Source organism: Mycobacterium sp. (assembly GCF_044223235.1).
Classification (GTDB): domain Bacteria; phylum Actinomycetota; class Actinomycetes; order Mycobacteriales; family Mycobacteriaceae; genus Mycobacterium.
Map to the genome: position 1 here is coordinate 222820 of NZ_JBGAME010000003.1, position 57671 is coordinate 280490.

The 57671-nt window shown below is 67.9% G+C and carries 49 protein-coding genes and 1 pseudogene (2 of these 50 only partly in view); 31 read left to right on the plus strand and 19 right to left on the minus strand.

Annotated elements, in window-relative coordinates:
- Positions 1-530 (minus strand): annotated as a pseudogene (locus ADBZ6K_RS06845) (LacI family DNA-binding transcriptional regulator) (it extends 664 nt beyond the left edge of the window).
- Between ADBZ6K_RS06845 and ADBZ6K_RS06850 the strand changes: the two are divergent.
- The 5 genes from ADBZ6K_RS06850 to ADBZ6K_RS06870 are packed head-to-tail and all read left to right on the plus strand — an operon-like array spanning position 516 to position 6437.
- On the plus strand, positions 516-1862 hold the full coding sequence (locus tag ADBZ6K_RS06850; protein WP_526345122.1) for an ABC transporter substrate-binding protein: 1347 nt from the start codon (positions 516-518) through the stop codon (positions 1860-1862). The pseudogene ADBZ6K_RS06845 and the gene ADBZ6K_RS06850 sit on opposite strands and share 15 nt — an antisense overlap.
- A 5-nt stretch (positions 1863-1867) precedes the next feature.
- Positions 1868-2806, plus strand: coding sequence for a carbohydrate ABC transporter permease (locus tag ADBZ6K_RS06855; protein ID WP_526345123.1), 939 nt, complete (start codon positions 1868-1870; stop codon positions 2804-2806).
- Between the two features lie 2 nt (positions 2807-2808).
- A complete protein-coding gene (locus ADBZ6K_RS06860) occupies positions 2809-3633 on the plus strand; it encodes a carbohydrate ABC transporter permease (RefSeq protein WP_526345124.1) in 825 nt (274 codons plus the stop codon).
- A 2-nt stretch (positions 3634-3635) separates the two neighbouring features.
- On the plus strand, positions 3636-5354 hold the full coding sequence (locus tag ADBZ6K_RS06865) for a glycoside hydrolase family 13 protein (RefSeq protein ID WP_526345125.1): 1719 nt from the start codon (positions 3636-3638) through the stop codon (positions 5352-5354).
- 6 nt (positions 5355-5360) lie between these two features.
- Positions 5361-6437, plus strand: coding sequence for an ABC transporter ATP-binding protein (locus ADBZ6K_RS06870; RefSeq protein WP_526345126.1), 1077 nt, complete (start codon positions 5361-5363; stop codon positions 6435-6437).
- Positions 6438-6720: 283 nt separating this feature from the next.
- On the opposite strand, the gene ADBZ6K_RS06875 is transcribed toward ADBZ6K_RS06870, so the two are convergent.
- The 4 genes from ADBZ6K_RS06875 to ADBZ6K_RS06890 all read right to left on the minus strand — a co-directional run bounded on the left by ADBZ6K_RS06875 (position 6721) and on the right by ADBZ6K_RS06890 (position 9722).
- Positions 6721-6924, minus strand: coding sequence for a hypothetical protein (locus tag ADBZ6K_RS06875; RefSeq protein ID WP_526345127.1), 204 nt, complete (start codon positions 6922-6924; stop codon positions 6721-6723).
- A 257-nt stretch (positions 6925-7181) separates the two neighbouring features.
- Positions 7182-7613 (minus strand): IS110 family transposase, encoded by a 432-nt coding sequence (locus tag ADBZ6K_RS06880; protein ID WP_526345128.1) that lies wholly within the window; start codon positions 7611-7613, stop codon positions 7182-7184.
- A gap of 17 nt (positions 7614-7630) precedes the next feature.
- Positions 7631-8974 (minus strand): PQQ-dependent sugar dehydrogenase, encoded by a 1344-nt coding sequence (locus ADBZ6K_RS06885; protein ID WP_526345129.1) that lies wholly within the window; start codon positions 8972-8974, stop codon positions 7631-7633.
- Positions 8952-9722 carry a pirin family protein gene (locus ADBZ6K_RS06890; protein ID WP_526345130.1) on the minus strand — a complete coding sequence of 257 codons (771 nt, stop codon included), beginning with the start codon at positions 9720-9722 and terminating at the stop codon, positions 8952-8954. The genes ADBZ6K_RS06885 and ADBZ6K_RS06890 overlap by 23 nt, the downstream gene beginning before the upstream one ends.
- A gap of 69 nt (positions 9723-9791) precedes the next feature.
- Between ADBZ6K_RS06890 and ADBZ6K_RS06895 the strand changes: the two genes are divergently transcribed.
- From ADBZ6K_RS06895 to ADBZ6K_RS06910, 4 genes are all read left to right on the plus strand, one after another.
- Positions 9792-10259, plus strand: a complete 468-nt coding sequence (locus tag ADBZ6K_RS06895; protein ID WP_526345131.1) for a MarR family winged helix-turn-helix transcriptional regulator — start codon at positions 9792-9794, stop codon at positions 10257-10259.
- Positions 10260-10320: 61 nt separating this feature from the next.
- The gene (locus ADBZ6K_RS06900; RefSeq protein WP_526345132.1) at positions 10321-11277 is read left to right on the plus strand and encodes an L-lactate dehydrogenase; all 957 of its coding nucleotides are present in this window, start codon (positions 10321-10323) and stop codon (positions 11275-11277) included.
- Between the two features lie 100 nt (positions 11278-11377).
- Positions 11378-11506, plus strand: a complete 129-nt coding sequence (locus ADBZ6K_RS06905; RefSeq protein WP_526345133.1) for a hypothetical protein — start codon at positions 11378-11380, stop codon at positions 11504-11506.
- Between the two features lie 31 nt (positions 11507-11537).
- Positions 11538-14651, plus strand: coding sequence for a type 2 lanthipeptide synthetase LanM family protein (locus ADBZ6K_RS06910; RefSeq protein ID WP_526345134.1), 3114 nt, complete (start codon positions 11538-11540; stop codon positions 14649-14651).
- Between the two features lie 5 nt (positions 14652-14656).
- On the opposite strand, the gene ADBZ6K_RS06915 is transcribed toward ADBZ6K_RS06910, so the two are convergent.
- Positions 14657-15649, minus strand: a complete 993-nt coding sequence (locus ADBZ6K_RS06915) for an RNA polymerase subunit sigma-70 (protein ID WP_526345135.1) — start codon at positions 15647-15649, stop codon at positions 14657-14659.
- Positions 15650-15720: 71 nt separating this feature from the next.
- Here ADBZ6K_RS06915 and ADBZ6K_RS06920 point away from each other — a divergent pair, with 71 nt between their 5' ends.
- The 6 genes from ADBZ6K_RS06920 to ADBZ6K_RS06945 all read left to right on the plus strand — a co-directional run bounded on the left by ADBZ6K_RS06920 (position 15721) and on the right by ADBZ6K_RS06945 (position 20752).
- Complete coding sequence (locus ADBZ6K_RS06920; protein WP_526345136.1) at positions 15721-16677, plus strand: alpha/beta hydrolase; 957 nt, start codon at positions 15721-15723, stop codon at positions 16675-16677.
- A gap of 44 nt (positions 16678-16721) precedes the next feature.
- Positions 16722-17720: an alpha/beta hydrolase family protein gene (locus ADBZ6K_RS06925; RefSeq protein WP_526345277.1), complete on the plus strand. Its 999-nt coding sequence runs from the start codon at positions 16722-16724 to the stop codon at positions 17718-17720.
- A 17-nt stretch (positions 17721-17737) separates the two neighbouring features.
- Positions 17738-18670, plus strand: a complete 933-nt coding sequence (locus ADBZ6K_RS06930; RefSeq protein ID WP_526345137.1) for an NADP-dependent oxidoreductase — start codon at positions 17738-17740, stop codon at positions 18668-18670.
- 112 nt (positions 18671-18782) lie between these two features.
- Positions 18783-19532 carry a DUF2786 domain-containing protein gene (locus ADBZ6K_RS06935; RefSeq protein ID WP_526345138.1) on the plus strand — a complete coding sequence of 250 codons (750 nt, stop codon included), beginning with the start codon at positions 18783-18785 and terminating at the stop codon, positions 19530-19532.
- Positions 19533-19576: 44 nt separating this feature from the next.
- Positions 19577-20071, plus strand: a complete 495-nt coding sequence (locus ADBZ6K_RS06940; RefSeq protein WP_526345139.1) for a TIGR04338 family metallohydrolase — start codon at positions 19577-19579, stop codon at positions 20069-20071.
- Between the two features lie 24 nt (positions 20072-20095).
- The gene (locus tag ADBZ6K_RS06945) at positions 20096-20752 is read left to right on the plus strand and encodes an O-methyltransferase (protein ID WP_526345140.1); all 657 of its coding nucleotides are present in this window, start codon (positions 20096-20098) and stop codon (positions 20750-20752) included.
- A gap of 246 nt (positions 20753-20998) precedes the next feature.
- Here ADBZ6K_RS06945 and ADBZ6K_RS06950 read toward each other — a convergent pair whose 3' ends face one another.
- Positions 20999-21841: a matrixin family metalloprotease gene (locus ADBZ6K_RS06950; RefSeq protein ID WP_526345141.1), complete on the minus strand. Its 843-nt coding sequence runs from the start codon at positions 21839-21841 to the stop codon at positions 20999-21001.
- A 552-nt stretch (positions 21842-22393) separates the two neighbouring features.
- Here ADBZ6K_RS06950 and ADBZ6K_RS06955 point away from each other — a divergent pair.
- The gene (locus ADBZ6K_RS06955; protein ID WP_526345142.1) at positions 22394-24223 is read left to right on the plus strand and encodes a trypsin-like serine peptidase; all 1830 of its coding nucleotides are present in this window, start codon (positions 22394-22396) and stop codon (positions 24221-24223) included.
- A 95-nt stretch (positions 24224-24318) separates the two neighbouring features.
- Here ADBZ6K_RS06955 and ilvD read toward each other — a convergent pair whose 3' ends face one another.
- A complete protein-coding gene (ilvD, locus tag ADBZ6K_RS06960; protein ID WP_526345143.1) occupies positions 24319-26034 on the minus strand; it encodes a dihydroxy-acid dehydratase in 1716 nt (571 codons plus the stop codon).
- Between the two features lie 80 nt (positions 26035-26114).
- Here ilvD and ADBZ6K_RS06965 point away from each other — a divergent pair, with 80 nt between their 5' ends.
- From ADBZ6K_RS06965 to ADBZ6K_RS06990, 6 genes are all read left to right on the plus strand, one after another.
- A complete protein-coding gene (locus tag ADBZ6K_RS06965; protein WP_526345144.1) occupies positions 26115-26729 on the plus strand; it encodes a DUF305 domain-containing protein in 615 nt (204 codons plus the stop codon).
- Positions 26730-26740: 11 nt separating this feature from the next.
- Positions 26741-27031: a copper-sensing transcriptional repressor RicR gene (gene ricR, locus ADBZ6K_RS06970; protein ID WP_526345145.1), complete on the plus strand. Its 291-nt coding sequence runs from the start codon at positions 26741-26743 to the stop codon at positions 27029-27031.
- 154 nt (positions 27032-27185) lie between these two features.
- Positions 27186-29771 (plus strand): helix-turn-helix transcriptional regulator, encoded by a 2586-nt coding sequence (locus ADBZ6K_RS06975; protein ID WP_526345278.1) that lies wholly within the window; start codon positions 27186-27188, stop codon positions 29769-29771.
- 269 nt (positions 29772-30040) lie between these two features.
- A complete protein-coding gene (locus ADBZ6K_RS06980) occupies positions 30041-31087 on the plus strand; it encodes an acyltransferase domain-containing protein (RefSeq protein ID WP_526345146.1) in 1047 nt (348 codons plus the stop codon).
- A gap of 296 nt (positions 31088-31383) precedes the next feature.
- A complete protein-coding gene (locus ADBZ6K_RS06985) occupies positions 31384-32049 on the plus strand; it encodes an ABC transporter ATP-binding protein (protein WP_526345147.1) in 666 nt (221 codons plus the stop codon).
- The gene (locus ADBZ6K_RS06990; protein ID WP_526345148.1) at positions 32049-34601 is read left to right on the plus strand and encodes an ABC transporter permease; all 2553 of its coding nucleotides are present in this window, start codon (positions 32049-32051) and stop codon (positions 34599-34601) included. Before ADBZ6K_RS06985 ends, ADBZ6K_RS06990 begins: the two co-directional genes overlap by 1 nt.
- A gap of 14 nt (positions 34602-34615) precedes the next feature.
- Here ADBZ6K_RS06990 and ADBZ6K_RS06995 read toward each other — a convergent pair whose 3' ends face one another.
- On the minus strand, positions 34616-37795 hold the full coding sequence (locus ADBZ6K_RS06995) for an ATP-binding protein (RefSeq protein ID WP_526345279.1): 3180 nt from the start codon (positions 37793-37795) through the stop codon (positions 34616-34618).
- A gap of 676 nt (positions 37796-38471) precedes the next feature.
- Positions 38472-38771, minus strand: coding sequence for a thiamine-binding protein (locus tag ADBZ6K_RS07000; RefSeq protein WP_526345149.1), 300 nt, complete (start codon positions 38769-38771; stop codon positions 38472-38474).
- Positions 38772-38840: 69 nt separating this feature from the next.
- On the opposite strand from ADBZ6K_RS07000, the gene ADBZ6K_RS07005 reads away from it, so the two are divergent.
- Positions 38841-39347 (plus strand): GNAT family N-acetyltransferase, encoded by a 507-nt coding sequence (locus ADBZ6K_RS07005; protein ID WP_526345150.1) that lies wholly within the window; start codon positions 38841-38843, stop codon positions 39345-39347.
- 3 nt (positions 39348-39350) lie between these two features.
- Here the strand turns inward: ADBZ6K_RS07005 and ADBZ6K_RS07010 are convergent, their stop codons facing one another.
- Positions 39351-39740, minus strand: coding sequence for a PPOX class F420-dependent oxidoreductase (locus ADBZ6K_RS07010; protein WP_526345151.1), 390 nt, complete (start codon positions 39738-39740; stop codon positions 39351-39353).
- 437 nt (positions 39741-40177) lie between these two features.
- Here ADBZ6K_RS07010 and ADBZ6K_RS07015 point away from each other — a divergent pair, with 437 nt between their 5' ends.
- On the plus strand, positions 40178-41176 hold the full coding sequence (locus ADBZ6K_RS07015) for a L,D-transpeptidase (RefSeq protein ID WP_526345152.1): 999 nt from the start codon (positions 40178-40180) through the stop codon (positions 41174-41176).
- 154 nt (positions 41177-41330) lie between these two features.
- Here ADBZ6K_RS07015 and ADBZ6K_RS07020 read toward each other — a convergent pair whose 3' ends face one another.
- A complete protein-coding gene (locus ADBZ6K_RS07020) occupies positions 41331-42659 on the minus strand; it encodes a hypothetical protein (protein WP_526345153.1) in 1329 nt (442 codons plus the stop codon).
- A 338-nt stretch (positions 42660-42997) separates the two neighbouring features.
- The gene (locus ADBZ6K_RS07025; protein WP_526345154.1) at positions 42998-44974 is read right to left on the minus strand and encodes a M13 family metallopeptidase; all 1977 of its coding nucleotides are present in this window, start codon (positions 44972-44974) and stop codon (positions 42998-43000) included.
- A 99-nt stretch (positions 44975-45073) separates the two neighbouring features.
- On the opposite strand from ADBZ6K_RS07025, the gene ADBZ6K_RS07030 reads away from it, so the two are divergent.
- The 3 genes from ADBZ6K_RS07030 to ADBZ6K_RS07040 all read left to right on the plus strand — a co-directional run bounded on the left by ADBZ6K_RS07030 (position 45074) and on the right by ADBZ6K_RS07040 (position 47173).
- On the plus strand, positions 45074-45691 hold the full coding sequence (locus tag ADBZ6K_RS07030; protein ID WP_526345155.1) for a hypothetical protein: 618 nt from the start codon (positions 45074-45076) through the stop codon (positions 45689-45691).
- The gene (locus tag ADBZ6K_RS07035) at positions 45688-46377 is read left to right on the plus strand and encodes a hypothetical protein (protein ID WP_526345156.1); all 690 of its coding nucleotides are present in this window, start codon (positions 45688-45690) and stop codon (positions 46375-46377) included. Before ADBZ6K_RS07030 ends, ADBZ6K_RS07035 begins: the two co-directional genes overlap by 4 nt.
- A gap of 205 nt (positions 46378-46582) precedes the next feature.
- Positions 46583-47173, plus strand: a complete 591-nt coding sequence (locus ADBZ6K_RS07040; RefSeq protein WP_526345157.1) for a sigma-70 family RNA polymerase sigma factor — start codon at positions 46583-46585, stop codon at positions 47171-47173.
- A 26-nt stretch (positions 47174-47199) separates the two neighbouring features.
- On the opposite strand, the gene ADBZ6K_RS07045 is transcribed toward ADBZ6K_RS07040, so the two are convergent.
- The 4 genes from ADBZ6K_RS07045 to ADBZ6K_RS07060 form a co-directional block, all read right to left on the minus strand.
- Positions 47200-47682 carry a CoA-binding protein gene (locus ADBZ6K_RS07045; protein ID WP_526345158.1) on the minus strand — a complete coding sequence of 161 codons (483 nt, stop codon included), beginning with the start codon at positions 47680-47682 and terminating at the stop codon, positions 47200-47202.
- On the minus strand, positions 47675-48967 hold the full coding sequence (locus ADBZ6K_RS07050) for an O-acetylhomoserine aminocarboxypropyltransferase/cysteine synthase family protein (protein WP_526345159.1): 1293 nt from the start codon (positions 48965-48967) through the stop codon (positions 47675-47677). The genes ADBZ6K_RS07045 and ADBZ6K_RS07050 overlap by 8 nt, the downstream gene beginning before the upstream one ends.
- 98 nt (positions 48968-49065) lie before the next feature.
- Positions 49066-49596: an XRE family transcriptional regulator gene (locus tag ADBZ6K_RS07055; RefSeq protein ID WP_526345160.1), complete on the minus strand. Its 531-nt coding sequence runs from the start codon at positions 49594-49596 to the stop codon at positions 49066-49068.
- Entirely contained in the window at positions 49593-52517 is a 2925-nt protein-coding gene (locus tag ADBZ6K_RS07060) for an MMPL family transporter (RefSeq protein ID WP_526345161.1), read from the minus strand. Before ADBZ6K_RS07060 ends, ADBZ6K_RS07055 begins: the two co-directional genes overlap by 4 nt.
- 370 nt (positions 52518-52887) lie before the next feature.
- Between ADBZ6K_RS07060 and ADBZ6K_RS07065 the strand changes: the two genes are divergently transcribed.
- From ADBZ6K_RS07065 to ADBZ6K_RS07080, 4 genes are all read left to right on the plus strand, one after another.
- Complete coding sequence (locus tag ADBZ6K_RS07065) at positions 52888-53484, plus strand: hemophore (protein WP_526345162.1); 597 nt, start codon at positions 52888-52890, stop codon at positions 53482-53484.
- A gap of 170 nt (positions 53485-53654) precedes the next feature.
- Complete coding sequence (locus ADBZ6K_RS07070) at positions 53655-54038, plus strand: hemophore-related protein (RefSeq protein WP_526345163.1); 384 nt, start codon at positions 53655-53657, stop codon at positions 54036-54038.
- A gap of 59 nt (positions 54039-54097) precedes the next feature.
- A complete protein-coding gene (locus tag ADBZ6K_RS07075; RefSeq protein WP_526345280.1) occupies positions 54098-54766 on the plus strand; it encodes a response regulator transcription factor in 669 nt (222 codons plus the stop codon).
- 53 nt (positions 54767-54819) lie between these two features.
- Positions 54820-56163: a HAMP domain-containing sensor histidine kinase gene (locus ADBZ6K_RS07080; RefSeq protein ID WP_526345164.1), complete on the plus strand. Its 1344-nt coding sequence runs from the start codon at positions 54820-54822 to the stop codon at positions 56161-56163.
- Here ADBZ6K_RS07080 and ADBZ6K_RS07085 read toward each other — a convergent pair.
- Together ADBZ6K_RS07085 and ADBZ6K_RS07090 are read right to left on the minus strand one after the other, a co-directional pair.
- Positions 56151-56525: a DUF3054 family protein gene (locus ADBZ6K_RS07085; protein WP_526345165.1), complete on the minus strand. Its 375-nt coding sequence runs from the start codon at positions 56523-56525 to the stop codon at positions 56151-56153. The two genes, ADBZ6K_RS07080 and ADBZ6K_RS07085, sit on opposite strands and share 13 nt — an antisense overlap.
- 58 nt (positions 56526-56583) lie before the next feature.
- Positions 56584-57671 carry the 3' portion of a M23 family metallopeptidase gene (locus tag ADBZ6K_RS07090; RefSeq protein WP_526345166.1) on the minus strand. Its footprint extends 217 nt past the window's final position, so only the last 1088 of its 1305 coding nucleotides appear in the window; the start codon falls outside the window, past its right edge; its stop codon occupies positions 56584-56586.

Here is a 57671-nt window from a genome sequence, read left to right on the forward strand (position 1 = left end):
CGATCACGTTCGGCCTCGCCCACCGGAAAGGCAACGACGACCGCGGCGTCGACCTTGCGCCGAGCGGGCAGATGGGTGAAGAAACTCCTGCGGTCGTCGGTTCCGCCGACGTGGTAGAGCAGCAGGTCGACGTCGGCCTTCGCGAGTACGTCCTCGATGCCGGCGACCATCGCGCCGAAGAACCACCGGTCGATGTGCGGGACGACCAGAGCCACGCGTCGGGTCACGCCGCGCGCCAGGCGCACCGCATCCGGCGACACGACGTAGTTCAGGCGGCGCGCCGTCGCGAGGACCTTCTCTCTCGCCGGTGCGACGCCGTAGGCGTTGTTCAGGGCGCGGGACGCGGTTGTCAGGGACACGCCCGCCGCGCGGGCCACGTCGCTGAGACTCAAAAGGTGCAGGTCGCTGGGCCACGGCAAGGATATCCTCGTCACGAGGGTTGCTTTCGGAAGCGCTTCCGATCTACGCTTCGGAAGCGCTTCCGAAATGTGGCGTAGATCTCGAACGGAGGAATCATGAGCACCGAACACACGTCGAGAGTTCGCGGCGCAGCGTTCGCTGTCGCCGTGTGCGCCGTCGTCGTCCCGGTTGTAGCCGCTTGTGCGCCACCGGGCAGCGGCAATACGAGTTCCGCCGAGAACGCCCCGGTGCAGGTCAGCGCGGATCTGGGTACCGGGCCGGTCGAGCTGACTCTGTACGACGGTGCGGGGTTGAAGAAGGTCGACGACGCGCTGATCGCCGCGTTCACCGAACTTCACCCGAACGTGACGATCACGGCCCGCTACGACCCCGACGACGTGCAGGCGGTGAATGCCCCGCGGGTGATCGCGTCGAGCGATCCGCCCGACATTGCGCGGATCATCGCCTTGCCGGGTGCGGTGCGGAACCAGCAGTTGACCGATCTCGGTCCTTGGGCCGACGTTTACGGTTGGGACCGGTTGCCGGCCGGGCAGCTGGCGATGTATCGGGTGGATGCGAACGGGGTCCGTGGCACCGGTCCGCAGTACACGATGGCGAGCGGGTTCACCGTGACGGGGCTGTACTACAACAAGGACTTGGCCGCCGACTTGGGGATGACTGGTCCGCCCGCATCGCTCGACGAGTTCGAACACGCCTTGGTGGCCGCGAAGCGCAGCGGGATGGTGCCGCTGATGGCCGGCAACAAGAGTGGGCAGGTGACGTTCTCGGTCCAGATGATGCTCAATGCGGTGCTGGGCCGCGACGCCGTCAACGATTGGGTGTTCAACGTCCCCGACGCCACCCTGGATACCCGCGAGGGGGTCGATGCGGTGCGGGTGGTGGCGCAGTGGGCGGCCGACGGGTACTTTCCCGAGGACACCAATGGCACCGACTCCACCTCCGCGGCAGGCAGATTCGCCGCGGGTGAGGCGCTGTTCTACCTCTCCGGTAACTGGGACGCCGCGACGCTGCAGGCGAAGATGGGCGAGACTGTCGGATTCTTCCTCCCGCCGGTGCCCGACGGTGACGGACCGGTCGCCATGTCGGACCCGGTGTCCAACTTCGCCATTCCCGTCGGTTCCGACGAAAAGAACGCGGCGGCAGCGTTTCTGGACTTTCTGCGCAGCGATCGGGGTCGTCAGGTCGCGGTCGACGCCGGCTTCGCGCCGAGCGGGTCCGGCACGCCTCCGGTGATCGAAGCGGGCACGCTGGGCGCCGAGATCCAGGCCGCGTTCGCGACCCTGGTCGCCGGCGACGGCCAGGTGCAGTTCGTCCAGAACGCCACCAACGGGATGTCGGGCACCTGGCTGCCGCAGGTCCAGATGCTCGTCGCCGATAAGACGTCCCCGGCTGACCTGCTGACCGCGGTGCAGTCCGCCTACGCGCAGGACTTGGCACGATGACGACCGTGGCAACCCCGAGCGGGTCGGCGCACGCCCCTACCTCGCCGGTGCCGAACAGCCACAGCGCCCGCCGCCGTGCCCGCTTCCGCCAGGCGGTGGCCGGTTGGCTGTTCGTTGCACCCGCGGCGCTGATGTATGCCGTCTTCGTGCTGCGGCCGCTGCTGACCACGATCTGGTACTCGTTCTACAACTGGGACGGGATTTCGGTGGGAACCTGGGTCGGGTTGGACAACTACCGGTTCGTCGTCACCGACCCGCGGCTGTTGTCGTCGATCGGACACGCGTTTTTCCTGATCATCTTCTTCACCGTGCTCCCGGTGGTCGGTGGCCTGCTCGTCGCGGCGTTGCTGCAGGAGATCAAGATCCGCGGCCTGGGCACCGCGACCCGGACCCTGCTGTTCCTGCCGCAGATCATTCCCGGCGCGGCGGCCGCGGTCGCCTGGGTGTGGATGTACTCGACCAACGGCACGGTCAACCAGGTCCTGTCGGCCATCGGGCTGGAGAGCCTCACCCGGGCGTGGCTCGGCGACTTCGACTGGGCGCTGGTCGCGGTCGGAATCATCGGCAGCTGGCTCGGACTGGGTTTCTGCACGATCCTGTTGATCGCCGGCATCGGCAAGATCGACCCCGAGGTCTACGAGGCCGCCCGCCTCGACGGCGCCACCTTCTTCACCACCTTTCGGTACGTCACCGTGCCCGGGCTGCGCGCCGAGATCGGGGTCTGCGTCACCGTGACGATCATCGCCGCGCTCGCCAGCTTCGACATCGTGTTCATGTCCACCCAGGGCGGTCCCGGGTACGCCACGACCGTGCCGGGAGTGCAGATCTACCAACTCGGTTTCACCGAATCCCGGGTCGGTTTGGCCAGTGCGCTGGCCGTCGTCCTCACCGCGCTCATCCTCGTGGTCGTACTGCCCATCCAGCGCTTCTTCAGGGAGAAGTGATCATGAAAACCTCTGCCCGGGAACGGATCCCCGGCCTGCTCCTGCTGATCGGCACGATGCTCTTCTCCATCCTGCCGCTGCTGTCCATGCTCTCGGCCGCACTGCAGCCCCAGGGCAGCGTCCCACTGGGCCTGTCCTGGCCCTCGGATCCGCAGTGGCACAACTTCGTCGACGCCTGGAAGGTCGCCGACGTCACCCCGTTGCTGGTGTCGAGCATCATCCTGGTCGCCGGTGTCGTCCCGGTCGCCGCACTGATCGCCGCGATGGCCGGCTACGGACTCGGGCAACTGCGGGTGCCCGGCGGCACGGTCGTGTTCCTGCTCTTGCTGCTCGGCCTGACCCTGCCCCGCGAGGCCACCATCGTCCCGCTCTACTACCAGCTCCGTGATTACGGGCTGCTCAACACCCGCCTCGGGCTGATCCTGGTCCTCATCGGCAGCTTCCTGCCGTTCGCGGTGTTCTGGATGCGCGCGCACTTCCTGTCCATACCGCGCGAACTCAACGAGGCATCCGCCCTCGACGGCGCCGGCCCCTGGCAGGCGTTCCGCCACATCCAGATCCCGCTCGCGATCCCCGCGCTCGCCTCCCTGTGCCTGCTGCTGTTCCTGTGGACCTGGAACACCTTCCTGCAGGCCATCGTGCTCATCGACGATCCCACCAAGCGCACCATGGCCGGAGCGCTGCAGAACTTCGTCGGCCAGTACTCCACCGACGTCGTGCTGCTCAACGCCGGCTCCCTGCTGATCATGGCCCCGACCATCGTCGTGTTCCTCATCTTCCAGCGCCACTTCGTCAAGGCGATGATCTCCGGCGCGGTGAAAGGCTGACCATGACCCACCTCCCCCAACCCACCCCGGACACCGCGCAGTGGTGGCGCAGCGCCGTCATCTACCAGGTCTATCTACGCAGCTTCGCCGACGCGAACGGTGACGGCGAGGGCGACCTGCCCGGCCTGCGGTCACGGCTACCGTATCTGGCTGATCTCGGCGTCGACGCGATCTGGATCACGCCCTGGTACCCCTCCCCGATGGCCGACGGCGGCTACGACGTCGCCGACTACCGCGACATCGACCCGCGGTTCGGCGACCTCAGCGACGCCGATGCGCTGCTGGCCGACGCCCATGCGCTCGGCCTGCGGGTGATCATCGACATGGTGGCCAACCACACGTCGGCAGTGCACCCCTGGTTTCGCGCCGCCCTACACAGTGCCGCCGGATCACCGCAGCGGCAGCGCTACTACTTCCGCGACGGCCGCGGCGAAGCCGGTGAGCTGCCGCCCAACGACTGGATCAGTGCATTCGGTGGGCCGGCGTGGACTCGCATCACCGAGCCGGATGGGCAACCCGGCCAATGGTTCCTGCACCTGTTCGCACCGCAACAGCCAGACCTCAACTGGCGCAACCCCGAGGTCCGTGCCGAGTTCGACGACATCCTGCGGTTCTGGCTCGACCGCGGCATCGACGGCATCCGCGTCGACGCCGTCTCGGCGATGGCCAAGGCCGACGGACTGCCCGACGCCGGCCACGCGCCCGGCGCCCGGTTCGAGTCGAGCACGTGGGTCGACAACCCGCACTGGGACGTCGAGGACGTCCACGAAATCCTGCGCGAATGGCGAACGATCGCCGACTGCTACGGACCCGACCGCATGTTCGTCGCCGAGGCCATCGTCAACGGACCCCAGCGCCTGGCCAGATACGTGCGTCCGGACGAACTGCACACCGCGTTCAACTTCGACTACCCCCGCGCCGGTTGGGACGCCGGGCGACTGCGGGCGGCGATCGACGCGACCAGATCCGCGTTCGGTGCGGTCGGGGCGCCGTCGAGCTGGGTGCTCTCCAGCCACGACGAAACCCGCCATGTCACCCGGTTCGGCCGCGCCATCACCAGCACACTGACGATGGGCTTCGACGCCGCGACACCCGCCGACCTGGAGCTGGGCACCCGCAGGGCACGCGCCGCCGCACTGCTCATGCTGGCCCTGCCCGGCAACGCCTACATCTACCAGGGCGACGAACTCGGCCTGCCCGAAGTCACCGACCTGCCCGAAGACGCCCTACAGGACCCCACCTGGGAACGCTCCGGCCGCACCGTGCGCGGCCGCGACGGCTGCCGGGTCCCGTTGCCGTGGAACGACACCCGACCACCATTCGGGTTCACCACCGAGCACGCGCGACCGTGGCTGCCGCAACCCGACGCCTGGGCCTCCTTCACCGTCGCCGCCGAATCCGCCGACCCCGATTCGATGCTCTCGCTCTACCGCGCCGCGCTGCGGCTGCGCCGCCGGCTACCCGATCTGCGCACCGAGCAGTTCCGGTGGCGTCCCGCGCTGCGCAACGTGCTGGCGTTTCAGCGCGGGCCGGCCTTCCGGTGCATCGCCAACCTGTCCGACAAGCCGGTTCCCGTCGGGGCTGGATCCACCGTCCTGATCGCCAGTGACTTGCTCACCGACACCAACGAGATCCCACCCGACGCCACCGCGTGGCTTCTCGCCAACAACCCGCCCACCACGACAATCCGGCGAAACATTTTGCCGGTGAAGGGATTCTGAACGCTCATGGCCACCATCACCTATGACCATGCCACCCGGCTCTTCCCCGGCTCCACCGTCCCGGCCGTCGACAAACTCGACTTACAGATCGGCGACGGCGAATTCCTGGTCCTCGTGGGGCCGTCCGGATGCGGCAAATCCACTTCGCTGCGCATGCTCGCCGGCCTCGACGACGTCGACAGCGGGAACATCATGATCGCAGACCGCAACGTCACCCACACCGCGCCCAAAGACCGCGATATCGCGATGGTCTTTCAAAACTATGCGCTCTACCCACACATGAGCGTCGCCGACAACATGGGCTTCGCCCTCAAGATCAGCGGCCTCAGCAAAGCCGAGATCCGCCGCCGCGTTGCCGAGGCCGCTGAGATCCTCGATCTCACAACCTATCTCGAGCGCAAACCCAAGGCCCTGTCCGGCGGCCAACGCCAACGCGTCGCCATGGGCCGCGCTATTGTCCGCAAACCCCAGGTCTTCCTGATGGACGAGCCGCTGTCCAACCTGGACGCCAAACTTCGGGTCCAGACCCGCACCCAGATCGCGCAGTTGCAGCGCCGTCTGGGCACCACGACGGTCTACGTCACCCACGACCAGGTCGAGGCGATGACCATGGGCGACCGTGTCGCGGTTCTCAAAGGCGGTGTCCTGCAACAATGCGCGCCACCGCGCGAGCTCTACCGCAACCCGGCCAACACCTTTGTCGCCGGGTTCATCGGCTCACCCGCGATGAACTTGTTCACCCTGCCGGTGACCGACGGCGGCGTCCGCCTCGGCGACCAAGCCGTGGCCATCCCACGCAGGCTGCTCGCCGGCGCCGGCCACGAGGTCGTGTTCGGGGTGCGGCCGGAGCATTTCCAGATCGTCGACACCGGCGGCCTGCCCGTGGACGTGGACGTGGTCGAAGAGCTCGGTGCCGAAGCATTCCTGTTCGGACACAGCATAATCAGCGGTCGCCACCACAACATCGTGGTACGCGTCGACTGTGCCAGCCAACCCGAAAAGGGCCAGACCATCGAGGTCCGGGTCGAGCCCTGCAACGCCTACGTCTTCTCCGCCGTGACCGGCGAACGGCTGCCGGCTTAGCTTTGTATCACTTGCCCCAACGCGATCTGCTCAACTGCCCTGAGCATTCCGGGCCTGCCTTTCTCGCTACTGACCGCGACCACCGATCAGTCCGTCACACGCTCTGGTAGCCGGTGCTTTCAGGCACTTCGCCGTCGAACACATCAGGCTTCCACCCCACACGAGTCGCTGGTCAAGCGACCAGTCGGCCAACCGACCCGGCGCCACCACCCACCCAGGGTCGGGGAAAGCCCCCGGCCTGCCACCACCATGTAAGGAGAAAAATCATGCAGGTAACCGATACTCACCGCCTTTGGGGGAGTGCGAAGATGCTCTCGGCAGTGATCGGTGCCGGCGGCATCGTCGCGATGAGCGCACTGACCATGGCCCACTCGGGCAACGACATCGATGCAAGCACAGCAAGCACCAATGGTTGGCCCGCGGCAACGATCACGCGGACGTCGCCGCCGCCGGCACCCGAGACATCCTTCGCAGCCCCGCCGGTCATCGCCGGGCAACCGGGCGCCGCTCCGTGTCCGAAGCGGGGGGTCTACCCGTGCTGACGCAAGTTGCCTGCGGAGATCTTGACCATCGATTCGGCGCGCTAGCCGGCGACCGCGGAACGGGTGGTCACCGCGTAGGCGGTGGTAATCACCGCGGCCCTGCCCAGCTGCTCGCCGCGCAGCACGGACTGGATCCGGGTGGCCGTGGCGTCGATGTCGCGGCGGCGGGCGCGTTTGAGCGCGGCCCGGATCTGGTTGAGCGTCAGCTTCGCCGCCGACGTCGGGTCGGGGCCTTGCCGAGCAGCTCCAGCGTGTCGGCCGCGTCGAGATCGTCGAACGCCTCCAACGCGGCGGGGAAGTATTCGCGCAGCGCGTTCCGCAGCCGCTGGGTGTGGCGGGTTCGTTCCCAGATCAATGTCTTATGCGCTCGCGCAACAACTCTCACCGCCTCCGCCTTGGGGCTGTCGCCGGCCACCAGGCGCAGCTGATGGGCGTCGGTGCGCACCATGTCGGCCAGGATGTGCGCGTCAGCGGCGTCGCTCATGGCGCCGGAGACACTGCTCCGTTCCCGGTAGCGGGCCGCCTGAAACGGGTTCACCGCGTACACCGTGTAGCCGGCCGCGATCAGCGCAGCCACCAGCCTTGACACCGGCTGCGGGCACCACTCCACCGCAGCTGCCCGGGACAGCAGCAAACAAGCTGCTCGTGCACCTAACGTCGCGGTGGCGCCAGCCGGTAGACGGCGTCGGCGTAGTCGTCGGTGATGTAGACCGCCCCGTCGGGTCCGGTGACCGCGGCGACAGGCCGACCCCACCGGGAGCCGTCGTCGGCCTGGAATCCGCCGACGAGCGTCTGCTGATTCCCCAGTGTGCCGTCCTGCCATGCGAAGAACGACACCTCCGGGGCGCGGGGCGGCTGCCGGTTCCACGACCCGTGCACACCGACCAGCGCGCCGCGGCTGTAGGGCTCGGGCAGCCCGCCGTCGACGAAGCTCAGGCCCAGCGGTGCCGAATGCGCGCCGAAGCTCTGCTCGACCGGCGGCAGCGCAGCGCAGTCCATCTTGCCGCCGTCTGGGTTGGTCTGGACGTCAGGGATGAATTGCAGATTCGCTGGTCCACCGTCGGAATTGCAATACGGCCAACCCAATTCGCGACCCGCGGTCACGCGGGCCAGCTGCTCGGGTGGGTGGTCGTCGACGTAGTCCGGGATCACCCGCCCGTAGTCGGGACCCTCGACGGGGTAGGCGACGTTGTCGCGACCGTTTACGGCCGTCCACAGCGAACCGTCCGGCGCGATCGCCAGGCCGGTGCCGTTACGCACGCCGGTGGCGAACGGTTCGGCGGGCCCGCCCCCGGGCGGCACCCGCATGATCGTGGCGCGCGGCGGGTCCGCGTCTCGGTCCCGCTCCGAGATGTTTCCCGTGGAACCGATCGAGAAGAACACCGAACCGTCCGAGCCGAGCGCCACGCTCTTCAACGCGTGCGAGTACGCACCCCGAAGGTCGGGGCTGCGCGCATCGGGAAGGTCCGCCGCGATCGTGCGTCGGTTGGTGGCCCGGCCGTCGGCGTAGCCGTAGGCGTCGACCTGGTCGCTCTCGGCCACGTAGAGTGTGTCCCCGGCAAACGCCATACCGTGCGGCTGATCCAGACCGCCGACGAGCACCGTTTGCCGGGGCCCGTCGGCGTGCGGCTCCAGCCGCACGATCTGACCCGCCCTGGGCCGCGACACGAGCAGCGCTCCGTCGGGCGTCCACTGTGCCAGCCTGGCGCTGGGCACTCGCGCCCATACGGACAGTGTCCAGCCGGGCGGGACAAGGGCTTGGCGCGGGACATCGAATGGTGCCGCAGAAAGACCGTCGGGAACCGACACGGTGACCGGCTCGAGCGCCGCGGCCGGCGCGGCCGGCGCGGCAGGCGGAGCGGTCGAACCGGGCCGCGGTACCGGCGCCGAGGTGGTCGTCGCGGTGGGTGGCGCCGGACCGGAGGAGCAGGCGCCGAGGGTCAGCGCGACCACGGCCCCCGCGCCAATGTGCTTAAGCCGCAGCCAAACCCGCATGCATCTCCCAGATCAGAATCTCCGCGGGCGCGGTCGCGGTGACTCGCTGGCCGCCAGAGGCGGTGAAGCGGACGGCGTCACCCTCGTGCAGCGTTCCGGCCTCTTCCAGCGTCACCTCCCCGCGTGGAACGAACAGGTGCAGGTACGGCGCCTGCGGCAATTCGACGCTGTCGCCGGCCTGCAGCCGAGCACCGTGCAGGGCGGCGTACTTGTTGCGGATGCTGATGGCGGTGTCGTCGCGGTGTTCGGGCATCCCCGAGGCGATCGTCACCAGTCGGCCGCGCAACAGCTCGTCGTCGATCTCGAGTTGCTGGTAACCCGGTGTGATGCCCGACTCGTCGGGCACCACCCACATTTGCACGAAATGCACCGGCTCGCTGTGGGATTGCCCGCCGGTGAGCCGCCACGAGTCGTTCTTCTCCGAGTGAAGGATGCCCCGGCCCGCCGACATCCGCTGGGCCAGGCCGGGATAGATGACGCCGGAGTGCCCGGTGGAATCCTGATGGACGAGAGATCCCCGCAGCACCCAGGTCACGATCTCCATGTCGCGGTGGGGGTGGGTGTCGAATCCCGTGCCGGGTTTCACGATGTCGTCGTTATTGACGAGCAGAAGCCCGTGGTGGGTGTTGGTCGCGTCGTAATGCTGGCCGAACGAGAACGAGTGCTTGGAGTCCAGCCAGGAGATCCTCGTCTTGGCGCGGTCGTCGGCGCGCCGGATGTCGACCGTCTCGGCAGACTGTGTGGTCACTGTGATCACCCCTTGTTGTGGGCCAGCCTAGGTGGCTTGCGCTGGACACCACAACATGGATGATGTGTCATGTATTCCGTGTGGTTGTCCGGCGAGGAACAGCGGGTCTGGCGTGACTATCTGAAAATGGTGTCGGGCCTGCAGGTCGCGATGCACCGCCAACTGCAGAGGGACTGCGGGTTGTCGCTGAGCGACTATGACGTCCTGGTGGTGCTGTCCGAACGCGGGTCGTTGCGCATGTATCAATTGGGCCAGGAGCTGGCCTGGGAACAGAGCAGGCTGTCCCATCAGCTGCGCCGGATGCGCGAACGCGGCCTGGTGGCGCGGCATGGAAGCGGTGACGACCGCCGCGGCGCCACGGTGGAGCTGACATCCGAGGGCCGTTCGGCGCTGGCGCTGGCGGCCCCTGGGCACGCCGCGCTGGTACACGACGTGGTATTCGACGGGATGGAGCCAGGCAACCTGCGCGCGTTCGGGTCGCTCATCGACACCGTGCTGGACCGCCTCGCCGGGCACCCCGAACTGAAAGGTCCGTGAATTCGGGACGCGTATCGGCGTCTCATGCGCAACATCGACGCGAGACGGTCATGATGATCCAGTGACTGGAACACGCACCGGAAAGGTCTCCATCGTCGGCGTCGGCAGCGTTGGCACCGCCATCGCCTACGCCTGCCTGATCCGCGGATCAGCCGGCTCATTGGCGCTCTTCGACACCAACACACCAAAGGTCCGCGCCGAGGTGCTCGACCTCAACCACGGCAGTCAGTTCGTACCCCATTGCCCGGTCAGCGGCTCGGACGACATCGCCGTGACGGCGGGATCGTCCATCGTGGTCGTGACCGCGGGGGCTAAGCAGGACCCGGGCCAGAGTCGCCTGGAACTCGCGGCGACCAACGTCGCGATGGCTCAGGCGCTCACACCGCAGCTGGTCGAGCACTCACCCGACGCGATCATCGTGTTCGTCACCAACCCTGTTGACCTCATCACCTACGCCGCCGCGCAATCCGTCGACAGCACGGGCGGCCGGATCTTCGGCTCGGGAACGGTGCTGGACTCCAGCCGATTCCGGTATTTGATCGCCGAGCGGGCCGACCTGGCCATCGGCAACGCACACGGGTTCATCGTGGGTGAGCACGGCGATTCGGAGATTCCGCTATGGTCCAGCGTCTCGATCGGTGGGGTGCCCGCCGACGAGTTCCGCCTGGACGGCAAGCTGGTGTTCGACGAGGCCGCCCGTGGGGAGATCGGTGCCAACGTGGTCAACGCGGCCTACGAGATCATCGCGGGTAAGGGCGCGACCAACCTCGCCATCGGGTTGTCCACCGCCCGCATCATCGAGGCCATCCTCGGCGATCAACACCGGGTTCTTCCGGTGTCGACGGTTCAGAAGGGCGCCTTCGACATCAGCGACATCTGCCTGTCGCTGCCGACCGTGGTGTCGGCGGCAGGCGCCGGAGTTGTGCTGGAGATCCCGTTGTCGGTGCAGGAGCTGCTCGGGCTGCAGAACTCGGCCACGACGCTGAAGGAGAACTGGAAGTCGTTGAGCGAGAAGTGAGTCGCCGGCGTCGTCGTCGTGGATTTCTCGCCGGCCGCGGGTGATAATTCGGCCAGGGGCCGAAGATGAAACGCCGTAAACCACGAACCACGAGGACATCATGACCACCGCAATCCGCGCCGACGTCCTGCAGATCGACGTCTCCGACGAAGAACTCGAAGCGGCCGCCGACGAAGTGGCGCTCTCGTACACCTATCAGACCTCGTCGTACAACACCTGCTGCAACTGACCTCGGCACAGCCCCGGGGGCGGTGAGGCTGGTGACGTCGGTGACGTTGACGACGGCGGCGAGCATCGACGAGGTGCTGTCGGCGGATTTCGAGTCGCTTCCCCGCCGGTCATCGGATACCGACCTCGGAGCCAAACGCCTTGCCGCGTGGTGTAAGTCGGCGGCCGGTGGTGACTGGTCGCTGTTCGGGCTGCGACTGGCCCGCGACGCGATCACCATCGACTGGGCGTGGGCGCGGTTGTCCGCCGCCCGCCGTAGGGCCGACGCCGCGGAGCCCCAGTGGGCCCACGACAGCGCCTGGATCGCGGCGGCGCTGGACGGGCGGTGCGACGTGGTGCCCGACGAGCCGCGCCATCCGTTCGACGACCTGATGTTGCCGGTGGTCCGCGAGGCCGAGACGCGCCTGTGGTCGGGCCTCGGGTCGGGGGGCGGTGGGGCATCCGACCTCCGGCTGACGCCCGCCGCCCGCGGCAGCCTGCGACAGATGTTGACCCGGCATCTCAGCGAGTTGCTCGCACCCGCACTGTATCCGGGTCTCGCCGCTGCCCCGGACTACGGGCAGTTCATCGATGCGATGAGATCTACTGGGCTGCGACACTTTTTCAAGGAGTACCCGGTGGCCCTGCGGCTGGTCGCCGTGGTCACCCGGCAGTGGCTCGACACGTCGCGGGAGTTCGTCACACGGCTGGACGCCGATCTCCCGGCGCTGCGCGCACAACTGCTCGGCGGCCACGCCGACAGTCGGGTGACCCGCATCCGTGACGGCCTGTCCGACCCACACCATGGTGGCAGGTCGGTGCTCGACGTGGAGTTCGACTGCGGGCAGCGGCTCTTGTACAAACCCAAGGATCTGCGCGTCGACGCGGCCTGGGAGGTGATGGTCGACCGGCTCAACGCCGACGCCCCGGTCCGGCTCCTCGCGGCGCGGACCGTCGCGCGGGATGGCTACGGATGGACGGAGTTCATCGAACACACCGGATGTGGCGATCAATCCGGCATCTCGAGATACTTCCAGCGCGCGGGTGCCCTGTTGGCACTTTTGCACGGCTTCGCCGCCGCCGACATCCATCAGGAGAACCTGATCGCGCACGGGGAGCACCCGGTGCCGGTGGATCTGGAAACTGTTCTCCAGCCGGAAATCGGCGACGACGGCGTGCCGCCCGAGTCGCTGGCCCATCATGCGGCGCGGGCAATGATCACCGACTCCGTGCTGGCCGTAGGTCTGTTACCTGGGCACGGCCGCGGTGTCGGGAATCGGGTGCACGCCGTCGGGGGTATCGCACCGGACTGGACCGGCGGGCCGGCGTTGACGTGGGAAGGCGTCAACACCGATGCGATGAGGCCGGTGATCGCCGAGGCAGCAAGGACACCCACCACCAACCTGCCGCACATCGGGGGCGGGTATGCCGGCCTGGCAGATAACCTGGAGGACTTCCTGCACGGCTATCGGCGCTACGCCGAGTATCTGTCGACGCAAAACGCCGACCGGTTGTTGGCCGACTTCGCCGGGCTACCTGTCCGAAAAGTGTTGCGGCCCACGCAGTTCTATGCCCTACTGCTGCGTCGACTGAAGAGCCCGCGTACCTTCGGCGACGCCGTGCTGTGGTCGGTGCAGGCGGATTTCCTTACCCGCCTGTCGAATTGGGATGACACCGATCCGCTGTGGGAACTGCAGCGGGCCGAGCGCGCGGCGCTGCTCGACCTCACGGTGCCGCGCTTCGTGATGCGCAGCGACGGCACCGAGATCAGTGACGGGTCCGGGTGCCGGGTCGCGACGACAATGACGACGGGGGTGGGTCGTGCGCGGGCGCGGCTGCGCGGGCTGGGACCGGACGAGATCGCCTGGCAATGCGAACTCATCGGGCAGTCGACCATTTTCGCCGATGTGTCGTACCGCGGCACGGATGATCGCCCGCTGGCCGCGGGTACGCAGTCCGACGCATCGACCGCTGAGCTCGCCGCCGTCCGGGCCGACGCCATCGCGAGCGAGATTGCCGGGCATGCCATCCGCGGTGGCGCGGGAGCCGCCTGGATCGGGTCGGCGTGGTTCGCCGACGCCGATGTTGCTCAGCTGGCCGTGATGGGTGACGACCTCTACAACGGGACGGCGGGGGTCGCGGTGTTCCTTGCGGCGCACGCGCGGACGACTGGGTCACGGGCGTCGGCCGACCTCGCGCTCGCGGCGGTCGCGCATCTGCGGGCGCGGTTGGGCAATCGCCACCCGGCGCACCTGGCCCGGGTGCTCGGAATCGGCGGCGCCGTCGGCCTCGGCTCCTTCGTGTACGGGCTGACGGTGATGTCGACGCTCCTCGGCGATCCCTCTTTGCGTGTCGACGCCCGGCGCGCGGCGGCCCTGATTACCGACGATCTGGTCGCCGCGGATCGGCGCCTTGACGTGATCGGGGGGAGTGCGGGGGCTATCCTGTGCCTGCTGCGGCTGCATCGTGACACCGGCGCGGAGGAGGATCTGGCCGTCGCCGTGCGCTGTGGTGAGCACCTGCTCGCCACCGGGCGGGTCGGCCCGCCGGGACGGCGGAGCTGGCCGGGCAACGGAAGGCCGGCGGTGGCGTTGACCGGGATATCGCACGGCGCAGCCGGATTCGCCTATGCGCTGGCAGCACTGGCGGCGGCGAGTGGACGTGCGGAGTTCGCCGACGCGGCCCGCGAATGTGTGGAGTTCGAACGCCTGGACTACGACGCGGCACGCGGTGACTGGCGCGACCGGCGGCAGGCGGGGGCACACCGTCGCTCCCAATGGTGTCATGGTGCGGTGGGCATCGGGCTGGCGCGCCTCGCCATGGGCCGACATCAGCTATCCGTGGGTGAGGTGAGCGCCGACGTCGACCGTGCGGTCGCGGTCGCGATGCGGTCCTGGCCGGGACACGTCGACACCCTGTGCTGCGGAACCCTGGGAAACATCGAGCTGTTACGGGAGGCGGCGGCGCTGGAGCGCCCAGAACTCGGCGTGAGCGCGTCGGAGCGACTGCGCGCCGTGCTCGACCATGAGCGCACCGTGGGGGACGTCCGATGGAATGCCGGCGCCCGCAGATTCAACCTGGGGCTGTTCCGCGGCCTGGCCGGCGTCGGGTACACCTGCCTGCGGGAGATCGACCGGTCGCTGCCGAACGTGTTGATCTGGCAGTAGCGCCGCTATAGGACGTCGGGCAGGCCGAACTTTGCGAACAACGAGCCGTCGAGGAATGCCACCACACGGGACACCTCGCCGCCCGGCCGGACGTCGAGGACGTGGAGCTGGAACGCCACGTGCCGGTCGCCCTGGCGCATGTACATGGCGGCCGCCGGCTGGCCGTTGGCCAGCAGCGGCACCATTCGCATATCCCCGGCCCGCTCGGCGGGGCAGTTGTGGTGGATGAGCGCAGCGATCGCCGCCCCGCCCTGATACCACCCGGTGAACGGAGGCATCTCCCAGATGGCGTCGGCGGTGAACATCTCGACGAGGGCGTCGATGTCATAGGACTCGAACGCCGCCATGTACCTATCCAGCAGGTTTTTGGCGTCCGGTGAGTCGGGTGCGGCCAGGGTGTCGTCCTCGGTGGGGCCGATGGCATCGAGTTGCGCCCTGGCACGTTGCAGCAGGCTGTTCACCGCGGCGGTGGATGCCCCGATCGCCTCGCCGACCTCGGCGGCCTTCCACTGCAGCACCTCGCGCAACACCAGCACCGCCCGCTGCCGGGGCGGCAGATGCTGTAGCGCCGCGACCAACGCCAGCCGCACGGACTCGCGGGAGCCGACGATCACCGACGGGTCGGCGGAATCGTCGTGCTGGCTGGGAATCGGCTCGAGCCAGGGCACCTCCGCGCTTTGCGCCAGCTCACCGGTCGGGTCCGAACTCGGCGCGCCGAGGCCGGTGGGCAGCGGCCTGCGCTGCCTGCCCTCCAGCGCGGTCAGGCAGGTGTTGGTGGCGATGCGGTATAGCCACGTCCGCACCGAGGACTTGCCCTGGAAACCCTTGTACGACTTCCACGCTCGCAAATAGGTTTCCTGGACGAGGTCTTCCGCATCGTGCAGCGACCCGGTCATCCGGTAACAGTGCGCAAGCAACTCGCGCCGGTACTGTTGGGCATCGGCCAGGAACGCGTCTTCATCGCTGCCGTCGTCGAGCGATCGGGCTAAGACGGTCACGTTTCGAGCTTACGCATGCGGGCCTACAAACCCGCCGCCCCGCGGTCCGGATCGCCCGTTAGTCTCCCCTGATGGCCAGTACCCGCAGCGAGCGAAGCTTCGAAGGCGTCGGCGGTGTGCGCATCGTCTACGACGTGTGGATCCCCGCAGGGAGCGAAGCGACCGCGGCATCAGACCAAGCAGGGAGCGAAGCGACCGCGGCATCAGACCAAGCAGGGAGCGAAGCGACCGCGGAATCAGACCAAGCAGGGAGCGAAGCGACCGCGGGAAGCGTCCGCGGTGTGGTCGTGCTGTCCCACGGCCTCGGTGAGCACGCCCGACGCTACGACCACGTGGCTCACCGGTTCGGCGATGCCGGGCTGACCGTCTACGCCCTCGACCACCGCGGTCACGGGCGCTCAGGCGGACAGCGGGTGTACCTGCGGGAGATGTCTGAGTACGTCGGCGACTTCGACATGCTCGTGCGCATCGCCGCCGAGGAAAACCCCGACGCGCCCCTCATCGTGCTGGGCCACAGCATGGGCGGCGCCATCGTGTTCACCTATGGCGTCGAGCACCCCGACGATTACGCCGCGATGGTGCTGTCGGGACCCGCAGTCAACGCCCAGACCGCACTGCCCGCCGCCAAGGTCGCGCTGGCCAAGGTCCTCGGCCGGGTGGCGCCGGGCCTGCCCGTCGAGCAGCTCGACTCCAGCGCGGTCTCCCGGGATCCGCAGGTGGTCGCCGCTTACAACGCCGACCCGCTGGTGCACCACGGCAAGATCCCCGCTGGCATCGCGCGGGCGCTGATCGAGGTCGGCGAGACGATGCCGCAGCGGGCCTCGGCGCTGACCGCGCCGCTGCTGGTGATTCACGGTGAGCACGACAAGCTGGTGCCCGCGCAGGGGAGCGAGCATCTCGTCGAATGCGTCGGGTCCGCCGATGTCCACCTCAAGGTGTATCCGGAGCTGTACCACGAGGTGTTCAACGAGCCCGAACAGGCCGTGGTCCTCGACGATGTCACGTCGTGGATCGAGGTCCGGTTGTGAAACGGCTCCGCCGAGCCGTCATCGGCGTGCTTGCGGTGACGGTCATGCTGATCGTCTCGGCCTGCTCGTCGGGCGGCGACGGGCAGCAGGCCGGCTGGGTGGAGGACGAGGTCAGCTTTGTCGCCGACGGCCTGACCATCCACGGGACTTACCGCCACCAGCCCGACGCGACGGGACCCGCCGCCCTGCTCATCTCCGAGAGCGGACCCACCGACCGCAACGGCGACAACGCGATCGTGGGGCCGATCGGCAACATGCGCCAGTTGGCCGAACTGCTCTCCGACAATGGGCTGGCGAGCCTGCGCTACGACAAGGTCGGCACCGGCAAGACCGGACTCGGACCGTACGAAGAACACAAGGCCGATGTCGGCAGCGCGGTGTACACCACGGGCGCCGCCGCCGCGCTGCGCTTCCTTGCCGACCAGCCCGGCACCGACAAGGACCGCCTCTCGGTGTACGCGATCGGGGAGGGCACCGTGCACGCGTTGTCGCTGGCGGTCGGGGTGGTGTCCGAGGTTCCGAAGGTCCACTCGCTCGGCCTGTTTCAGCCGCTGGCGGGCCGCTACCTGGACATCATCACCGGCAGGGTGCGCAAAGACGCCGACGCGGCGGTCAGCGCGGGCGCCAAAACTCGGCAGGAGGCCGACACGGTGGTCGTGACGTGGACCGCCGCCGTCGAGGAGGCCCGCACGAAGGGCACCGTGCCCGACAAGTTGCCGGACGGCCTCAGCGCGCTGTTGAGTCCGGCGAACCTCAAGGCCGTCCTCGACGCGGACGCGATCGACCCAATCGCTCTGGCGGCTCGGGTCCCCGCGGGCACGCCGGTGCTGTTGACCTGTTCGGACTCCGACATCCAGGCGGACTGCGCGTCGGTGCGGCCGCTGATCGACGCGTTGCAGCACACCGATCTGACGGTGGTCGAGCTGAAGGGGGTCAATCACGTCCTGCGTGACGATCCGAGCGACAACGTCGCCGCCTACGTCAGCAAGGATCCGCTGTCCGAGCAACTGACCAATGCCGTGGACGCGTTCACCGCCAAGTGACGGTTAGGCTCGCAGACATGACGAAGACTGTGGTGGCCGAGGGGTATGGCGGGCCGGAAGTGCTTGCGGTGGAAGACATCGCGTTACCCCGGCCGGGTCAGGGCCAGGTGGTGATCGAGGTCAGGGCGGCGGGCACCAACCCGTTCGACTACAAGCGCTACAGCGGCCAGATGGGCAACGACCCCGCGGATCTGCCGGTGCGGCTGGGTCTGGAGGTCTCCGGGGTGGTGGCCGAAGCGGCGCCCGGGGTCAGCGGGTTCACCGGGCCGCTGCGCGCCGGGGACGAGGTCGTCGCCGCACCCATCAGCGGCGGCTATGCCGAGCAAGTGGTCGCCGACGCCGCCGACGTCGGACACAAACCGGCCTCGATCAGCTTCGAGCAGGCCGCGGGATTGCTGCTCGCCGGTGGTACGGCGTGGCACCTGCTGGTCCACACCCGCGTCGGCGCCGGCGACACCGTGCTGATCCACGGTGCTTCCGGCGGTGTCGGGCTGTTGGCGGTCCAGCTGGCCGTCGCCCGCGGTGCCACCGTCATCGCCACCGCCAGCCAAGCCCGCCACGACCAGTTGCACCGGTACGGGGCGATCCCGGTGGTGTACGGCGACGGGTTGGCCGATCGGGTCCGCGCGATCGGGACGGTGGATGCCGCCCTGGATCTGGTGGGTACCGACGAGGCGTTGGAGACCTCGGCGGAGTTGGTGCCGGATGTGGCACGGATCGCGACGATCAACGGGTTTGCCCGCGCACCCGAGCTGGGAATTGCCGTCCTCACCGGTGCCGACGGCGGAGACGAGATTCGCGCCGCAGCGCGACCCGAACTCCTCGCGCTGGCGGCGAGCGGGAAGCTCGAGGTCACGGTCGATCGAGCATTCCCGCTGGAGGAGGCGCCCGAGGCGCACCGGTATCTGCTGACCGGCCACGCGCGCGGAAAAGTCGTACTCCTGCCCTAACCTGGCGGCCATGACGACAACTCTGACGCGAAGCGGGATCGCGCATGACGACAAGCGAGAAGCGGAGCGGGATCGCGCATGACGACAAGCGAGAAGCGGAGCGGGATCGCGCATGACAGATGACAAGATGCTGGCGCGCATCGCCGCACTCTTGCGCCAGGCCGAGGGCACCGACAACCCGCACGAGGCCGACGCGTTCATGGCCGCCGCGCAGCGGCTGGCCACGGCGACGTCGATCGACCTTGCCGTCGCCCGGTCCCATTCGGACAAACGCACCGCCGCCCAGATCCCCGTCCAGCGGACCGTCACGATCGGCGCGGCGGGTACCCGTGGCCTGCGCACCTATGTGCAGCTGTTCGTGGTCATCGGGTTGGCCAACGACGTGAAGTGCGATGTGGCGTCGAATTCGACCTTTGTCTACGCCTATGGGTTCGGGGAGGACATCGACGCCACCCATACGCTGTACGCCGGCCTGGTGCTGCAGATGGTCAAGGCCTCCGAGTCATATATAGCCACCGGCGCCCACCGGCCCACGCCGACCATCACGGCGCGGCTGAACTTCCAACTCGCGTTCGGCGCAAGGGTCGGACAACGGCTGGCCGAAGCGCGCGAGGCGGCCACCCAGGAGGCGGCTGCGGACAGCGAACGCAGCCCCGGCACCGCAATCGCATTGCGGAACAAGGACATCGAGCTGAAGAGCTTCTACCGGCAGGCGTCGAAGGCGAGGGGGACCTGGCGGGCCGCCAACGCGTCGGCGGGTTATTCGTCCGCGGCGCGAAGGGCGGGTGACCGGGCGGGGCGTCAGGCGCGGCTGGGTCCAAGCCAGGAACTGGGCGGCGCCAGGACCGCGCTGGAGAGGTGACGCTGGAAAAGTGACGGGGTGGACGTGGGCGACCACGGGCGACGGTGCGTGACGTTCAGCGTGCCAAGGTCTACGCCGCCGAGGAATTCGTCCGGACGATGTTCGACCGTGCCGACCAACGCGGCGACCGCGTCGTGGACTTCTTCGGTACGCGGCTGACGCTTCCGCCGGAGGGCCGGTTCGCCTCGGTGGAGTCGATCGCACGTTACGTCGACGAGGTGCTGGCCCACCATGCCGTGCGGCAGCGGTGGCCCGCCTGCGGACCATTGGAGGTTCGGGCGCGCCGTGGCGTGAGCGCCGCGCACTACGAGTACGGGGGCGGCAAAGCCGGTGCGGTGATCGCCGTTCCCGATCGGCACACCACCTGGGCTCTGCGCGAATGGGTGGTACTTCACGAGATTGCGCACCATCTGTGCCGCGCCGACCCGCCCCACGGACCGGACTTTGTGGCGACCCTCTGCGATCTGGCTGGCGCGGTGATGGGACCCGAAGCGGCGTATGTGCTGCGTGTCGTTTACTCCCAGCAGGGGGTGCGGTGACCGCTATGGGTTAGCCTGTGGGCCGTGACGGATCCAGACGAAGTGGATGCGCTGCTCAACCGGGTGCTGCACACCGAGGATGACGCCCTGAGGGCGGCGCGGGAGGCTGGCGCGGCCGCGGGGATGCCCGGGATCGAGGTGTCGGCGCAGTACGGCCGTCTGCTGTCGTTGCTGGTGACAGCGGTGTGTGCCAATCGGGTACTCGAGATCGGCACGCTGGCCGGCTACAGCACGATCAACCTCGCACGCGGCGTCGGACCTGCCGGGCGGGTGGTGACCCTGGAGTACGAACCACGGCACGCCGAGGTGGCCAGGGCCAACCTGCAACGCGCGGGCGTCGACGGCTGGGTGGAGGTGATCGTCGGCGCCGCGCTGGATACCCTGCCGCGACTGGCCGATCGGGGCGACACCTTCGACATGTTCTTCATCGACGCCGACAAGGAGAATAACTCGGCCTATGTCGACTGGGCCATCGAGCTCGGTGGGGCGGGTTCACTGATCGTGGTGGACAACGTCATTCGAAACGGGCGGGTGTATGACCCGGCGCCCGACGACGGTCAGGCCCGCGCCGTTCGCAGCATGCTCGAGGAGATGGGCGATAACCCACGGCTCGAGGTAGCTGCCATTCAGACCGTCGGCGCAAAGGGCTGGGACGGCTTCGCGTTGGCCACCGTGCGGTAGCGCGCGAAGACACCGGCGCCGAACTCGGCGCAATAGGGAGCGTGGGATTGATTGCAGCGGTTGACGATCGGCCCGATGACTCTTCCGGAAATAGAGTGCGCGAACTCCATCCCCGGAGGAGCCACTTTCGCGTTCCCGGGGCGTAACGTGTCCTTCGCAGGCCACAGGTTTGACAGTCCGGAAACCCCCGGATCGGACACGAGCGCGTCGGCTTCGACCACTGCGAGTGCGTCCTTCGCGCTTTGGCTAGTTGTAACCAACCGTCACTAGCGGAGCAAGCTGCGTAACTCCGGCGGCTACATGTACGGCCTGCTCTGGTGCCGCGCCGGCCGCATTGAATGGCTTCACCAACCGAATCGGCGTTCCGTTGACGTCCGTAAGTTCTCCGGACCACACTGCTTGGTAGAGGCGTGTCAGGTCAGATCGATCATCGTCAGTCAGCTCACTCTGGTTGCCGTAATTCATGATTGTCAGGGGTTTGTGCGTTCCGAAGATCTGACTCGCCCAAGCGGTTTCGCTGATGTTCGCGAAGAAGTGCCGCAGTCCAAAGATGTGCCCAATCTCGTGGATCAGGGTGTCGACTTGCTCTTTCTCGCTCTGACCAAACAACTTGGGGTATATCACCAGCTTGTGCCTACCCGAGTCGGGAAAGAAGGCGCTCGCCAAGACGCAGCCGCTTATATTGCAGCGGTCGGTTTCTCGCACCTCAATCTCGAAGTCCCAAGCGTCAGTGCGCTGTGCAAACTTGACAGGCGCCGCGTCGCCCCAAGCCAAAATGCCCTTCCCGAGCAACTCCTTGATGGCCGTCTTGGCTTCATCAGGTGCTGCGAATAGTGCCAGCGACTGCTCCTGGAAACGCCACCGCAGTGTAGTTCCCTTCTCCCAGAGTGGGACGAATCCTTCGGAAGCGTCCACGACGATCTCGGTCGGAGATAGATTCCTGGGCGTGGCGTAGCCCCGTGTATCTGTGTCACAGACGACTTTCGAACCGTAGACGTGTACGTCGGGCGCGATCTCGCGGGCCGCATCGTCGGAGTTCCGCAGTTGCAACGGATTGTATCCCCGCTTCGAGTTGCCGTACTTTGCCATTTACCTCACCCTCCCCAATGGTGTGCCTCTGATTCGCACGTGGCCAAAGCCTTTGGGTGACTGATCAGTTCCCAACCGGCGATGTCACACTCGGGCCAGCGTAGACCCCTGACGGGGGAAAGGCGTGCGTAGTGCACTACCCCTCTCGGGTATCCCGTCGCCGCACGACTGGGGAGATCGGGCACCGCCCTGGTTCGCAGGGCCGCAGGCGGGGACACCGGCAGATCGCCTCGCGCATTGGGCGACAACACCACTCCCGCTCACGACATGTCGACCGCCGCGACCCGCCATCCGCACACTCGAGTAGTCGACTACGCGTGTCCCCGCTGTCGGCCCGGCCGGACAATCGATCTGCTCTAGAGCATTACGGATTCGAGGTGGGAAATGGTCATCGGTGAGCACAGGGCAGCCTGGATTGCACAGGCCGAAGCCGCGGGGAAGCGATACGTAGACAGCGAGTCGGAGCGTCAGAAAGTTGCGCAGGAGCGTGACGAAACGAACTCGTTAGTGGTCGACACCGCCGAGCAGATCATCGCTCGCAGCGATCGTCTGATGAGCACTGGCGAGGTGCCTGCCCAAGCGATAGACAAACTGGCGCAGGCGTATCCGATGGACCCGATCGCCGCGCGGGAGCGGATCATCGGTCTTGCCAGTCAGATGCAGGCGGTCAGCTTCCTGCCCCGCGGCATCCGCGCCGCGGCACCCGTCGCGCGGATATCACTGCGCCAGAACGGGCGCGAAATCCCGCAGGGCACCGGATCCCTCGTCTCCCCTCGATTGCTCCTGACGAACAACCACGTGCTGCCGGATCTCGAGATGGCCCGCGATGCGGTAATCGAATTCGGCTATGAGGTCAACGTCGACAACACACCGTCTGCTCCGATGCGATTCCTGCTCGAACCTGACGCGTTCTTCGTCACCAACGCCGCTCTGGACTTCACGCTCGTTCTCGTCGCAGCTGCAAACGACGGCCGGAAACCCGCCGACGTGGTAGGCGGATACACCCGACTGATTGTCCAGCAGGGCAAGATCGCCAATGGAGAGCCGATGAACATCGTCGGCCATCCCAACGGCCGCCTCAAGGAGATGTCGATTCGAGACAACCGGCTCGACCTCCAACTCGACGAATTCCTTCACTACTCAACGGATACCGAGCCCGGAAACTCCGGGTCACCCGTCTTCAACGACCAATGGGAAATGGTGGCCCTACATCATTCCGGCGTACCCAAGAAGGACGCGCAGGGGCGCTGGCTGCGCCGCGATGGAAACGTATGGCGCCAGGGAGACGGCGACGATGCCATCGACTGGGTTGCGAACGAGGGTGTGCGCGTCAGCGTAATCCTCAAGTACCTGGCCGGTCTGCGTTCGGATCCCGCGCAGCGAGAAATACTCGCCGAGCTCGGCCCGGAGTCCGGAATTACCTCCACCCCGGACTCTTTCGACGCGAACCTGCTGGCACGCCCCGTAGAGAACACGGTCGCGCGAGAGGCATCCACGGGAGGCACCAGGGCGCGCACGACGGCGTTCGGCGGTACGCGCCATCTGCTGTTCCTTCACGGCCGGGGTCAGCAGGGCCGCGACCCTGACCAGTTACGGCGAATCTGGACGGCCGGTCTCAATCGGGGCTTAACACTCGCCGGGATGGGCACGATCGACCCGGCCGACGTGAACTTCCCGTTCTACGGCGACGTACTCGTGCACCCTTCCGCCGCACGGGAGTCAGCAGCCGCCGACCTCGAAGGCGGTGCGTTGTACGACGAGCTCGTCGCAGAAGCCGCCACTCGCCTCGGCTTTCCCGCAGATCTCGAAGACACGGACGTCATGGCCGCCGAGGGGCTACCCGGCTTCGGCAGCGGGCTGCTGGGCAAGGTGCACACCCAGTTGAGCTGGATCGCCGCACGCAGCGGGCTTGACGGCTTCCTCATATCCCAGATTTTCAAGGATGTTGCGTCATACCTGGAGAACGACGAGGTCCGCGACCGGGTACTCGACGCCGTCATGGAGGTGGTCCCGAACTCGGGACGCCTGGTCCTCGTCAGTCACAGCCTCGGCACTGTGGTGGCAGTGGATCTGCTGTCGCGGCTGCCAGCGAGACTGGATGTCGAACTGTTCGTCACGGCCGGCAGCCCGCTGGGTCTGGACGCCGTGTACAACAAGCTCGAGGTTGGCGGTGCCCACCGCCCCGATCGCATCCGGCATTGGCTCAACACCTGGTATGCGGGCGACCCGATCGCGATCGGCTGCCCGCTGGGCAAAGCCTGGCGCGGGCAGCTGCAAGAGATAGCCGTCGACAACCCCAAGGAACGCGCACACGACATCGCCGAGTACCTCGCGCACGCGGCGGTCGCCGGTAGCATCCGCGAACGACTGGGTGCATCTTGAGTTTCGAACGGACCCGTCTATGCGACGTCGAGCAGCCGCGCGCGGCATTCAAGACCGTCTGAAGCGCCCCGGGTTTCAACCGGGTTTCAACCGGCCTACGTACACACCGCCCCGACTGCGGCCGACCCCACCAGCTTGGTGTACTTGGCCAGCACGCCGGTGGTGTAGCGCGGCGGCAGCGGCTCGAAACCGACCTTGCGCGAGTCGAATTCGTCGGCATCGACCAGCACGTCGAGGGTGCCGTTGGCGACGTCGAGACGGATCCGGTCGCCGTCCCGGATGAACGCGATCGGTCCGCCGTCGACGGCCTCGGGGGCGATGTGGCCGACGCACAGACCCGTGGTGCCGCCGGAGAACCGGCCGTCGGTCATCAGCAGCACATCCTTGCCGAGGCCCGCGCCCTTGATCGCGCCCGTGATAGCGAGCATTTCACGCATGCCGGGCCCACCCTTGGGGCCTTCGTAGCGGATGACCACGACGTCGCCCGAGGTGATGGTGCCGTCCTCGAGTGCATCGAGGGCGGCCCGTTCCCGTTCGAAAACCCTTGCGGTGCCTTCGAAGACGTCGGAGTCGAAGCCTGCGGACTTGACCACCGCGCCCTCGGGCGCCAGCGATCCGTGCAGGATGGTGATGCCGCCGGTGGGGTGGATCGGTCGGTTGAGCGCACGCAACACCTTGCCGTCGGGGTCGGGCGGGGAGATGTGAGCCAGGTTCTCGGCCATGGTCTTTCCGGTCACCGTCAGTACGTCGCCGTGCAGCAGGCCGGCATCCAGCAAGGCCTTCATCACGACGGGCACGCCGCCGATCCGGTCGACGTCGGTCATCACGTACGAGCCGAAAGGCTTGACGTCGGCCAGGTGGGGCACCTTCGCGCCGACCCGGGTGAAGTCCTCCAGCGACAGCTTGACGTTGGCCTCGTAGGCGATGGCCAGCAGATGAAGCACGGCGTTGGTGGATCCGCCGAAGGCCATCACCACCGCGATCGCGTTCTCGAAGGCCTCCTTGACCAGGATGTCGCGGGCGGTGATGCCGCGGCGCAGCAAGTCGACCACGGCGATGCCGGACTTGCGGGCGAAGCCGTCGCGGCGCCGGTCGGTGGCCGGCGGAGCGGCACTGCCCGGCAGTGACATGCCGAGCGCCTCGGCGGCCGACGCCATGGTGTTGGCGGTGTACATGCCGCCGCAGGCACCCTCGCCTGGGCAGATGGCGCGTTCGATGGCGTCGACGTCCTCGCGGCTCATCAGCCCGCGTGCGCACGCACCGACCGCCTCGAAGGCGTCGATGATGGTGACGTCCTTCTCGGTGCCGTCGGACAGCTTCGCCCGGCCGGGCAGGATCGAGCCCGCGTAGAGGAACACGCTGGCCAGGTCCAGGCGGGCGGCGGCCATCAGCATGCCGGGTAGCGATTTGTCGCAGCCGGCCAGCAGCACCGAACCGTCGAGCCGCTCGGCCTGGATGACGGTCTCGACCGAATCGGCGATGATCTCGCGAGACACCAGCGAGAAGTGCATTCCTTCGTGGCCCATCGAGATGCCGTCGGACACCGAGATGGTCCCGAACTCCATCGGGAAGCCGCCCGCCTCGAAGACACCCTCCTTGACCGCCTTGGCGAGCCGATCCAGGGACAGGTTGCACGGGGTGATCTCGTTCCACGACGATGCGACGCCGATCTGGGGTTTTGCGAAGTCGTCGTCACCCATGCCTACCGCGCGGAGCATGCCTCGGGCGGCGGCCTTCTCCAGACCGTCGGTCACGTCGCGGCTGCGGGGCTTGATGTCGGGTTGCGATGAGCCGGGTTGAGCTGAGGGCATGTGTGCAAGTATGCCCCCGGGTATTTCCCCCGGCCAAACCGTTATGGATACCCGGTAGGGGTATCCGGTACGGTGGCTTCATGAGGTCTCTCGCCGCGTGGCCGGCAGTCATCCTGGCCGTGGTGCTCGTTGCGGCCGTCCTGACCTCCTGCACCGGTCCCTCCGCGACCGAGGCCAGCGCCGAACACGAGCATGGCAATGTCGAGCATGGTGAGGTCCAGCCCGCGGGTCACAACGCCGACGACGTCGCGTTCGCGACCAACATGATCCCCCACCACGAGCAGGCCGTTGAACTGTCGGCACTGGTGCCCGACCGGTCCGGCAACCCCCACCTGCGCACGCTGGCCACCGCCATTGCCACCGCGCAGGGCCCGGAGATCGACACGATGAAAGGGTTTCTCGCGCAGTGGAACGCGGGTACCGAGGCGGCGGACGCGGGGCACGCCGGCCATGGCATGGTGATGCAGGGCATGGTCGACGATGCCACGATGACCCGGCTCGGGCAGCTGCGCGGGCCGGAGTTCGAGAACCTGTGGCTGGAGTCGATGATCAGCCACCATCAAGGTGCCATCGAGATGGCGAAAGCTGAGATCGCCAACGGCGAGAGCGCCAATGCCGTTGCGCTCGCCCGCACTATCGTCGAGGTGCAGCAGGCCGAGATCGGCCAGATGAAGCAAATGCTGGCCGCGGGCTAGGAGGTACGGAAGTGACAGCAGCGCATGGCTACTCGGCCCAGAAGGACAACTACGCCAAACGGTTGCGCCGCATCGAGGGGCAGGTCCGCGGCATCGCCAAGATGATCGAAGACGACAAGTACTGCATCGACGTACTCACCCAGATCAGCGCCGTCAACAGTGCGCTGCAGTCGGTGGCGCTTGGTCTGCTCGACGAACACCTCGGCCATTGCGTATCCCAGGCCGTCGCCGAGGGTGGCGACGCCGCCGACGCCAAGCTGGCCGAGGCCTCTGCGGCGATTGCCCGCCTGGTGCGCTCCTGATCGGCGCGTTGTGCCGAGCGTGGACTCGATGCACGCGTCTCACGGCGTAGGTTCTGGGGGTGGCATAAGTCCACTTTCGACGGCCTGAAAAGCATGGCCCTCCTACGCTATGAGGGTGCGCTTGTCGTGGGATCTGGTCGGGCGCCGCACAGAGATGCGCACGATCGAGGCGTCGATCTCGGCTCCGGACGTATCCGGCGTCGTCATCAGCGGCGCAACGGGTGTCGGTAAGAGCCGGTTCGCCCGTGCGGCTCTGGCCGCAGTGGCCGAACGCGGATGCGAGGTCCGATGGGTCGTCGGCGCGTCGTCTGCGCACTCCATTCCCCTCGGCGCGTTCACCGCATGGGCGCGGTCGGATGCCGTCGACACCGTGCAGTTGTTGCGGGCGGTGATCGAGTCGCTCACCGCGGCAGCTGCTGGCGTGACGGTGGTGGTGGGCATCGATGACGTCCATCTACTCGACGATCTGTCGACGTTCGTGGTGCACCAGATCGTGCAGCGAAACGCGGCCAAAGTGATCGTGACGGTGCGCGACGGTGAACCGATCCCCGCGGCGGTCCAGGAGATCTGGAAGGTCGGCCGGTTCGAACGGCTGTGTCTGCAGCCGCTCTCTCTCGACGAGACCGCCGCACTGTTGTCGGGTGCGCTGGCGGGGCCGGTCGATCCGGACGCCGCCGAACGACTGTGGACCCTGACCCAAGGCAACGTTCTGTACCTGCAGAACATCGTCGAGCAGGAGGTGTCGGACGGCCGCATCGTGCAGCAGCGCGGGCGGTGGCGGTGGACCGGCGATCCCGTCGTGCCACCGAGCCTGGTCGAGATGATCGAAACCCGCATCGGGACGCTGCCCGGCCCGGTCGGTGAAGTGGTCGACGCGCTTGCGATCGGCGAGCCGATCGAACTCGGGGCACTGCGTCGCGTCACCGACGCCGACGCGGTCGAGGAAGCCGACATCCGCGGCCTCATCACGCTGGAGTCCGTCGCCGGCAGCGTCGAGGTGCGGGTCGCGCATCCGCTCTACGGCGAGGTGCGTCGCGGTCGTGCCGCGCCCACCCGGTTACGGCGGATACGCGGCCTGGTCGTCGCCGCCCTCGCCGCGTCGGACGACGCCGACGACATCCGTGTGGTGGTACGCCGTGCCACGTTGAGTCTGGATTCCGACCTCACGCCCGACTCTGCGCTGCTGCTCAGGGCGGCCAGTGGGGCCGTCTGGCTGGCCGATCTGTCGTTGGCCGATCGGCTCGCTGAGGCGGCGATCCGTGCCGGGGCGGGACCGGAAGCGAACTTCGTTCGCGCACATGCACTCTCGTGGTTGGGCCGCGGCCAGGAGGCCGACGCCGTGCTCGCGGCAGTCGACACCGCCCAGCTGAGTGATGACGGCCGCGCCAGATTGGCGTTCCTGCGTGCCAGCAACACACTTTGGGCGCTCGGGGACCCCGCCGGTGCGAGGGAACTCATCGACGAAGCATCCTTGGCCACGCGCAGTGCGGCGCGCTGTTACATCGATGCCTTCCTCACGGTGTACTGGTTCGCCACGGACCAGCCCCACGCCGCGATCAAGACCTCGGCGCTGCTCCCTCTGGGGGACCTGCCCACCGTCGTCGGCGCCGAAGTCGCATGGGTACTCGCCGTCCTGCACGGCGACTCCGGTCGGGTCACCGAAGCGATCTCGGCCGCCGATGCCGGGCACGACGTCGCCGCACGCTCGCTCGATGCGCCCCAGATGAGGTTCAACATCGTCGACGCGCAGATCAGCGCGTTGCTGCTGTCGGGCGGGATCAGCGACGCCTTGGCACTGGCAGAGCGGATTCGCGGGCAGGCGGCGAGCCTTCCCGGGGCGGCGCAGGCACTCAGCGAGGCGGTGGCGGGCCGCGCCGCGCTCGGAGCCGGACAACTCGATCATGCATGCGTGCTCCTGGAACGTGCGGCCGAGACATTCGCCGCCCTCGGGTATGGCGTCGGTTGGGGATACCGCTATCAAATCCCCAGGGCCGCAGCGCTTGCCATGCGCGGTGCAACGCAGGAGGCTGCCGCGGTGCTCGACGCGATCGGCACGGTGCGCCGTCCCTTCCGGTCGCTGGACTACGAACGCGCCATGGCGCAGGCGTGGGTTGCCGCGGGTGAGGGCGCTGTCAGCGAGGCCATCGCGTATCTGCTCACTGCTGCCGAGAAGGCGGCAGCCAAGGGGCAGTTCGCGGCCGAGGTGGTGTGCCTGCAGACGGCTGCCCAGTTCGGGGATCGTACGGTCACGCCCAGGCTGCGCGAGCTCGAAGCGATCGTCGAGGGGCCGCGCGTCGGCCTCGCCGCCAGGTTCGCGGAGGCCCTGCGCGACGGTGACGCCGTCGAATTGGCGGAATTGTCAGGGGAATTCGAGCGGATGGGCGACGTCGTCGCCGCTGTCGACGCGGCCGCGCACGCCGCGCTCGCCTATCGCCGCCGGCAACTGCGCGGCTCGGCGCTGGAGTGTTCGACACGGGCGGCGGTGCTGGCCGAGCAGTGCGGGAATGCCATCACGCCTGCGCTTGCGCAGGCATCCGAGCCGCTGCCGTTGACCGACCGGGAACGCGAAATCGTGATGCTGATCGGTGAGGGTCTGTCCAACCGCGAGGTGGCTGCGCGCCTGACGTTGTCCATTCGCACCGTGGAAAGCCACGTGTACCAGGCGATGGCAAAGACAGGAACGGCCAGCCGGGACGAACTCGCCGCCCTGCTGCCGCGAGGCGGTGCGCGGACACGGTGACCGGGGCGTCCGCAGAGCCCTTGGCGGCGTCTAAGTAGACCCCCGTCGAGTGCTCGGAAAATTGCAGTGGTCCGCTACTGAGCCGGCCAGTCCGGACAGGGGTGAGGATCTCCATGGTGGCTTATCACCATGGCTGGATCGCACTGAGCCGCTCGTGAGGAGACAGCCCTGGAGTGGAGGGGGTTCCAGGGCTGTTTCCTGGGTGTTGCTCGGGCGACGGGGTGTTGCTCGGGTGACGGTTGGATCGCCCCGAAACGAACGGAGCAGGAATGGTCGACCACGATCCGGCCGACCGCGTGATCCTGGGCCCGGAGCCACAGGTGGTGCGCATTGCCGAGGCGCCTTCGGAGTGTCGGCCAGCCCACGTGCCCTCTCCGAATATCCGGGATACCGTCTTCGTGTTCCCGGGACGGGTATCGCAGTGGCCGGGGATGGCGGCCGAACTGCTGCATTCTTCCACGGTGTTCGCCGACCAGATTCGACTCTGCGATGCCGCGTTCGCCGAGTTCGTGGACGGGTCGGTTCTCGACGCGGTGCGCGGCGGCGTCACGAGACTGGACCGGATCGATCGGGAGCAGCCCCTGCTGTTCGCCGTGGCGGTGTCGCTGGCGGCGCACTGGAGTGCGTTGGGCTTCGGTCCCGACGCCGTGGTTGGGCATTCGCAGGGCGAGATCGCCGCGGCCTACGTCGCGGGAGCCCTTTCGTTGCGAGACGCGGCGAAGGTGGTCGCCTCGTGCAGTGACGCGATCACTGCGATTGCCGGCACCGGTGGCATGGCCACGGTCCGGCTGCCGATAGACGCGGTCGCTACCCTTCTCGCGCGCTGGCGCGGAGCGATTTACATTGCCGCGCAGAACGGTCCGTCGTCGATCGAGGTTACCGGCGACGCCGTGGCGATCGATGAGTTGGTGGCCGTCTGCCAGCAAGATGAGGTGCCGGTGAGGCGAATTCCCGTCGACTACGCCGCCCACTCGCCGCATGTGGATGCGGTGTGGGATACGGTGCGCGAGGCCCTTTCAGGCCTGCGGCCACGAACCGGAGACACGGTGTACATCTCCGCGGTCACCGGTGCGGGTCTGGACACGTCCATCCTCGACGGCGACTACTGGTTCGCGAATATTCGGCAACCGGTGCTGTTCGATCAGGCTGTCCGATGGTCGTGGGAGAACGGTTACCGCACGTTCATCGAATCCAGCCCGCATCCGATGCTCAGCGCGGATATCCAGGAAGCGGTGGAGGATTACTGCCGCGACAGGTGCACGGCCTCTCAGCGAGCCCACCACAGACGGGAGTTACTCGGCGAGCGACTCCGCTGATGGTATCTGCTTGCGCCCACGGCCTCAGAGTTGAGATGGCAGTGGCCCATTACTGCGATTGCTTCACCGCAGGGGGGCGATGATTGATCGGCACGACGCACGACGCACGACGCCTGCGCCCCGGTGCGTAGACCACCACGAACCGATCTCGATTGGGGGCTGAACCAGTGTCCGATGCCCGACCATCAGCGTCCGCTTCGGCTGCCCGGGACGGCGGCAGGCGTGAGCGGGCACCGGTTGCCGCTCAGGGCAGGGCGCTCGGCGCGTCGTTGACGCCTGTACTGCAACTCACGAGCGTGACGAAGAAGTATCACAGAGGCGATGAGCTGCTGGAGGTGCTCGTCGACTTCGACTTTACTTTGGGCGCAGGCGAGTTCGTCGTGGTGACCGGACCATCGGGGGCCGGCAAATCGACCCTCCTACATATCGCCGGCGGGCTGGACGCCCCGGACTGCGGGAGTGTGGCCGTGGCCGGTCGGGACATGTGGACGATGAGCGCCGGCGCGCGCGCCGCGTTCCGGCGGCGCCACCTGGGCTTCGTGTTTCAGTTCTTCAACTTGGTACCCATGCTGAGCGCAGTCGAGAACGTGTCGTTGCCCCTGGTTCTCGACGGTGTGCCGGCCCGATCGGCCGACGCACGCGCCGTGGAGCTACTGCAACGGGTCGGCCTCGGCGACCGGGCCCGACACCGGCCGGCCGAACTGTCCGGCGGCCAGATGCAACGGGTGGCGGTGGCGCGCGCGCTGGTCGCCCGGCCGTCCATCGTCCTCGCCGACGAGCCGACCGGAAATCTGGACAGCCACTCGTCGGCGGAGGTCTTGAACCTCCTGTGCTCGATGTCGGACGAAGACGGCACGGCGGTCGTCCTGGTGACACACGATCGTGCCGCGGCGCGTTACGGCTCCCGCGAGCTGCATCTCGTCGACGGGCGCGCATGTGCAGTGCCCGTCGAGGAGGGGTGATGCACGGACTGCGCGGCTGGTGGGTGTCTTTCCGGCGGATCCACCTGGCGGCGTTGATCGCCGATTGGCGTCGGACGCTGCTCAGCGTGATCGGCGTCGCGGTGGGGGTGACGGTGGTACTTGGGACATTGATACTCAAAATCGAGCTGGTCCGCCCGTTCGACTCCTTCGGCCCGTCACTCACCCACGCCGCCGACGAAGGGGTGGTCGAGGTGACGCCCAACGTCAGCGGCCGGCTGCCGATCGAGATCGTCAACCGGCTGCAGGCTGACGTGGCCGGGGCGCAGGCTGTCGTCCCGGTTGTCGCCGCCCTGACGCCCGTCGACGTCGCCGGTCGCAGGCACGGCTTCTTCCTGCTCGGCGGGTCGTGCCAGATCGAGCTGCTGGTCGGCTCGTTCGATTGCGAGCAGCGCACCCGCGACGTCAAGCCGGCAGGCGGTCCCGGTATGCCACTGCAGATGCCTACGGCCATCGCCCAGCGGCATGGCCTGCACGTCGGTGACGAATTGCGGATCCCGGGTCTTCCTCCGGGTTCGGCGCACCTCGGATCGACCTTCCCGGAGTTCGACCGCGTCGAGGGTATCAACGACGGCTACGTGCTGTTCGCCCCTTCCGCGGACAGCGCCGCGCGCCTGGTCTCCACACCCGGTTACGTCACGGCCGCGTTCATCGTTCCGGAAAAGGGGATTGACGTGGCAGCCGACGTCGAGCGCGCGATCGCCGGCGTCGCAACGGCAGGCCCGCCCCGGACACATCTGCCCGCCATATTCGAAGGCGCCACACAGAATCTGAACCTGACCGCGCTGGCCGGCATCATCATCGGCGTCCTCATCGCCGTGAACACGGTCCTGCTGGCCGTGGAGGACCGGCGGGCGGTGATGGGAACGATCGGCGCGATCGGTGCCAAGCCGGTTGGGTTGTTCGGCGGGATGCTCGGCGAGGGGGCCGCGGTGGGTCTCCTCGGGGGATTGTCGGGCGTCCCAAGCGGTTTCCTGTTCGGGACGTATCTGCTGGACACATTTGGGCGATCCATGTTGGCCGGCTCCGGCGGCACCGTCACAGCGCACTTCACGCCGACCTTGATCGGGATCGGAGCCGCTGCGGGAATCGTCTGCGGAATCATCGCGATGCTCGGGCCTGCCACCAGATTGCTCCGCGACGGGCCGTTGGAGTCGATGGCGAGCGTCGCCGGAGTGCAGCGCGCCAGGAAGATCCCGAAGTGGCCGCTGGCCGTCGGGGTGGTCCTGCTTGCGGGGGCCGTCGTCGTGATGAAGATATTCGAGCGCGGGTCGCTGCCACTGGGCGTGGGTATCAACGGCTTGACGCTGGCATTGTGCGGGGTGGTATTGGTGACGGTGTGGTTCGCCCCGCGTGGCGCCCGGGTGTTGATCGGGTTGCTGACGTTCGTGCGCCCCGCTGTGGGGCGTCTGCTCGGCGCCGACACTCGGCGCTACGCGCTGCTGTTCGCGTTTTCCGCCGCGCTGCTCGCGGAGAGCGCCAGTTTGGTCATCGGCTCGTACGGCATGCAGCTCCTCGGCACTGAGCAGGTCGCCGAGCAGAAATCTGACCGATTGCCCGCCGCGTTGTTGATATCCGCTCAATCGGTGCTCGATCAGCGGGCAGGCCGGATCTCCGACTCAACGTTCGAATTGGTGGCCGGCGCCGCCGGCGGGCGCAGCGTGTCGTCGCACTGGCGATCGACGATCTCGTCGGGAACCTCGTCGCGCCTCGTCGACGGCGTCAATCCGGGCGATTGGTACAGCCGGGCGCTGTATGAGCCGGCAGACGACCGGCTCTGGCCGGGACTGCGGGACGGGGAGATTGGGCTCAGCAGGATCGCCGCGAGTCGGCTCGGGGTTGCCGCGGGAGACACTGTCGTGCTGCCGACCGTCCAAGGGCTCAAGCAGTACCGGGTGGCGGGAATCTTTCAGTCCCGCATGATCAATGATGCCGCCGTGGGCGACATCGTCCTGGTGTCGGAAGGATTGGCGCGTTCTGACTGGGCTGCCGTACGCGACCAGGTCGCGGTCGCCTATCCGTCCGCCGCCGACGCGAGCGCCCACCGTGACGATTTCCTCAAGCTCGGTGCCGGATTGTCGGTGTACGACGACAAGGAGTGGCGCGCGGTGGCCAGCGACGGGATCACCCGCTTCTTGGAGCCGTTGACGATCGCGGGGTACGTGGTGATGGCGGCCGCCGGCTTGAGCGTGCTGAACGTGTTCGTGCTGGGACTCGTGCAACGCAGGCGTGAGCGGGCCGCATTGCGGGCGATCGGGGTGACCCCAGGCCAGGAGCAGGCCGTGATCATCGCCAACGCCGCTCTGCTCGGACTGCTGGTCGCCTGCGTCGCTGTGCTCGGCGGTGTGGGCCTCACATATCTGTGGTCGCTGGCCTCACCGGTGTTCTATGGCACCAAGATCGACTGGGGTGTAGTGCCATTCGCGCTGCGAACCGGAGTGGCAGCCGTGTTCGTCATAGTCGTGACCGCCGCGTTGTACCCCGTGCTCCATGCGCGGCGGCTGGAGACGGCCGAGGTGTTGCGAACAACGTGAGCATTCGTGGCCGGCTACTCACCGGCCGCGATCATCGTCTCGGCCCAGGCGATATGTCCTTCGAAGCCAAGCGATTCCGCCATCGCACGATAGCGAAGCACCAAATCCCGGTGGGCAACATCGTCGCGGCGGGCTCGGGCCAGCAGGGCGCGCAGCCGCAGCAGCGTGATCTCGCGCACCGCCGAACCGTGCTCGGCCGGCAGGTTCGCCAACCGGTCGATCGCCTGTTGGGCTTCGGACACCTCGCCCTCGATACCACGCTGCAGCAGCGTCTCCACCAGGAGGCTGGTGCCCCAAACTGCGTGCGCGTGTCGTCCTGTCCGGTGCATACCGTCGACGGCCTTGCGCATCGCAATGGCAGCATCGCGATCGCCGCGCAGGGCCTCCTCCCGCGCGACCCACAACTCGGTGTTCGGGACCATCTGAAGGCAAATCTGCTGACGCAGCCACAAATCGCGGGCCTGCACCATCAGCTCCAGCCCGCGGTGGCGGTCGGCCTCGGCGTCGCGATACAGCAGCGCGCCGGCCAACGCGTACTCGGCCGCGCTCAATGCGACATCGTTGCTGGCCACTTCGGCGATCCGCACCGCTTCCTCGAGGATGCGCACGGTGGAGTCATCGGCGCGAAGTACCCCGCAATGTGCTGCGAAACCGTGGCCCCACATGGCGATAGCGGCGACGGCGAGCGGGTTGCTGTCTCGGGCCATCGCGACGGCGTCGTCGAAGTCTTGGTGCCATCCGGCGCGGCCCAGCCAATACCGCGCAACGCCGCGCCACGTCAGCGCGACTGCCAGCGGTGATCCGAAACCGAAGCCGGCGCCCTTGATGGGATCGCCGGCGGCCAGGTCGATGACGGTCTGCGACCACCGCAAGATCTCGCCGAATTCGCTGGTATCCGCCCAGGCGGCGAATGCTACGGGCGCCAGCCCGATGATCAGGGTGGGATCTTCGATCGACTCGAGCAGCGTCATCTGTTCGTATGCCAGCTGTGCCGCATCATGCGGTCGGGAAGCGTAGAGGAGTTCGGCGGCCTGCCCGGTCATGCCAATGGCAAGCGAGACCTTGTCGCCGGCCGCTGTGCACAACTCCCGCAGTTCCGCGAAGCGGCCCCCGCTGTCATGGACGGCTCGGTCTTGCCAGTCGGTTGCGCACAGCATGGTGCGGGGGGCGATGCGCATCGACAATTGGTTGGGGTCGGGCAGGGCGTCAGCGATCCGGCGCGCACGCTCCCAACTGAGCCGGGCGGCGTCGAAATCGCGGTTGGTTGACCACGCCGCGGCGCGCATATGCCAGCCATACGCCGCGTGCAGCTCGCCCGCCGCTTCGAGGTGTTCGGCGATCAGCGCCGCGCGCTCCTCCACCGACCCGGGCACCCGCTCTTGGATCGCGGCGGCCAGGCGCCGGTGCCATTGGGCGCGATCGGATTTCAGCTGCGACTCGTAGGCCACCGCGCGGATCAGCGGATGGCAGAACGCGTACTCGGCGCTCGGGGTAAGCCGCACCTGATCGATCAGCTCCGCGCCCAGCAACTCGTCCACCACCGCATCGATACCCAGCGCGGCCAGCAGGTCGGCCCCGAAGCGGGCCCCGATCACCGACGCTGCCGCAATCGTCTGCCTGGCCGCGGTGCTCAGCCGGTCGATGCGCGCGGCGATGGCCGCTTGCACCGTGGCCGGCACCGTGACGTCGGCGACATCGGTGTGACAGGCATAGCCACCGCGTTCACCCGTCAGCACGCCGCGCTGGGCCAACTCGCGCACCATCTCCTCGGCGAAAAACGGGTTCCCGGCGGCCCGCCCGGCGATGATCGCGGCCAGCTCCTCGACCGAGGGATCCGAGCCCAGCAGCTCCCCGATCAGCGCCGCGGTGTCCGAATCAGCCAGTGGCCCAAGGGTGATCGTCTGGGCGCCGGGCACCTGCGTCAGCGTTCCCTCGTATTCGGGGCGGTAGGTGATCAGCACCATCGACGGGGTGCGCGCAATGACGGCGAGGAAGTCGGCCAGCATCGATTCGCTGGTCGCGTCGATCCAGTGTGCATCCTCGATGAGGAACAACGCCGGTGCGCTGCGCGCCAACGATGCAGCGTTGACCAGTGCGGTCAACCGGCGCCGCCGCGCATCCGGGTCGATCTCGGGCAGCGCCACCGCTGGGTCGGCGATGCCCAGCAGATCATCGAGCAGCAACAGATCCTGCGGGTCGGCACCCGGAACTCGTTCCCGGACGCGTTCGCGGGCGGTTTCGCCATCCAGGTCGGCCACGCCGGTGCCCGCCCGCAGCAGCCGCGTCACGGCATGAAACGGGACCTCACGAGCGTGCGATTCGCAGAAGGCCCACACCACCTCAACCCCGCGTCCGGCCGCCAGCACCGCAACCTCGCGGGCCGCCCGGCTCTTGCCGATGCCCGGCGGTCCCACCACAGTCATGACACCGCCGCGGCCACCGATCGCGCGGTCCACCATCGCCTCCAGCGCCGCCGTCTCCCAGCGCCGACCGACCAGGCTCGCTTCGGCGCGCCCGACCACCCGCTGCCGCGGCGCGATCGCCAGCAGCCGGCGCGCGCGCACCGGTTCGTCGACTCCCTTGATCCGCACCCACTCCGGTTCCGCCAGCACGGTGAGGTGTTCGACGAGGCGGACGGTCGACTCCGACAACATCACCCCACCCGGCGGGGCTGCCGACTCCATTCGCTGCGCAAAGCCCACCTGATGGCCGATCGCGGCGTACCCATGCGACCCTGAACCCACGGCACCGGCGATCACCCGGCCCGAATTCAGCCCCACCCGCAGCCGCAGCACTACCCCGTCGCGGCGAGCCACCTCATCCGCCAACCGGCCGGCCTCGCCCTGAATCGCCATAGCCGTAAGGCAGGCCCGCAAAGCGTGATCCTCCAGCGCCACCGGCGCGCCGAACACCGCCATCACTCCATCGCCGATGAACTCCACCGTCCCACCGAAGCGCTGCACCACCGTCGCCGACCGCTCCGCGAGTTCGGTCATGATCTCGCGGAACCGCTCCATCTCCAGCACGGCCGCGAGGTTCATCGAACCCACCACATCGGCGAACAGCACCGTCACCTGCTTGTACTCCGCCGATCGGCTGACCTGTGTGACCGGTGTGCCGCATTCACTACAGAACCTGGAGGTCGCAGAGAGTTCCGTGCCACACGACCCACACGACAGTCTTGCTGCTGTCAGCGCACCGCGACCGTCATCCCCGTTGGGGTCCACGTCAGTATCGTGTCACCGCTGGTCAGCAGTGTTCGTCATATCGACAGACAGCTCTGAGCACTGCGTCGCCTCGGCCCACTTCATGCGCCCCGATCAGCGCGCCCGTTGGAGCAGGCTCTTCAACTCATCGGCCACCTCAGGGGACTTACCCCACCCCCCACCCCAGTAGGTGCTTCGGTCGGAGTGAAGTGCCCAACATCGTCGAGCAGACGCAGGCGGGCGTTTGGGATGCAGGATGCGAACGCGCGGGTGCTGGCGGGAGTGCAAGCCGGGTCGCGAGCGCCGAACAGGACGGTCGTGGGAGCGGCAATCCGCGGGAGGTCCCTGCGCGCACGCACAAAGAGTCGCCAAAGCCGCGCTTGGGAATGCCGTGCACGGCAACGACGGTTGGCCGCGTAGCTGCGGCCGGGGCGGTGTGTCCACACAGAACACGCTGAGCCCGTCGACGTCGTGCCTGCTGCCGTCAACGGCGTCTGCAGGCGTGCCTGATGTGGTCATGCTCGAATCTCGCGGTGGCAGTCGTCGCATCGGTGGTAGAGGTCATCGCATTCCGCGCGCCGACTTCCGCGCCAAGGCTGTGCCGGCGACGGTTCTCACGGCCACGGTGCAGACGTGGGCGCAAACGGCGGCGCGCGCTGCCCCGTCAGTCGCCCAGCGCCTGCTCCAGTCGCTCCACCTTGGAGGTGATCTGGCCGGTGTAGCCGGGCCGGATGTCGGCCTTGAGTACCAGGCTGACCCGCGGGGAGGCGGCGGCGACGGCCTCGACGGCTTGTTTGACCACCGCCATCACCTCATCCCACTCGCCTTCGATGTTGGTGAACATCGCGTTGGTCTCGTTGGGTAGCCCGGAGGCGCGCACCACGCGGATCGCCTCGGCGACCGCGTCGCGGACACCGCCGGTTGCATCGCCACCGGACGGACTCACACTGAACGCCACAATCACCTCTACAGCATGCCAGCCCGGAACGTGAATTTGCTGGCGAAGAGGTTTGCAAAGGTAGACACTTCCAGGATGGTCGACGTTGTCGTGATGCCCGCATCGATCGAGCACCTCAAGGTGCTGCAGTCCGATCGCGCGGCGTTCGCCGAGTTGTTGGGCAGCGGAGTTCCCGAAGGTTGGCCGGAGTTTCCGGAGGCGGTCGAGTTCACGCTCACCAGGCTCGCCGAACACCCCCACGAGGCGGACTGGTGGATGCACTTCTTCCTCGCCGACCGCGGCGCGGTGCTCGTCGGTTCCGGCGGGTTCGTCGGCCCGCCGGTCAACGGGGTAGTCGAGATCGGCTACGAGATCGCCCCGGCATTCCGGGAGCAGGGGCTGGCCAAAGCGGCCGCGCAGGCCATGATCGACAAGGCCGCGGCGAGCGGCCGGGTCACGACGGTCGTCGCACACACCCTCGTCGATGAAAACCCGTCGGCGGGTGTGCTGCGTCGGCTGGGCTTCCGGTGCGCCGGGACCGTGGTCCACCCGGAGGATGGCGCCGTGCGGCGCTGGGAGCGCACGGTGGCCGGCGCCGCCTGACGCCTATTGCTTACTGAATCCCGTCGGCCGGACGACGATGATCACCCGGTCGGCGGCATCGGCGGGAGGTTCGGTGAGCGGGCCGCTGTAGCGGTCGTTGAGGTGCAGATAGAACGCAGCGGTGGGGTCGGACACGATCTCATCGACGACGCCGCGCACCTCGAGGTAGCGGTAGGGGTTGTCCGGGTCGCTGATCGACATCGCCACATTCGGGTTGGCAGTGATGTTGCGGTACTTCTGCCGCTTGGTGGTGTGGGTGAACCGCAACCGTCCGCCATCCCAGTCGAACCACATCGGGTTGACCTGGGCGGCACCGTCCGGGCGCACCGTCGCCAGATGCCCGTACACCGGCCGGCTCAACAGGTCCTCATATCCGTCTGGCACGGCTACCATCACGGTCCCTCTCGGTTGTGCGGTGATCGGCCGTCAACGAGCGAAAGGATCTCGTCGCGGCCGGTGTCCCCGTGGCTACGGTGGTCTGTTCACTATGACTGTCGACATCCGCCCGCCCGCCACCGCCCCGTGGAGACCGCGCGCCACAGTGCAGTTGACGGTCCTCGGCGTGGCGTCGGGCCGCTATGTGGTGGCGTTCCAGATGGGCATCGGCCGCGGTGATCGAGGTGGTCCTGACCTGCGTGCTGTGCTCGCGCGGCCTAGTCGACGTTCCCCCGGCAGCGCGACGAAGGTAACGTTCTTCCTGCGACCACGATGAACAGTGCAGTTCAGCGCTGGCGGTCGGCCGATTGTCGGGGGTCTAGCGGCATCTGCGGGCGATAGCTGTGCCCCGCGCTGTGCAACACTGGATGAAGTTCTGTGACTGGAGGTCAGGCATGCCGCAGCGGACCAAGGGGACACTGGCCACCGCGCTTTTCGTGGCCGGTTTGGTCGGGGGACTGTTGAGCAGTCCGTCGGCATTGGCCCAACCCGACGTGCCACCGCCACCAGCGCCGGTCGATCCGGCCGCGGCAGCGGCGTCGGCGCCTGCCCCGCCGGCCCTATACGTGTTCCCGCCGCCGCCGCCGGTGAACCCGTTCGATCCCGCGGCCGCCACCCGGCCGTTGCCGATCCCGGAGGGCACGCCGGCGGGTCAGAACCCGACCCCCTATGTCGGTGAGCCGGTGTTCGCGCCGCCGACCTTCAACCCGGTCAACGGGTCCATGGTCGGCGTCGCCAAGCCGATCATCATCAACTTCCAGCGGCCCATCGCCAACCGGCCGATGGCCGAGGCGGCGATTCACATCTCCTCGAACCCACCGGTGCCCGGCCGCTTCTACTGGATGAGCGACACCCAGGTGCGCTGGCGACCGCAGGATTTCTGGCCCGCGGGCACTGTGGTCGGCATCGACGCCGGCGGCACCAAGTCGAGCTTCCGGGTAGGGGAATCGCTGGTCGCCACCATCGACGACAGCACCCACCAGATGGAGATCATGCAGGACGGGAAGCTGGTGAAGACGTTCCCGGTGTCGATGGGCAAGCCGGACGGCAAGCACGAAACCCCGAACGGCACCTACTACGTGCTGGAGAAATTCCCCGAGATCGTCATGGACTCCTCGACCTACGGCGTTCCGGTGACCTCAGCCGAGGGCTACAAGCTCGACGTCGAGGACGCGGTCCGGATCGACAACAGCGGCATCTTCGTGCACAGCGCGCCGTGGTCGGTAGGCGATCAAGGTAGGCGCAACGTCAGTCACGGGTGCATCAACCTCAGCCCGGCCAATGCACAGTGGTTCTATGACAACTTCGGCAGCGGTGATCCCGTCGTGGTGAAGAACACCGACGGTGGCTGGTACACCAAGAACGACGGCGCTCAGGACTGGCAGCTGTTCTGACCGCCCGACTACGCGGGCCGGGCAGCATGGACCGGTGTCGGCGTAGCGGCTTTGCCGAGGCAGCGCCTTGTCGAGTGGGTCTGGGATGCGGTGACGTCGGAGAACTTCAGTGTGGTAGCGCCATCGACAATAGATTCCGCGGCGCGCTGGGCTGCTAGGCGACTTCATCGAGAAGGCATCCGGCGCTTAACCGCCCCGGACGGATGATGCGCGATGACCGCGGTCGGACGACCACCAACGACCTCGAGTGCACGACAGCTAACGGAACAACCCCCGGAGGGGCGAAGCGCGCCACGCCCGTCGTCCGCAATGCGACACCGGCCTTGGCCTGACGGTATCCGATGCGCACCCCGGCCCCGGTGACGATCACCAGCCCGCTGGCACCGGGCAGGGCAAGGGCGGCCAACGCCGCCAATGAAAGGGGGAGCACCACGGGCAGCGCGACAGCGGACAGCCCCGACAGTGACCCGGGTAGCAGCAGTCGACCTCCGGCGGGCCGGAAATACGTCTGCACAGCCATCGCAGTGGCGCCATGGTGTGCTAGCGGTGTGATCCCGGGCAACCATGACGCTTGACCCAGCCGAGGCATCGCACCGAGAATGGCTGCCGCAATCTTGCCGAGCAGCGCAACCTCGGCGCTACCGGCCAACGGCGGAATACCGGGAAGGGACGACGTCGGCGGCCACGGCGATGCCACTCCCGCGTCCACGGTTGCCGATAACCCAGCAACATCGATCTCTGCTAATGCCGCCGCCACTATCGGCCCTATGCCGGGGATGCTGATCAAGAAGTAATAAAGGTCGGACTGCAGTTGCGTGAGCTGGGCGACCGCAGCAAAAGAGGTGGGCGGGTGCTGAACCAGCGCGAGGACGTCATGCAGGAGCGCGACCAGCGGCGGGGGCGGCGCCGCCACCGTCGTGAGAGCCGGAGCGGGAACTGGTGCCACCGCAGTGGGAACGGGCGCAACCTCGTCCGGGGCTACGGCGACGGTGCTCGAGTCGGTGGTCTCGTCCGGGGCTACGGCGACGGTGCTCGAGTCGGTGGTCTCGTCCGGGGCTACGGCGACGGTGCTCGAGTCGGTGGTCTCGTCCGGGGCTACCGCGACGGTGCCCGGGTCGGTCGTCTCGGCCGTTGTGCCGGTGTCGGCGGGCTGGTCACTCGGGCTATTCGCGCCGGCGGAAGGTTGACCCGAACGTATGCCGCCGTTGCCGTGCCGGCCCGAGTCCTTGCCGCCGTTGCCGTGCTGGCCCGAACGTATGCCGCCGTTGCCGTGCCGGTCTGAGTCCTTGCCGCCGTTGCCGTGCCGGCCCGAGTCCTTGTCGCCGTCGCGCTGCTGACCCGAGCCCTTGTCGCCAGGGCCGTGCGCGGCTGAATCGCTGGAACCGGGATCGGCAACGGCAATCGCGCTCCCGGCGCCACCCAGCCACAGGCCCACCGCGAGCGCGCAGACACCTACGACCACCCGCAAATGCGCCGGAACCATAGTCGCGCTCCCCCACGAGCCGCACCGGACCGCCCGCAAGCAGTCCAACATTTGCGAAATTGTCCCATGCTCGACCGTCAGGGACTAGGGATTCGGGCGCTTTACGACTGCGGCCACCCGAGTATGGGCGCTACGCCGCCGGGACGCGCGCGGCAGACCTTCGCCGCACGGGAGTGAGTGGTGTCGTAGGTTGGGCTGGACGTCCAGTGAGGTCCCGCCTGTGCTGTCCGGATCTGGCGACCGGCAGCTATGACTGCGTGTACGCCGGCGTTGATCGTGGCCCGCAGCGTCGGGTCGGAGCTGTACGGCAGCCGCGTTGAGATCCCTTGCGCATCGGCCTAATTCCAGATGCGCACCCGTCGTTGCGGTTCCAGGTACAGCTCGTCGTCCTCGTCCACCTCGAACGCGTCGTAGAAGGCGTCCATGTTGCGGATCACACCGTTGCAGCGGAATTCCGGTGGCGAATGCGGATCGACGGCAAGTCGTCGAATCGCCTCGGCATCACGGGATTTCGTGCGCCAGACCTGTGCCCAGCCGTAAAACACGCGTTGCTCGCCGGTGAGCCCGTCGATCTCCGGAGCCGGCGTGCCGTTCAGCGACAGCTGATAGGCCAACAGCGCGATCGACAGCCCGCCCAGATCGCCGATGTTCTCCCCGACGGTGAACGCACCGTTCACGTGGTGGCCGGAGTCCAGCCCCCGCGGCACGAACTCTTCGTACTGTTCGATCAGCGCCTTGGTCCGAACGCCGAACTCATCCCGGTCGGCGTCGGTCCACCAGTTCACCAGGTTGCCGTCGCCGTCGTACTTGGCGCCCTGATCGTCGAACCCGTGCCCGATCTCGTGGCCGATGACCGCGCCGATCCCGCCGTAGTTGGCGGCGGCGTCGGCGTCGGCGTCGAAGAACGGCGGTTGCAGAATCGCGGCGGGAAAGACGATCTCGTTCATCCCGGGGTTGTAGTAGGCGTTGACGGTTTGCGGCGTCATGAACCATTCGTCGCGATCCACCGGGCCGCCGAGCTTGGCCAACTCGCGGTCAGAGCCGACGATGTTGCCGCGCAGGTGGTTGCCGTACAGGTCGTCGCGCTCGACGACCAGCGCCGAGTAGTCCTTCCACTTCGCCGGATAGCCGATCTTGGGGGTGAACTTCTCCAGTTTGGTCAGTGCCTTCGCACGCGTCTCCGGCGTCATCCAGTTCAGCTCGGTGATGCTCACCCGGTAGGCCTCCCGCAGGTTGGCCACCAGCTCGTCCATCCGCGCCTTGGCTTCCGGCGGGAAATGGCGCTCCACGTACAGTTTGCCCAGGGCCTCACCCATGTGCCCCTCGACCAGCGATACGCCTCGCTTCCACCGGTCGCGGATCTGTTCGGTCCCCGACAGCCTGCGGCCGTAGAACGCGAAGTCCTCGGCGACGAGGTCGTCGGTGAGCAGTCCGGCGCGGGCGTGGATCAGCCGCCACCGGGCCCACGTCTTCCAGTCGTCGAGCGCGTCGCCGGTCCACAGCGCGGCGAACGCCGTCAGGTAGTCGGGCTGGCGCACCACGACTTCGGCTGCTTGTTCGGGTGAGCTGCCCAGCGCCGTGACCCAGCCTGTCCAGTTGAACCCCGGTGCCTCCTGCGGCAGATCGGTGAGCGTGCGCAGGTTGTAGGTCAGGTCGGCGTCGCGACGTTTGACCACATCCCAGTGTGCGGCGGCCAGTTTGGTCTCCAGCGCCACGATGCGCGTCGCCGTCTCGGCATGATCACCCCCGTAGACCAGGGCGAACATCCGCTCGATGTGCTGCGGGTAGGCCGCGAGGATCTCGGCATGCTGCGGATCGCGGTAGTACGACTCGTCCGGCAGCCCGATCCCGGACTGCGACAGATGCAGCAGGTAGCGGGCGGAGTTTTTCGAGTCGGTGTCGACGTATGCGCCGGCTCCGCCGCCGACGCCTGCCCGCTGCAGGGCCCCGACCACCTCGGCAAGCTCGTCGGGGGTCGCCGCGGCGTCGATCAGAGCCAGCTCATCGAGCAGCGGCTGCAGCCCCCGCTCGGCCACCGTCGCCTCGTCCATGAAGCTGGCGTACAGATCGCCGATGCGCTGGTGATCGGTGCCCGACGGCGCGTTCGCGGCTGCCGCCTCAGTGATCAGATCGCGCACCTGTTCCTCGGCGCGGTCGTAGAGCGAGCGGAAGGCGCCGTCGGTAGCCCGGTCCGCGGGAATCGTGTACTCGGCCAGCCAGCGGCCGTTGACGTGGCCGAACAGGTCGTCCTGGGGGCGGGCACCGTCATCGACGTGGCTCAGGTCGATACCAGACTTGATCGCTTCTACCGTCACCCCAACATGATTCCAGATGCGCAATCCGCGGTGCGGCGCCAGCGCTGCGCTCGCCCGGGACGCGGGGCGCCCGCGCCGGGGGCAGGTACCCTCACGGCCATGTCCGACGAGCTCGTCGACGAGCGTGCCGAGCAGTCCGAACAGTCCGCGGAAAAGGTGCTCACGGGCTGGGGCGTCGCCTCGGCGGTGCTCGGGCTCATCGGTGCCGCCGCGGTGGTGCTGGCGGTGCTCATCTGGTCGTCGCATCGCGCCGAAGCGGCCGAGCGCAGCTATCAGAGCCGGGTGCTGCAGACCGCCGCGGAATGGACCGGCGTCCTGGTCAACATGAACAAGGACACCGTCGACGCCAGCATGAAGACGCTGTACGAGGGGACCGCGGGCCAACTCAATGCCGACTTCGAGTCGACCGTGCAGCCCTTCCGTCAACTCGTGCAGACGCTGCAGACCCAGACCACGGGTCAGATCGACTCCGTGGCGATCGAGTCGACCTACCACAGCCCCGAGAACCCCGACGGCCCGGCGTTGGCGCCGCGGCCGCAGACCGACGCCGGTCTGTCCGGCCTCTCGGCCCGGACCGACACGGTGCTGGTGGTGGCGACCTCGGTGAGTGAGAACGCGGGTGAAGACAAGCCGCAGACGGTGCGGTGGAACCTGCGCATGGACGTCTCCGACGTCGACGGCCGGTTGTTGATCTCGCGGTTGGAGCCCATCCGATGAGAAACCGGTCGCGAGTCGTGCTGTTCGACCTCCTTGCTCCCGCCGCTACCCTTGCCGCGCTGGTGTTCATCGGCGTGGCGATGAGCTGGCCGCTGTGGTGGGTGTCGGTCTGCTCGGTGTTGTGCCTGCTGATCGTGCAGGGGGTGGTGATCAACTTCGCGCTGATGCGCCGCGACGGGGTCACCGTCGGCACCGACGACGACGGCCCCGGCCTGCGGCTGGCGGTTGTCGCGGTCGCGGTCGCCGCGCTGGTGTCTGCGGTGGCGGTCGGCTATTTGCGGTGGACGGTGCCGGACCGTCAGTTCAACGCCGATCGCACCGAGGTGGTGCGGATCGCCAGCAGTGTCTCCGAGGCGACCGCGACGTTCACACCGCAAAGCCCGACGGCATCCATCGACCGCGCCGCGGCGCTGATGGAGCCCGACCGCGCGCAGCAGTTCAAAGACGAATTTGCCAGTGTGGCAAAGGAATTGACCAGTAAGAACGTGTCGGCGCAGGCGGGCACGGTCTCGGCGGGGGTGGAGGCGCTCGGCGCCGACGCCGCCAGCGTCGCGGTGGTCCTGCGCGGCACGCAGAGCGTCCCGGGGCAGCCCGTCGACAACGCGGTGCTGGCGCTGCGGGTGACGCTGTCCAAGGACAGTGGGCGCTGGCTCGTGCACGATGTCACCCCGCTGCACTCCCGCTAAAGAGCACGATCTGTGCACAGTTTGTAGCGCTGGCCGCATAGCGCTGGTCGACTGGATGGACACGAAACGCAGGGGGAGGGGCCGGGAGGGGTGGGGATAACCCCCTGCAGACCGGCCGGATAGCCCCGTTCCGCGGCGGTCGTCGCAGAAATAGCGTCGGTAGTGCGAAGTTCAACACACGCCGGACCAGATAAGGGGTCAATCGATGAGCCGGACATCCGTGCGTCACCTTCCCAACAGCCGCAACGACTTTGGTGCTCGTGGGGCCCAGGTCCAGCGCTTCGAACGCGACGTGATGCCGCACGCCGGACTGCTGCTGCGTGGTGCGCGGCGGCTCACTCGCACCGAGGCCGACGCCGAGGATCTGCTGCAGGAAACGTTACTGCGCGCCTACACCGGGCTTCCGACGTTCACGCCCGGCACGAACGCGAAGGCATGGCTGTTTCGCATCATGCACAACCAGTGGATCAACAACTATCGGCGTCGGCAGCGCCGGCTCGAGGAAGTGCCGGTCGACCAGATCGCCGATCAGGACTTGTTCGCGATCGGCAGGCACGGCAACGGCGACCTGCGTTCCGCCGAGGACGAAGCGCTGCGCGCGTGGTCGAATCCGGGTATCGCCGCCGCGCTCGACGCGCTGCCGGAGGGTTACCGCACCGCGGTGTATTACGCCGATGTCGAGGGGTACAGCTACGCCGATATCGCTGCGCTGATGGACATTCCGCTCGGCACCGTGATGTCCAGGGTGTTCCGCGGACGTGCCCGGCTGCGCTCCGCGCTGGCCACTGCGGCCTAGGGGACTGGCCACTGCGGCCTAGGGGACTAGGGGCGACGCGAGTCGATGACGCCCGTGTTGAAGCCGGCGAGGTGAAGCCCGCCGGCGAACCGGGCATGCTCGATCTTCAGACAGCGGTCCATCACCACCTGCAGCCCGGCCGCCTCGCCGTCGCGGGCCACCTGCTCATGCCACAAACCCAGTTGCAGCCACAGGGTTTTCGCGCCGACCGCGACCGTGTCGTCGAGCACCGACGGCAGATCGTCGCGGCGGCGGAACACGTCGACCATGTCGGGCACCACAGGAAGGTCTGCCAGCGACGGGTAGACCCGGGTGCCCTCCACCTCGGAGATCGTCGGATTGACAAGGTAGAGATCGTAATTCGACGTCGACTTGAGGTAGGTCCACACGAAGTAGCTCGCCCGCGCCGGGTTGGCCGACGCCCCCACGATCGCGACCGAACGCGTCTCGCGGAGGATGCGCTGACGGGTGAGCGCGTCGGGGCCCACCCAGGTACGTGCCTCAGACATTTTTCGAAGCCTCCGTCAGTGCCTGGTCCAGGTCCCAAATGATGTCGTCGACATCCTCGATGCCGACGCTGATCCGTACCAGCTCGGGCCCTACGCCGCCGGCGCGCAGTTGGTCGTCGGTGAGCTGGCGGTGGGTGGTGCTGGCCGGATGGATCACGAGCGTGCGGACATCGCCGATATTGGCCAGATGGCTGGCCAGCCGTACGGCGTTGATGAACCGTTCGCCGGCGGCGCGGCCGCCGTGCACACCGAACGCGAACACCGCCCCCGGGCCGTCGGGCAGGTAACGGGCCGCGCGGTCATGGTGCGGATGCGACGCCAGCCCCGCCCAGCGCACATACTCAACGCGCGGATCGGCCTCCAGCCAGCCGGCCACGGCACGGGCGTTGCCGACATGTGCGGCCATCCGCTGCGGAAGCGTGTGCACCCCCTGCAGCAGCTGAAACGCCGACTGCGGGGCCAGGCAGGCGCCCAGGTCGCGCAGCTGCTCGCTGCGCAATTTGGTCAGAAAGCCGAACTCGCCGAAGTTGCCCCACCAGCTCAGCCCGCCATACGACGCGACCGGGTCGGTCATCTGCGGGAATCGGCCTGCGCCCCAATCGAACCGGCCCGCGTCGATGACGACGCCGCCGAGGGTGGTGCCGTGACCGCCGAGGAACTTGGTCGCCGAGTGCACCACGATGTCCGCGCCGTGCTCGATCGGCCGGCACAGCGCCGGCGTCGCCACGGTCGAGTCGACCACCAGCGGCAGCCCGGCGTCGTGGGCTACCGTCGCCAGCCCTGCCAGATCCGCGATCTCACCTGACGGGTTGGCGATGACCTCGCTGAACACCAGCCGGGTGCGGTCGGTGATCGCGGCGGCGAAATCCGCCGGATCGGTGCCGTCGACGAACGTGGTCTCCACCCCGAAGCGGCGCAGCGACACATCGAGCTGCGTGACGGTGCCGCCGTACAGACTGCCCGCAGCCACGATGTGGTCGCCGGCCCCCGCCAGCGACGCGAACACCGCGAACTGGGCGGCCAACCCGCTGGCCGTCGCCACCGCGCCGAGGCCGACCTCCAGACTCGCGACGCATTCCTCGAACGCGGCGACGGTCGGATTGGCGATGCGGCTGTAGATGTTTCCGTACTTCTGCAGCGCGAAGAGGTTGGCGGCGTCCTCGGTGTCGGCGAAGACGAAGCTGGCGTTCTGGTAGATGGGTACGGCGCGCGCCCCTGTCGCGGCGTCCGGGCGCTGGCCGGCGTGAATCGCACGGGTGGCCAGGCCGTAGATGCGGTCACTCACGGGCACCCAGCCTACGGCCCGGGTGACGGGAATTGGTCGGCCGAGGCGCCCGGATCAGGGCACGGATCGACGCGGGGCATCCCCGAGGATCGGCGGCGTCAGCCCAAGTCACATGTGCGCTGGGCGCGGACCTTGGCGAAGCGGTCGGCCAGTTTGCACATCCGGACCATCAGCGAGGCCGTCGGGCTGACCTTGCCGTCGAGGTAGGAGGCGAATTCATCGCAGGGAACGCCGATGCGCGACGCGAATTCCTGCTGAGCGAGGCCGGAGCGGTTGAGCAGGGTGCGGACATGACGCGCCACCTCGGCGCACTCCGCGGCTTCCAGCTTCTCCCTGGTGCGGCTGAGCACCTCCGCGAGCGCCTTCGAAACCCCGTAGGGGCGAACGACTTCCAGCACCTCTTCGACCTGACGAGCGGTCCTGCCGTAGGGGTCGCGCTTGATCGCGGCGGCGATTCGCTGCCACACGGTCAGGTCGTCACCGCTCTCCAAGGCGGCCCGGATCGCCGAGGTAGGCCAGAATTCGACCGGTCGGTCCACATCGGGAGCGCGCCGCTGAGGGGCGGCTCCCGCCGCCGAATCGTCGGGCGTGGGGTCAGCGTCATGGCGGGTATCCGCTGTCAGCGTCACTTCGCCTCCTCCAACATCGCTACCGCCACCGCCAGGCAGCGCTGCCTGACGCCGGCCCAATCCGCTACCGTTCCATCATCGCCCACCGCACCGTCGGATGGCTGCGGATCCGCCAGCCTGCGCACCAGCTGTGTGGCGACCCACTGCGTTTCCGGGTGCGGGCCACAGTAGTACCGATCGATGCCGGTCAGGACCACTGCAGCGGTTTGAGTGTCCATGCAGTTGGCCATTTCGGCAAGCTCAACGTAGTCGTGGGCGCCGTTCCTGGACAGCAGCAGATAGCCCTTCAGCCGAAGCGTCTCGGCGCCGGTGGGAACCTGCAGCCGGTCGCCGGTGGGGAGCTGGACATTGGTGGTCTCGACCGGGCTGGTGCGCTCGATCGGCGCGCCGTCAGCGTCGGCCGCCAGTGCATCCAACGCAACGGCGAGCCTGCGCTGCCACATGGTGACGGGATGCACCGCCGACGGATCGCGGTGCAGCGTGATGCGAGTGGTTATCCCGCCGGTGCTGGTGTCGTCGACCATGCGGCCCCTGCGGGCCTCGTGGGAGTTGTCGCGCTCAGTACCCGCCGCGGGTTGCCGCTTGCCGCCGATCGATAGGCAGCCGCTGAACGCCAGCGGGTCGGCCACCGTGATGGCGTGTGGGGCGAGGGTCTTCAACTTGGCCGCCGACTTGACCATGGCCCGCAGGTCGGCGCCGGTGGGTCCGAGTGCGGAGATGTCGTCGGGGATGATGACAAGGTCGTTGTGCACGGCCTTGGGCAGCGGCTTCTCGAAATCGACCGACGGCAGGATCCGGTCGAGCCAGCCCGGTAGCCACCAGTTCCACTTGTCGAACATCGCCATCAGCGCGGGAACCAGGACCAGCCGCACGATCGTGGCGTCCACCGCAATCGCCACCGCACACGCGACTCCCAGCTGGGCCACCAGCGGCATGCCGGCGAACGCGAAGCCGATGAACACCGCGATCATGATCAGCGCCGCGCTGGTGATGGTGCGGGCGCTGGTGCTGACCCCGTAGGCGACGGCGTCGCGAGTGTTGTGGGTCTGCAGGAACCGCTCCCGGATACGGGTGAGCAGGAAGATCTCGTAGTCCATCGACAGGCCGAACGTCATCGCAAGGACCAGCGGGGGGATCGTGCTGTCCAACGAGGTGAGCTGTTCGAAGCCCAGCGCCTGTAGCCAGCCCCACTGGAAGACGACCACCAGGCTTCCGTAGGCCGCGGCAACCGACAGCACGGTCATCAACACACCCTTGACGGCGAGCACCACCGACCGGATCGCGATCAGCAGCATCACGAAGGCGATCAGGGCCACAAACGCGAACACCACGGGCTGCGTGGCCGAGATCCGGTCGTCGAAGTCCTTGATCAGCGCCGTCGGGCCGCCGACGTCGACACGCGCTGCCTCGCCCGCGACCGGCGGCAGCTTCTCGCGCATCCAATCGACCGTCTGCCGGGCGCCCAGGTCCTCGGGGTCCACCGCCAACACCGCCGACAACAGCGCCACGCTCTTGTCCTCCCCGATCACCGGGGGTGCCACCGAGACGATGTTGGGCGCCTTGGTCATCTCCTGTCGGACCGCATCGAGGACCGGGGCGTTGGTCGGACTCTCGGCGTTCCCCTCGGCGAAGGTGACCAATATCCGCACCGGGCCGAGCGCACCCGGCCCGAGTGCCTCCGCGGCGGCGTTGACGCCGCCGCGGATCTCATGGGTCGGCTCGAACTGCCGCTGCATGCTGTTGCCGAGAACCATTGCGAACGCGGGGGCGGCCAACGTGAGCAGGACCGCGGCCGCGGCCACCGCCGACAGCCAGGGGCGCCTCATGACCGATCCGGTCCAGCGGGTCCAGAATCGCGACTGAGTGGCATCCGGCTGGCGCGACCAGTGCAGGTACGACGAGCGCTTCGCTGCGGCCTTCCCGCACGTCGCAAGCACCGCGGGCGTCAGCGTGGTGGAGGTGAGCACCGCGACGGCGACCGCGAGAATGGCGCCGGTGGCCATGGACTGCAGCACCGGGGTGTTGATCAGGTAGATCCCCGTGACCGAGGCGATGACCGTCAGCCCGGACAGCACCACGGCCAGCCCCGAGGTGGCCATCGCCGCGTCGGCCGCCTGTTCCGGATCCCGCCCCGCGCGCAGTTCTTCGCGGAACCGCATGAGGATGAACAGCGAGTAGTCGATCGCCAGCGCGATGCCGAACATCGACACGGTGGACGTCACGAACACCGACATGGTGAAGAACATCGACAGCAGATAGACCACGCCCATGGTCACCACCACGGTGCAGATGCCCAGCACCAGCGGCATCGCCGCGGCGGCCAGCGACCCGAAGACAGCCAGCAGCACCACCAGCACGATGGGGAGGTTCCACTTCTCGGCCTGGGTGATGTCGTGCTTGGTGGCCTCGCTCGCGGCGGCCCCCAGGGCGCCCTGGCCGATGACGTAGAGCTTGACCCTGCCGTTCTCGATCTGGCCGGGCTGCTCGCCTTCGATACCGACCTTGGCGCGCAGTTGCTTGGCGACGTCGACGGCGCCGGTGTTGTCGAAATCCAGCTGCAGCGTGATGACGTAGGGCCGGTCCGGCTGGGGAGCCGGCTGCACGGGATTGGGGACGATCGAGACGCTGGGCACGTCGGCGGCGATGCGCTCGAGCTGGGCCACGGCGGCGTTCATATCGGCGAACGACGCGTCGGCACGCGGCGCGGCCACCAGCGCCAACGGCGACGCGCCCTGTTCGGGGAAGCGGTCCTCCAACTCGCGCTGGACGTGCAGGGACTGGGAGCCCGCAACCTCGAACCCGCCACCGGTCAGGTTCCCCGCCTGGCTGATCGCAAGGTAGACAGCGGGAACGAGGAGAAGTATCCAGGTGGCGAACACCGCCCACCGGTAACGGCGCAGGCGGGCGCTCAGGCGCATCATGAACTGCTGAATGCGACGTCCCCGCTCTCTCCCCGGCGTTGCGTAGCGGAAGCGTACCGCAGCATGGGGTAAGGTGGCCGACCTTGTGATCGCCCCACCGGGCACGCGCGTTACATCGCGTCACATTTTCGGGCGCCGCCGAGCCGATCACGGGCCCTCCAGCAGGTGTGACGGGCATCTCACCGAGTTGGCATCCCCTGCTGCGGAGATGGCAAGATGGCCGCTGGCCAATGGCAGGGATACCCGTTGGGACGTCGGTGTGGAATCGCCGGACAGCACCGGCCCGGCACTGGCCAGACACGGTCGATCGCAACGTCAGCGAGGCAGGCATATGCCGCCGATCGTGAGTAGCAAACCGTGAGGAGTAGTGATGACCCCGGTATTCGGGATCGCGGTAGTCGGGACGGTATCCGGCAGGACCGCGACGTTGCGCCGTGTCTTGGTCGCCACCTTCGCCGTCACCGCCGCCGGTGGTGCCGTCGTCGCAGGCCTGACGGGTGCGCCGTCGGCGACCGCCGCACCCGACCCGTGCGCGGCCAGCGAGATCGCGAAGACCGTGGGTTCGGTGGCGACATCGACCGGCTCGTACCTCGACGCGCATCCGGAGACGAACCAGGCGCTGACCACGATCGCGCAGCAGCAGCCGGGTCCGCAGTCGTTGGTGACGTTGAAGGCCTATTTCGATGCCAACCCGCAGGTGGCCAAGGATATGCAGCGGCTGCAGCAGCCGTTGGCGAGCCTGTCGGGGCGTTGTGAGCTGCCGATAACCGTCCCGCAGCTGATGGGGTTGGTGCAGGCGGCCCAATCGCATGCGGGCGCCCCGCCGGTGAGTTTGCCCGGATCTACGTCCCCGGCGCAGCAGGTGACGGTTCCCTCGGCGCCGGACATCGCGCTGCCGGTGCCGGCATCAGCGTCGACGCCGGGGCGCGGGCCGCTGCCGGGTGCGGCGGCGGTCGCTGAAGGCTGATGAAGGTGGTGCGTGTGTTGTTTCGCACATCCGGCCTGAGCAGCGGTTTCGGACTTTCTCGTGATGGGTTTACCGCAAGGCAGGAAAGTGGCCGCGGATTCTGATTAGCTTTGCTTGTCGCTAACCGACTTTGGTTGCGTCCTGTCAACATTTGATGAAGGAGCTGGTTGATGTTGCTCACGGCCCGTAGCGCGCGGCGCGTGATTGCTGGCGCGGTCGGCACCGGTGCGGTTGCCGGTGCGATGTTGTTCGGAGCCGCCCCGTCGGCGATGGCCCAGCCGATATCGAACAACCCGCCGAATTGCACGGCAGGCGACCTTGCACAGGTTGCTGCGGGTGTGTCGGCCGGCACGTCGGTCTACCTGTTCACCCATCCGTGGGTGAATGACTTCTTCACCAGCCTGGAAGGTTTGCCGCGCGAAGAGATTCGCCCGAAGGTCACCGCGTACCTCGACGCCAACCCGCAGGTCAAGGCCGAACTGACCGCGATTCGCCAGCCGCTGGTCGACCTGAAGAACCGCTGTGGAACGGCGCCTGCACCTGCCATTCCGTAATTCCGGTGCGGGTGGGGCAAGATCCGCCCGTGCATGAGAGCGCGAGCCGGACCGTCTTGATGGTCGACGACGATCCGGACGTCAGAACCTCCGTGGCCCGCGGACTGCGGCACTCGGGTTTCGACGTCCGGGTCGCGGCGACCGGTAAGGAAGCCTTGCGGCTGCTGGCCAGCGAGACACACGACGCCCTTGTCCTGGACGTCCAGATGCCCGAACTGGACGGGGTGGCCGTGGTGACCGCACTGCGTGCGCTCGGTAACGACATCCCGATCTGCGTGCTTTCCGCCCGCGACACGGTCAACGACCGCATCGCGGGCCTGGAGGCCGGCGCCGACGACTACCTCACCAAACCATTCGACCTCGGTGAACTGGTGGCCCGGCTGCATGCACTGCTGCGGCGGTCGAACAGTTCCGACCGGGAGTCGGACACGATGATGGTCGGACCGCTGACCATCGACACCGCACGCAGACTGGTCTTCGTCGACGGCGAACGGGTCGATCTGACGAAGCGCGAATTCGATCTGCTGGCCGTGCTCGCCGAGAACGCCGGGGTAGTGCTGTCGCGGCAGCGCCTGCTCGAACTGGTGTGGGGATACGACTTCGACGTCGACACCAATGTTGCCGACGTCTTCATCAGCTACCTGCGGCGAAAGCTGGAGCGCGACGGCCAGGCTCGGGTCATCCAGACGGTCCGCGGCATCGGCTACGTGTTGCGGGACGAGCCTTGAGCCGGGGCGCCCGGCCACGCCGCGACCACCTCCTGAGTGAGCTGTAGCTGCCGGTGTGGTTCTACCGACTCTTTCGGTCCACGTCGCTGCGGACCAGGGTGGCCATCGCGGCCGCCGCCGCGGCCTCGGCCGTCGTTGCGGCGTTCACGATCCTCACCTCGGTGGTCCTGGCCAGCAACGACGCCGCTCAGCTGGACCGCAGGCTTGACTCGATCGTCGACGCCAGCATGTATCCCGATCAACTCCAGGACCCCAGGCGCGGCGTGCTGACCACGGGCCGGTCGACCTCCACCGGCCAGGTGGTGTTCCAGCGGGGATTCCAGCTGCCACTGTTGCCGCCGGGCACCGAGACCGTCGAGGTCAACGGTGTCGAGTACCGGGTGCGCACCATCCCGGTCGACCAGGCCGGCGGCGTTCTGGTGTCGATCGGCATCCGTGCCGACAGCATCTTGCTCAGCCCCGCCCGCATCCCGCTGTACACGGCGGTCGGGGTGCTCACCGTGCTGATCGCCGGCGGGCTGGGGTGGCTGTTGGCAGGCCCGGCGATCCGGCCGCTGCGCAAGCTCACCGAGCACACGTCAAAGCTGGGCAAGGGGACCGATGACCTGCCCGAAGTCCGGGGTGTCCGGGAGGCCGAGGAGTTGTCCCGGGCGATGACCGCCATGTTGAGCCGGCTGGCCGCCGCCCAGCAGGCCACCACGAATTCGCTGCAGGCCGCCCAGGACTTCGCCGCGAACGCGGCGCACGAGCTGCGCACACCCTTGACCGCGATGCGTGCCGACCTGGATACGCTGCGCATCCACGACCTGCCCGTCGAGGAGCGTGCCGAGGTGGTCGCCGACCTGTCACGGGCCCAGCGACGGGTCGAGGCGATCATCACCGCGCTGGGGCAGCTGGCGTCGGGGCAGCTGGCGCAGGCCGAGGACCGCGAGCTGATCGACGTCACCGACATGCTCGATCGCGTCGCGCGGGAGAACAAGCGCGCAGGCGGGGTCGCGGAGATCGTCGTCGACGCCGACAACCTGGGGACCATCTGGGGCTGGCCGGGCGGACTGCGAATCGCTGTGGACAACCTCGTGCGCAACGCGATCACCCACGGGGAGGCCACCCGCGTCGTGCTGACGGCGCGGAGGTTGGACGGCGCAGTCACGATCGTCGTCGACGACAACGGCCGCGGCCTGCCCGCCGAGGAACACGAGACGGTGCTCGGCCGCTTCCGGCGCGGCAGCACCGCGGCCCCCGGCGGTTCGGGCCTCGGGCTCGCGCTGGTGGCCCAGCAGGCCACCCTGCACGGCGGCGACTTCCGGCTGTCGGACGGACCGCTCGGCGGGTTGCGTGCGACGCTGACCGTCGCGACGTCACCCGAGCCGGTGACCGAGCGGATTCAGCTGCGCTGAGCCGCGCGGCGCGCCGGCAACATCGCGGCGACGGCCCGCCAGCCGAGCAGCAGCGCCGCGGTCACCGACGAGGCGACGATCACGAAACTGACGGCCACGCCCGCGGAGGTGGCCTTGCGCAACAGCATTCCCACCGCCACCGTGCACACCCACACCACGACGCCGGTGGGAGTGAGCGCCAGCGGGCGGCGCCAGCCGCGGGCCAGCAGCCAACCCGCCGTCGTGCCGGTCAGAAAGGGCCATGCCGTCCCGGCGATACCTGCGACGCTCAGCCCTTCGTCGTGGCTGCGGCGGCCGAGCGCGCAGAACAGCACGACGCAGGCGAGGTCGGCGAGCACGGCGGCCGCCACCGGCCGGGTCATTTCGCTCCTGGCGTCCGCGGGGTCATTTTTGCTCCTCGCGTCCGCGGTGAGCTCCCGATCATCGGTCGGCATACGTCATCACATCCAGATTCAGCGGGCTGACAGCGGTTTCCTCGCGGGCGACGACGCCCGGCTGAAGCGGAGCGGGTCTCCCGGCCACCAGGGCGTCGACGTCGTCCATCGAGGCGAGCCGGGAGTCCAGCCGGAACGACGAGAACACGAACGGCAACCCGTCGGCGCGCAGCGGGTCGGGGCCGTCCATGACGTGGAAGTGCAGATGTGGCGCGTCCGAGTTGCCGGTGTTGCCCAGCAGGGCGATCACCTGTCCGGTGCCGAGCCGGTCACCCGGTTTCACCCGGACGCTGCCGGTCTGCAGGTGGGCGTACAGCGCGTAGTTGCCGTCGCCGAGGTCCTGGACGATGTGGTTGCCCGCGTACTGATCGAGGGTCAAACCTGTCGCGGCCACCCCGGGCACCTGTTCGGGCAGCCCGTCGGCGACCGCGACGACGGGCCCGTCGGCCACCGCGTGGATGTTCGCGCCGAAGTAGGGATAGCTCTCCAGCCGGGACGCGTCGCCGGCGAACACCCGCCCGGTCGGGTCCAGCTGGACGTAGTCGATGGCGAATCGTTCGGCCGCCCACAACTGGCCGTCGATCGGGTTGAGCGCCATGCGATGGGCGGACATGTCGCAGCAGCTGTCCCCGTCGAGCCAGCTGGGGCCGGTCAGCGGCGGTGCTATCTCGACGGGTTCGCGGTCCTGCACGCGGACCGGGGCGACGTTCGCGGTCATGGTCTGGGGAAACAGCGGCGGGTTCGGGTTGGCGATGGTCAGCCCGATCGTGTGCGTCAACTCCTCGGGGAGGGGCGCTGAACCCGCAGACGGCGGATCGACGGTCACGTCGAGCCACACCGCGGCGCTCTGGCCGGGCCCGAGCCGGGTGGTCGCGGTGGCGGGAGCGCCGAGCACTCGTGTCCGGTAGCCCAGCTCGTCGCCCGCCAGTGTCACCAGCGGCCGGTCAGCGTCCATCACCGCCAGCGATGTCAGGGTTATGTTCCCGCCGAGCACATTGGTGACGATCAGCTCATACGCCAGGTGCACCTTCCCGTCGGTCGCGGGGACCGGAATGGGATCGGCGACCGCGCGGA

Excerpts from the sequence above, each read along its gene's own strand:
- ADBZ6K_RS06850 (WP_526345122.1), top strand. The coding sequence starts at position 516 with ATGAGCACCGAACACACGTCGAGAGTTCGCGGCGCAGCGTTCGCTGTC.
- ADBZ6K_RS06860 (WP_526345124.1), top strand. The coding sequence starts at position 2,809 with ATGAAAACCTCTGCCCGGGAACGGATCCCCGGCCTGCTCCTGCTGATC.
- ADBZ6K_RS06865 (WP_526345125.1), top strand. The coding sequence starts at position 3,636 with ATGACCCACCTCCCCCAACCCACCCCGGACACCGCGCAGTGGTGGCGC.
- ADBZ6K_RS06870 (WP_526345126.1), top strand. The coding sequence starts at position 5,361 with ATGGCCACCATCACCTATGACCATGCCACCCGGCTCTTCCCCGGCTCC.
- ADBZ6K_RS06875 (WP_526345127.1), bottom strand. The coding sequence starts at position 6,924 with ATGACCGGCGGGGCTGCGAAGGATGTCTCGGGTGCCGGCGGCGGCGAC.
- ADBZ6K_RS06885 (WP_526345129.1), bottom strand. The coding sequence starts at position 8,974 with ATGCGGGTTTGGCTGCGGCTTAAGCACATTGGCGCGGGGGCCGTGGTC.
- ADBZ6K_RS06895 (WP_526345131.1), top strand. The coding sequence starts at position 9,792 with ATGTATTCCGTGTGGTTGTCCGGCGAGGAACAGCGGGTCTGGCGTGAC.
- ADBZ6K_RS06905 (WP_526345133.1), top strand. The coding sequence starts at position 11,378 with ATGACCACCGCAATCCGCGCCGACGTCCTGCAGATCGACGTCTCCGAC.
- ADBZ6K_RS06920 (WP_526345136.1), top strand. The coding sequence starts at position 15,721 with ATGGCCAGTACCCGCAGCGAGCGAAGCTTCGAAGGCGTCGGCGGTGTG.
- ADBZ6K_RS06925 (WP_526345277.1), top strand. The coding sequence starts at position 16,722 with ATGCTGATCGTCTCGGCCTGCTCGTCGGGCGGCGACGGGCAGCAGGCC.
- ADBZ6K_RS06930 (WP_526345137.1), top strand. The coding sequence starts at position 17,738 with ATGACGAAGACTGTGGTGGCCGAGGGGTATGGCGGGCCGGAAGTGCTT.
- ADBZ6K_RS06935 (WP_526345138.1), top strand. The coding sequence starts at position 18,783 with ATGACAGATGACAAGATGCTGGCGCGCATCGCCGCACTCTTGCGCCAG.
- ADBZ6K_RS06950 (WP_526345141.1), bottom strand. The coding sequence starts at position 21,841 with ATGGCAAAGTACGGCAACTCGAAGCGGGGATACAATCCGTTGCAACTG.
- ADBZ6K_RS06955 (WP_526345142.1), top strand. The coding sequence starts at position 22,394 with ATGAGCACTGGCGAGGTGCCTGCCCAAGCGATAGACAAACTGGCGCAG.
- ilvD (WP_526345143.1), bottom strand. The coding sequence starts at position 26,034 with ATGCCCTCAGCTCAACCCGGCTCATCGCAACCCGACATCAAGCCCCGC.
- ADBZ6K_RS06965 (WP_526345144.1), top strand. The coding sequence starts at position 26,115 with ATGAGGTCTCTCGCCGCGTGGCCGGCAGTCATCCTGGCCGTGGTGCTC.
- ADBZ6K_RS06975 (WP_526345278.1), top strand. The coding sequence starts at position 27,186 with ATGCGCACGATCGAGGCGTCGATCTCGGCTCCGGACGTATCCGGCGTC.
- ADBZ6K_RS06980 (WP_526345146.1), top strand. The coding sequence starts at position 30,041 with ATGGTCGACCACGATCCGGCCGACCGCGTGATCCTGGGCCCGGAGCCA.
- ADBZ6K_RS06990 (WP_526345148.1), top strand. The coding sequence starts at position 32,049 with ATGCACGGACTGCGCGGCTGGTGGGTGTCTTTCCGGCGGATCCACCTG.
- ADBZ6K_RS07005 (WP_526345150.1), top strand. The coding sequence starts at position 38,841 with ATGGTCGACGTTGTCGTGATGCCCGCATCGATCGAGCACCTCAAGGTG.
- ADBZ6K_RS07010 (WP_526345151.1), bottom strand. The coding sequence starts at position 39,740 with ATGGTAGCCGTGCCAGACGGATATGAGGACCTGTTGAGCCGGCCGGTG.
- ADBZ6K_RS07015 (WP_526345152.1), top strand. The coding sequence starts at position 40,178 with ATGCCGCAGCGGACCAAGGGGACACTGGCCACCGCGCTTTTCGTGGCC.
- ADBZ6K_RS07020 (WP_526345153.1), bottom strand. The coding sequence starts at position 42,659 with ATGGTTCCGGCGCATTTGCGGGTGGTCGTAGGTGTCTGCGCGCTCGCG.
- ADBZ6K_RS07030 (WP_526345155.1), top strand. The coding sequence starts at position 45,074 with ATGTCCGACGAGCTCGTCGACGAGCGTGCCGAGCAGTCCGAACAGTCC.
- ADBZ6K_RS07035 (WP_526345156.1), top strand. The coding sequence starts at position 45,688 with ATGAGAAACCGGTCGCGAGTCGTGCTGTTCGACCTCCTTGCTCCCGCC.
- ADBZ6K_RS07040 (WP_526345157.1), top strand. The coding sequence starts at position 46,583 with ATGAGCCGGACATCCGTGCGTCACCTTCCCAACAGCCGCAACGACTTT.
- ADBZ6K_RS07045 (WP_526345158.1), bottom strand. The coding sequence starts at position 47,682 with ATGTCTGAGGCACGTACCTGGGTGGGCCCCGACGCGCTCACCCGTCAG.
- ADBZ6K_RS07060 (WP_526345161.1), bottom strand. The coding sequence starts at position 52,517 with ATGATGCGCCTGAGCGCCCGCCTGCGCCGTTACCGGTGGGCGGTGTTC.
- ADBZ6K_RS07065 (WP_526345162.1), top strand. The coding sequence starts at position 52,888 with ATGACCCCGGTATTCGGGATCGCGGTAGTCGGGACGGTATCCGGCAGG.
- ADBZ6K_RS07070 (WP_526345163.1), top strand. The coding sequence starts at position 53,655 with ATGTTGCTCACGGCCCGTAGCGCGCGGCGCGTGATTGCTGGCGCGGTC.
- ADBZ6K_RS07075 (WP_526345280.1), top strand. The coding sequence starts at position 54,098 with ATGGTCGACGACGATCCGGACGTCAGAACCTCCGTGGCCCGCGGACTG.
- ADBZ6K_RS07085 (WP_526345165.1), bottom strand. The coding sequence starts at position 56,525 with ATGACCCGGCCGGTGGCGGCCGCCGTGCTCGCCGACCTCGCCTGCGTC.